The organism is Streptomyces sp. 8N706, assembly GCF_052245415.1.
Taxonomy (GTDB): domain Bacteria; phylum Actinomycetota; class Actinomycetes; order Streptomycetales; family Streptomycetaceae; genus Streptomyces.
Genome location: NZ_JBQQBW010000044.1, coordinates 1 through 55046 on the forward strand (window position 1 = coordinate 1; position 55046 = coordinate 55046).

54 protein-coding genes and 2 pseudogenes are annotated in these 55046 nt (G+C 70.7%); 25 read left to right on the forward strand and 31 right to left on the reverse strand.

What is annotated here, in order from left to right; all coding sequences use genetic code 11:
* Positions 1-402: 402 nt before the first annotated feature.
* Positions 403-1044 carry a DNA-3-methyladenine glycosylase gene (locus ACTWQE_RS18275; RefSeq protein WP_443330029.1) on the reverse strand — a complete coding sequence of 214 codons (642 nt, stop codon included), beginning with the start codon at positions 1042-1044 and terminating at the stop codon, positions 403-405.
* Between the two features lie 163 nt (positions 1045-1207).
* Here ACTWQE_RS18275 and ACTWQE_RS18280 point away from each other — a divergent pair, with 163 nt between their 5' ends.
* From ACTWQE_RS18280 to ACTWQE_RS18290, 3 genes are all read left to right on the forward strand, one after another.
* A complete protein-coding gene (locus ACTWQE_RS18280) occupies positions 1208-1990 on the forward strand; it encodes a sporulation protein (protein WP_443330030.1) in 783 nt (260 codons plus the stop codon).
* A 40-nt stretch (positions 1991-2030) separates the two neighbouring features.
* The gene (locus ACTWQE_RS18285; protein ID WP_443330031.1) at positions 2031-2570 is read left to right on the forward strand and encodes a YbhB/YbcL family Raf kinase inhibitor-like protein; all 540 of its coding nucleotides are present in this window, start codon (positions 2031-2033) and stop codon (positions 2568-2570) included.
* A gap of 263 nt (positions 2571-2833) precedes the next feature.
* A complete protein-coding gene (locus ACTWQE_RS18290; RefSeq protein WP_443330032.1) occupies positions 2834-3337 on the forward strand; it encodes an HNH endonuclease in 504 nt (167 codons plus the stop codon).
* A gap of 43 nt (positions 3338-3380) precedes the next feature.
* Here ACTWQE_RS18290 and ACTWQE_RS18295 read toward each other — a convergent pair whose 3' ends face one another.
* The 4 genes from ACTWQE_RS18295 to ACTWQE_RS18310 all read right to left on the reverse strand — a co-directional run bounded on the left by ACTWQE_RS18295 (position 3381) and on the right by ACTWQE_RS18310 (position 6498).
* Positions 3381-4148, reverse strand: a complete 768-nt coding sequence (locus ACTWQE_RS18295; RefSeq protein WP_443330033.1) for a sulfite exporter TauE/SafE family protein — start codon at positions 4146-4148, stop codon at positions 3381-3383.
* Between the two features lie 54 nt (positions 4149-4202).
* Positions 4203-5144 (reverse strand): SPFH domain-containing protein, encoded by a 942-nt coding sequence (locus ACTWQE_RS18300; protein WP_443330034.1) that lies wholly within the window; start codon positions 5142-5144, stop codon positions 4203-4205.
* 93 nt (positions 5145-5237) lie between these two features.
* Entirely contained in the window at positions 5238-5660 is a 423-nt protein-coding gene (locus ACTWQE_RS18305; RefSeq protein ID WP_443330035.1) for an NfeD family protein, read from the reverse strand.
* 46 nt (positions 5661-5706) lie between these two features.
* Positions 5707-6498 carry an ABC transporter ATP-binding protein gene (locus ACTWQE_RS18310; RefSeq protein ID WP_443330036.1) on the reverse strand — a complete coding sequence of 264 codons (792 nt, stop codon included), beginning with the start codon at positions 6496-6498 and terminating at the stop codon, positions 5707-5709.
* A 109-nt stretch (positions 6499-6607) separates the two neighbouring features.
* Between ACTWQE_RS18310 and ACTWQE_RS18315 the strand changes: the two genes are divergently transcribed.
* Positions 6608-7420: a hypothetical protein gene (locus ACTWQE_RS18315; RefSeq protein ID WP_443330037.1), complete on the forward strand. Its 813-nt coding sequence runs from the start codon at positions 6608-6610 to the stop codon at positions 7418-7420.
* Between the two features lie 483 nt (positions 7421-7903).
* On the opposite strand, the gene ACTWQE_RS18320 is transcribed toward ACTWQE_RS18315, so the two are convergent.
* From ACTWQE_RS18320 to ACTWQE_RS18330, 3 genes are all read right to left on the reverse strand, one after another.
* Complete coding sequence (locus tag ACTWQE_RS18320) at positions 7904-8149, reverse strand: chaplin (RefSeq protein WP_443330038.1); 246 nt, start codon at positions 8147-8149, stop codon at positions 7904-7906.
* A gap of 134 nt (positions 8150-8283) precedes the next feature.
* On the reverse strand, positions 8284-8934 hold the full coding sequence (locus tag ACTWQE_RS18325; RefSeq protein ID WP_443330039.1) for a response regulator: 651 nt from the start codon (positions 8932-8934) through the stop codon (positions 8284-8286).
* Entirely contained in the window at positions 8927-10078 is a 1152-nt protein-coding gene (locus ACTWQE_RS18330; RefSeq protein WP_443330040.1) for a GAF domain-containing sensor histidine kinase, read from the reverse strand. Before ACTWQE_RS18330 ends, ACTWQE_RS18325 begins: the two co-directional genes overlap by 8 nt.
* A 976-nt stretch (positions 10079-11054) precedes the next feature.
* Between ACTWQE_RS18330 and ACTWQE_RS18335 the strand changes: the two genes are divergently transcribed.
* A complete protein-coding gene (locus ACTWQE_RS18335; protein ID WP_443330041.1) occupies positions 11055-11831 on the forward strand; it encodes a transglycosylase SLT domain-containing protein in 777 nt (258 codons plus the stop codon).
* Between the two features lie 115 nt (positions 11832-11946).
* Here the strand turns inward: ACTWQE_RS18335 and ACTWQE_RS18340 are convergent, their stop codons facing one another.
* Positions 11947-14430 (reverse strand): FHA domain-containing protein, encoded by a 2484-nt coding sequence (locus ACTWQE_RS18340; RefSeq protein WP_443330042.1) that lies wholly within the window; start codon positions 14428-14430, stop codon positions 11947-11949.
* Positions 14431-14687: 257 nt separating this feature from the next.
* Here ACTWQE_RS18340 and ACTWQE_RS18345 point away from each other — a divergent pair, with 257 nt between their 5' ends.
* Together ACTWQE_RS18345 and serB are read left to right on the forward strand one after the other, a co-directional pair.
* Entirely contained in the window at positions 14688-15614 is a 927-nt protein-coding gene (locus ACTWQE_RS18345; RefSeq protein ID WP_443330043.1) for a streptophobe family protein, read from the forward strand.
* 738 nt (positions 15615-16352) lie between these two features.
* Positions 16353-17585 carry a phosphoserine phosphatase SerB gene (gene serB / locus ACTWQE_RS18350; protein WP_443330044.1) on the forward strand — a complete coding sequence of 411 codons (1233 nt, stop codon included), beginning with the start codon at positions 16353-16355 and terminating at the stop codon, positions 17583-17585.
* 200 nt (positions 17586-17785) lie between these two features.
* On the opposite strand, the gene ACTWQE_RS18355 is transcribed toward serB, so the two are convergent.
* The 4 genes from ACTWQE_RS18355 to ACTWQE_RS18370 all read right to left on the reverse strand — a co-directional run bounded on the left by ACTWQE_RS18355 (position 17786) and on the right by ACTWQE_RS18370 (position 20818).
* Positions 17786-18337: a SixA phosphatase family protein gene (locus ACTWQE_RS18355; RefSeq protein WP_443330045.1), complete on the reverse strand. Its 552-nt coding sequence runs from the start codon at positions 18335-18337 to the stop codon at positions 17786-17788.
* 89 nt (positions 18338-18426) lie between these two features.
* Positions 18427-18663 (reverse strand): hypothetical protein, encoded by a 237-nt coding sequence (locus tag ACTWQE_RS18360; RefSeq protein WP_443330046.1) that lies wholly within the window; start codon positions 18661-18663, stop codon positions 18427-18429.
* A gap of 199 nt (positions 18664-18862) precedes the next feature.
* The gene (locus tag ACTWQE_RS18365; RefSeq protein ID WP_443330047.1) at positions 18863-18979 is read right to left on the reverse strand and encodes an SGM_5486 family transporter-associated protein; all 117 of its coding nucleotides are present in this window, start codon (positions 18977-18979) and stop codon (positions 18863-18865) included.
* A 369-nt stretch (positions 18980-19348) separates the two neighbouring features.
* The gene (locus ACTWQE_RS18370; protein ID WP_443330048.1) at positions 19349-20818 is read right to left on the reverse strand and encodes a CynX/NimT family MFS transporter; all 1470 of its coding nucleotides are present in this window, start codon (positions 20816-20818) and stop codon (positions 19349-19351) included.
* A gap of 86 nt (positions 20819-20904) precedes the next feature.
* On the opposite strand from ACTWQE_RS18370, the gene ACTWQE_RS18375 reads away from it, so the two are divergent.
* Positions 20905-21576 (forward strand): FadR/GntR family transcriptional regulator, encoded by a 672-nt coding sequence (locus ACTWQE_RS18375; protein ID WP_443330049.1) that lies wholly within the window; start codon positions 20905-20907, stop codon positions 21574-21576.
* 66 nt (positions 21577-21642) lie between these two features.
* Here the strand turns inward: ACTWQE_RS18375 and ACTWQE_RS18380 are convergent, their stop codons facing one another.
* The 3 genes from ACTWQE_RS18380 to fabG form a co-directional block, all read right to left on the reverse strand.
* Positions 21643-22011, reverse strand: coding sequence for a hypothetical protein (locus tag ACTWQE_RS18380; protein WP_443330050.1), 369 nt, complete (start codon positions 22009-22011; stop codon positions 21643-21645).
* A gap of 212 nt (positions 22012-22223) precedes the next feature.
* The gene (gene fabI, locus ACTWQE_RS18385) at positions 22224-23003 is read right to left on the reverse strand and encodes an enoyl-ACP reductase FabI (RefSeq protein WP_443330051.1); all 780 of its coding nucleotides are present in this window, start codon (positions 23001-23003) and stop codon (positions 22224-22226) included.
* Positions 23004-23007: 4 nt separating this feature from the next.
* Positions 23008-23712, reverse strand: a complete 705-nt coding sequence (gene fabG / locus ACTWQE_RS18390) for a 3-oxoacyl-[acyl-carrier-protein] reductase (RefSeq protein ID WP_443330052.1) — start codon at positions 23710-23712, stop codon at positions 23008-23010.
* Positions 23713-24307: 595 nt separating this feature from the next.
* On the opposite strand from fabG, the gene ACTWQE_RS18395 reads away from it, so the two are divergent.
* Positions 24308-24661, forward strand: coding sequence for a DUF6247 family protein (locus ACTWQE_RS18395; RefSeq protein WP_443330053.1), 354 nt, complete (start codon positions 24308-24310; stop codon positions 24659-24661).
* A 53-nt stretch (positions 24662-24714) separates the two neighbouring features.
* On the opposite strand, the gene ACTWQE_RS18400 is transcribed toward ACTWQE_RS18395, so the two are convergent.
* Positions 24715-25416 (reverse strand): ATP-binding protein, encoded by a 702-nt coding sequence (locus tag ACTWQE_RS18400; RefSeq protein ID WP_443330054.1) that lies wholly within the window; start codon positions 25414-25416, stop codon positions 24715-24717.
* A 145-nt stretch (positions 25417-25561) separates the two neighbouring features.
* Here ACTWQE_RS18400 and ACTWQE_RS18405 point away from each other — a divergent pair.
* From ACTWQE_RS18405 to tyrS, 5 genes and pseudogenes are all read left to right on the forward strand, one after another.
* A pseudogene (locus tag ACTWQE_RS18405) lies at positions 25562-26392 on the forward strand (helix-turn-helix domain-containing protein).
* Positions 26389-26667, forward strand: coding sequence for a DUF397 domain-containing protein (locus tag ACTWQE_RS18410; protein WP_443330055.1), 279 nt, complete (start codon positions 26389-26391; stop codon positions 26665-26667). Before ACTWQE_RS18405 ends, ACTWQE_RS18410 begins: the two are co-directional and overlap by 4 nt.
* A gap of 47 nt (positions 26668-26714) precedes the next feature.
* A complete protein-coding gene (locus tag ACTWQE_RS18415) occupies positions 26715-28238 on the forward strand; it encodes a TldD/PmbA family protein (protein ID WP_443330056.1) in 1524 nt (507 codons plus the stop codon).
* A complete protein-coding gene (locus tag ACTWQE_RS18420; RefSeq protein WP_443330057.1) occupies positions 28235-29626 on the forward strand; it encodes a metallopeptidase TldD-related protein in 1392 nt (463 codons plus the stop codon). Before ACTWQE_RS18415 ends, ACTWQE_RS18420 begins: the two co-directional genes overlap by 4 nt.
* Positions 29627-29679: 53 nt before the next feature.
* A complete protein-coding gene (gene tyrS / locus ACTWQE_RS18425) occupies positions 29680-31092 on the forward strand; it encodes a tyrosine--tRNA ligase (protein WP_443330058.1) in 1413 nt (470 codons plus the stop codon).
* A gap of 251 nt (positions 31093-31343) precedes the next feature.
* Here tyrS and ACTWQE_RS18430 read toward each other — a convergent pair whose 3' ends face one another.
* Positions 31344-31619: a GlsB/YeaQ/YmgE family stress response membrane protein gene (locus ACTWQE_RS18430; protein WP_443330059.1), complete on the reverse strand. Its 276-nt coding sequence runs from the start codon at positions 31617-31619 to the stop codon at positions 31344-31346.
* A 212-nt stretch (positions 31620-31831) separates the two neighbouring features.
* On the opposite strand from ACTWQE_RS18430, the gene ACTWQE_RS18435 reads away from it, so the two are divergent.
* Positions 31832-32206, forward strand: a complete 375-nt coding sequence (locus tag ACTWQE_RS18435) for a DUF3099 domain-containing protein (RefSeq protein WP_443330060.1) — start codon at positions 31832-31834, stop codon at positions 32204-32206.
* Between the two features lie 269 nt (positions 32207-32475).
* Positions 32476-32697: a hypothetical protein gene (locus tag ACTWQE_RS18440; protein WP_443330061.1), complete on the forward strand. Its 222-nt coding sequence runs from the start codon at positions 32476-32478 to the stop codon at positions 32695-32697.
* Between the two features lie 43 nt (positions 32698-32740).
* On the opposite strand, the gene moaA is transcribed toward ACTWQE_RS18440, so the two are convergent.
* From moaA to ACTWQE_RS18455, 3 genes are all read right to left on the reverse strand, one after another.
* Positions 32741-33730, reverse strand: a complete 990-nt coding sequence (moaA, locus tag ACTWQE_RS18445) for a GTP 3',8-cyclase MoaA (RefSeq protein WP_443330062.1) — start codon at positions 33728-33730, stop codon at positions 32741-32743.
* Between the two features lie 185 nt (positions 33731-33915).
* Entirely contained in the window at positions 33916-35538 is a 1623-nt protein-coding gene (locus ACTWQE_RS18450; RefSeq protein ID WP_443330063.1) for a solute symporter family protein, read from the reverse strand.
* On the reverse strand, positions 35535-35882 hold the full coding sequence (locus ACTWQE_RS18455; RefSeq protein WP_443330064.1) for a DUF485 domain-containing protein: 348 nt from the start codon (positions 35880-35882) through the stop codon (positions 35535-35537). Before ACTWQE_RS18455 ends, ACTWQE_RS18450 begins: the two co-directional genes overlap by 4 nt.
* A 694-nt stretch (positions 35883-36576) precedes the next feature.
* Between ACTWQE_RS18455 and ACTWQE_RS18460 the strand changes: the two genes are divergently transcribed.
* From ACTWQE_RS18460 to ACTWQE_RS18490, 7 genes are all read left to right on the forward strand, one after another.
* On the forward strand, positions 36577-38112 hold the full coding sequence (locus ACTWQE_RS18460) for a S8 family serine peptidase (RefSeq protein WP_443330065.1): 1536 nt from the start codon (positions 36577-36579) through the stop codon (positions 38110-38112).
* Positions 38113-38423: 311 nt separating this feature from the next.
* The gene (locus ACTWQE_RS18465) at positions 38424-40529 is read left to right on the forward strand and encodes an MXAN_6230/SCO0854 family RING domain-containing protein (protein ID WP_443330066.1); all 2106 of its coding nucleotides are present in this window, start codon (positions 38424-38426) and stop codon (positions 40527-40529) included.
* A 38-nt stretch (positions 40530-40567) separates the two neighbouring features.
* Positions 40568-41566 carry a DEDDh family exonuclease gene (locus tag ACTWQE_RS18470; protein ID WP_443330067.1) on the forward strand — a complete coding sequence of 333 codons (999 nt, stop codon included), beginning with the start codon at positions 40568-40570 and terminating at the stop codon, positions 41564-41566.
* Positions 41567-41630: 64 nt separating this feature from the next.
* Entirely contained in the window at positions 41631-41864 is a 234-nt protein-coding gene (locus ACTWQE_RS18475; RefSeq protein WP_443330068.1) for a hypothetical protein, read from the forward strand.
* A gap of 49 nt (positions 41865-41913) precedes the next feature.
* Positions 41914-42702 carry an SURF1 family cytochrome oxidase biogenesis protein gene (locus ACTWQE_RS18480; protein WP_443330069.1) on the forward strand — a complete coding sequence of 263 codons (789 nt, stop codon included), beginning with the start codon at positions 41914-41916 and terminating at the stop codon, positions 42700-42702.
* Between the two features lie 23 nt (positions 42703-42725).
* The gene (locus tag ACTWQE_RS18485) at positions 42726-44561 is read left to right on the forward strand and encodes a glycoside hydrolase family 15 protein (RefSeq protein ID WP_443330070.1); all 1836 of its coding nucleotides are present in this window, start codon (positions 42726-42728) and stop codon (positions 44559-44561) included.
* A gap of 4 nt (positions 44562-44565) precedes the next feature.
* Positions 44566-45321, forward strand: a complete 756-nt coding sequence (locus tag ACTWQE_RS18490) for an SDR family oxidoreductase (RefSeq protein ID WP_443330071.1) — start codon at positions 44566-44568, stop codon at positions 45319-45321.
* Between the two features lie 94 nt (positions 45322-45415).
* Here ACTWQE_RS18490 and amaP read toward each other — a convergent pair whose 3' ends face one another.
* The 5 genes from amaP to ACTWQE_RS18515 all read right to left on the reverse strand — a co-directional run bounded on the left by amaP (position 45416) and on the right by ACTWQE_RS18515 (position 48068).
* Positions 45416-46021: an alkaline shock response membrane anchor protein AmaP gene (amaP, locus tag ACTWQE_RS18495; protein ID WP_443330072.1), complete on the reverse strand. Its 606-nt coding sequence runs from the start codon at positions 46019-46021 to the stop codon at positions 45416-45418.
* Between the two features lie 8 nt (positions 46022-46029).
* Entirely contained in the window at positions 46030-46737 is a 708-nt protein-coding gene (locus ACTWQE_RS18500; protein WP_443330073.1) for a DUF6286 domain-containing protein, read from the reverse strand.
* Positions 46734-47084 (reverse strand): hypothetical protein, encoded by a 351-nt coding sequence (locus tag ACTWQE_RS18505; RefSeq protein ID WP_443330080.1) that lies wholly within the window; start codon positions 47082-47084, stop codon positions 46734-46736. The genes ACTWQE_RS18500 and ACTWQE_RS18505 overlap by 4 nt, the downstream gene beginning before the upstream one ends.
* A 270-nt stretch (positions 47085-47354) precedes the next feature.
* Complete coding sequence (locus ACTWQE_RS18510; protein WP_443330074.1) at positions 47355-47546, reverse strand: hypothetical protein; 192 nt, start codon at positions 47544-47546, stop codon at positions 47355-47357.
* Positions 47547-47582: 36 nt separating this feature from the next.
* A complete protein-coding gene (locus ACTWQE_RS18515) occupies positions 47583-48068 on the reverse strand; it encodes an Asp23/Gls24 family envelope stress response protein (protein WP_443330075.1) in 486 nt (161 codons plus the stop codon).
* A 191-nt stretch (positions 48069-48259) separates the two neighbouring features.
* On the opposite strand from ACTWQE_RS18515, the gene ACTWQE_RS18520 reads away from it, so the two are divergent.
* Positions 48260-49024 (forward strand): nucleopolyhedrovirus P10 family protein, encoded by a 765-nt coding sequence (locus ACTWQE_RS18520; RefSeq protein WP_443330076.1) that lies wholly within the window; start codon positions 48260-48262, stop codon positions 49022-49024.
* A 177-nt stretch (positions 49025-49201) separates the two neighbouring features.
* On the opposite strand, the gene ACTWQE_RS18525 is transcribed toward ACTWQE_RS18520, so the two are convergent.
* The 4 genes from ACTWQE_RS18525 to ACTWQE_RS18540 form a co-directional block, all read right to left on the reverse strand.
* A complete protein-coding gene (locus ACTWQE_RS18525) occupies positions 49202-49987 on the reverse strand; it encodes an enoyl-CoA hydratase/isomerase family protein (protein ID WP_443330081.1) in 786 nt (261 codons plus the stop codon).
* Positions 49988-50132: 145 nt separating this feature from the next.
* A complete protein-coding gene (locus ACTWQE_RS18530; RefSeq protein ID WP_030544574.1) occupies positions 50133-50354 on the reverse strand; it encodes a helix-turn-helix domain-containing protein in 222 nt (73 codons plus the stop codon).
* Between the two features lie 475 nt (positions 50355-50829).
* Positions 50830-52428 carry an ABC-F family ATP-binding cassette domain-containing protein gene (locus tag ACTWQE_RS18535; RefSeq protein WP_443330077.1) on the reverse strand — a complete coding sequence of 533 codons (1599 nt, stop codon included), beginning with the start codon at positions 52426-52428 and terminating at the stop codon, positions 50830-50832.
* Between the two features lie 362 nt (positions 52429-52790).
* Positions 52791-53516 (reverse strand): hypothetical protein, encoded by a 726-nt coding sequence (locus tag ACTWQE_RS18540; RefSeq protein WP_443330078.1) that lies wholly within the window; start codon positions 53514-53516, stop codon positions 52791-52793.
* 215 nt (positions 53517-53731) lie between these two features.
* On the opposite strand from ACTWQE_RS18540, the gene ACTWQE_RS18545 reads away from it, so the two are divergent.
* Complete coding sequence (locus tag ACTWQE_RS18545; protein ID WP_443330079.1) at positions 53732-54145, forward strand: VOC family protein; 414 nt, start codon at positions 53732-53734, stop codon at positions 54143-54145.
* Positions 54146-54245: 100 nt separating this feature from the next.
* On the opposite strand, the pseudogene ACTWQE_RS18550 reads toward ACTWQE_RS18545, so the two are convergent.
* Positions 54246-55046: pseudogene (locus ACTWQE_RS18550) on the reverse strand (hypothetical protein); the annotation flags it as partial.

A 55046-nucleotide genomic window follows, 5' to 3' on the forward strand; every position in this document is an offset into this window, starting at 1 on the left:
ATCAACATATCTGGCGTTGACTTTTGGCACGCTGTTGAGTTCTCAAGGAACGGACGCTTCCTTCGGCCCCGTCTCCGGGCCCTCCGGGCGCTTCCCTTCGGTGTTTCCAACCTTACCAGACTCTATTTCGCACCGTTCCCGGTCCGAATTCAGATTCCGGCCCCCTGTTGGAGCGGGGTTTTCGCGCCTTCCGGCGCTGCCACCACGTTAGCGGATTTCCCGACCGGCTCATAATCGAGCCATTCGCATCAGATTTCGGCATGCCGAAATCATCCCCGATGGGAGTTCCTCGTAGCGACAGTGATGCCGCTTGCGGGTGGTTGGGGGCCGACCTCTGGCCGTCCCTTACAGCTCTGCCCGTTCAAGCGGCTCGGGCTACGTTAAGCGGTCGGACATCCGGAGTCAAGCTCCGCCCTGGCGGCGGCGGCGCGGAGTGTGGGCGCGATAGGGGCTCACGGTCGGATCTCCGTCAATCCAGAATCGCCAGGGGTGGGCCGCGCCATCGCCGCTGACTCCTGTCCGCGGGCCGTTCCGGATCTCGTCGCGGTCCGCCGGATCTCCGGTCAGTACCGCCAGAGGGGCCTGAGGACCTGCACAGATGTCGAAGCCGTTGAGCGAGCGGTCCACATCGAGGGCGGTCGCCAGACGCGCCGGCCCCTTCGCCAGTTCGTTCTCCTTGCGTGCTGTCGGACGGCGCTTTTGGGCCAACTCGCTGCCTGTCCTGATCTCACCCGCCCGGAGCAGGACACCGCTCGCGGTGCCCACCGGGCCGCAGACCAGGTTCAGGCTGAACCACATGCCGTAGATGAAGTAGACGTACGCGTGCCCGGGCGGGCCGAACATCGAGGCGTTGCGCTCGGTGCGGCCGCGGTACGCGTGCGAGCCGGGGTCGGTCGAGCCGTTGTAGGCCTCGACCTCCGTCAGCCGCAGTTCGATCGGCCCGTCAGGCGTCGTACGGACCAGGGTGCGGCCCAGGAGGTCGGGGGCGACCTCGAGGACGGGCCGGTCGAAGAAGTCGCGTGTCAGCGGCGTACGGTGCGGCATGCGCTCCGAGCGTAGTCCAACGGGTACGGGCCGGTCGCTGGCCATGTGACTTCCCGCTTGGAAGGGTGGGGGCGCGGAATCACCAAGGGCGGAACCACCAAGGGCCGTTCCGCGTATGTAGGTAGGGATCAAGGCGATACAGGCTCGGCCTGGGAGGAACAAGATGGGCTTCAAGAAGCTGCTGGCGAGCATGGGTGCCGGCGGGGCGTCGGTGGAGACGGTGCTCACCGAGGCGAACGTCGTGCCGGGTGGGGTCGTACAGGGTGAGGTCCGGATCGAGGGCGGGTCCGTCGCCCAGCAGATCGAGGGACTCTCGGTCGGGCTCCAGGCCCGGGTCGAGGTGGAGGGCGGGGACAACGAGTACAAGCAGGACGTCGAGTTCCACAAGCAGCAGCTGGGCGGGGCGTTCGAGGTCCAGGCCGGTGCCGTGCACGCGGTTCCGTTCGGGCTGGAGATCCCGTGGGAGACGCCGGTGACGACCTTCCTGAGCCGTCATCTGACCGGTATGAACGTCGGTGTGACGACGGAGCTGCAGATCGCGCGGGCCGTTGACTCGGGCGACCTCGACCCGGTCCATGTGCATCCACTGCCGGCGCAGCAGGCGATCCTGGACGCCTTCGGCGCGCTGGGTTTCCGCTTCAAGAGCGCGGACCTGGAGCGCGGGCACATCCGCGGGACCCGGCAGCGGCTGCCCTTCTACCAGGAGATCGAGTTCTTCGCCCCGGAGCAGTACCGGGGGCTGAACCAGGTGGAGCTGAGCTTTGTCGCGGACGACCGCGAGATGGACGTCATCCTGGAGATGGACAAGAAGCCGGGCCTGTTCACCGAGGGCAGCGACTCGTTCCGGGCGTTCACCGTCGGCCTCCACTCCTTCCAGGAGACCGACTGGGCGGCGTACCTGAACCAGTGGCTGGCCGAGGTCGGTGGGCGGCGCAATTGGATCTAGGCTCGGAACCGCAGAACTCCACCGATCAGGAGGTTCCGACGTGACCGAGCTCAACAGGCCGCCACTACCGCATGACTTCCATCCCTCGGTGCCGTCGTTCACCGTGGTGAGCGAGGACATCGCGCCGGGGGCCACGCTGGGCGACGCCCAAGTGCAAGCGGGTGGCAACACCTCGCCGCAGCTCCGGTGGGAGGGTTTCCCTGCGGAGACCAAGAGCTTCGCGGTGACGTGTTTCGACCCGGACGCACCGACCGGCAGCGGCTTCTGGCACTGGGTGCTGTTCAATATCCCGGCGACGGTCACAGAACTCCCCCCGGGGGTCGGCAGCGGCAGGTTCGAGGGGCTGCCCAAGGGGGCCGTGCACGCCCGGAACGACTACGGGACACGGGAGTTCGGCGGGGCCGCCCCGCCGCCCGGCGACCCGGCGCACCGGTATGTCTTCACGGTGTACGCCGTGGACTCGGAGCAGCTGGGCCCGGACGAGGACGCCTCTCCTGCCGTCGTGGGCTTCAATCTGCGGTTCCACACCCTGGCGCGTGCGCAGTTGATCGGCGAGTACGGGGCTCCCGCAGAAGCCTGACCTCTCCCTGCCCCTCCGTTCTGCCCCGGTCACCTCCCTGGTGACCGGGGCAGACCGGTTCCCAACCCGGCCGCCGTTCCCGTCCCGGGCCGACTCGGTTTCTTCCACTACCGGCCCGCGCCCCGTTTTCACCCGAGCGCCCCTCGCCGTACGGGAAATTGCGTTGTTCCGACCGGGGCGCCCGGCCAGAGTTGATCCCGGCCCGCCGCGACGGCGGGGAGGCCGCGGAACGGTACAGGGATGACTGCGGGAGGTGGGCGGGGATGCGCGAGACGCTGGTGCTGAATGCGAGCTTCGAGCCGCTGTCGACGGTGACGTTGCGCCGTGCGGTGGTGCTGGTCATGCAGGACAAGGCCGTCGTCGAGAAGGCTCACCCCGGACTGCGCATCCGTGCGGCCGCGGTCGATGTGCCGGTGCCGCAGGTGATCAGGCTCTGCCGGTACGTACGGGTGCCGTTCCGAAGACAGGCGCCGTGGTCGCGTCGGGGGGTGCTGATGCGGGACCGGCACCGGTGCGCGTACTGCGGGCGCCGGGCGACGACCGTGGATCACGTGGTGCCGCGTTCCCAGGGGGGTGCGGACACATGGCTGAACACGGTCGCCGCCTGTGCCGAGGACAATCACCGCAAGGCGGACCGCACTCCTGATCAGGCGGGGATGCGCTTGATCAACAGGCCGTTCGAGCCGACGCCCTCGGACTCGCTGCTGCTCGCGTTGGGGGTGTCGGCCCGGGAGACCCTGCCCGAGTGGCTGCCGCTGCCCGCCTGAGGGACGCGAGGACGCGCGGGCGGGCCCGTCGTTCAGCTGCGGCTCAGCGGAGCAGCAGCTGAACGATCGCGGCTGTACCGACCGCGACGATCACTGCGCGCAGTGCGGTGGGCGGGAGCCGCCGGCCGATCTTGGCGCCGAGCTGGCCGCCGAGGGTGGAGCCGACGGCGATCAGCAGTACGGCGTACCAGTCGAACTCGGCGACGAAGAGGAAGAAGAGGGCGGCGACGCCGTTGACGACCGCGGCGAGGATGTTCTTGACGGCGTTGATCCGCTGGAGGTCGTCGTTGAGCAGCAGGCCCATGAGGGAGAGATAGAGAACGCCCTGGGCGGCGCCGAAGTAGCCGCCGTACACGCTGGCCGACAACAGGCCGACAAGCAGCAGGGGGCCGCCGTCGGAGGGGGTGCCGTCGCCGTTCTGCTCGCGGTGTCGCTGTACGGCGCGGGCGAGCCGTGGCTGGAGGACGACCAGGACCAGGGCGAGGGCGATCAGGGCGGGCACGATCGCGTCGAAGGCGGCCGAGGGCAGGGTGACCAGCAGGGCAGCGCCGGCGAGACCTCCGATGAGGGCGGTGACGCCGAGGCGGATGACGCGCTGCCGCTGGCCGCTCAGCTCACGCCTGTAGCCGATGGCGCCGCTGATCGATCCGGACACCAGGCCGAGGGTGTTGGAGACATTGGCGGTGATCGGTGGAAGCCCGGTGGCCAGGAGCACCGGGAAGGTGATCAGAGTGCCGGAGCCGACGATGGTGTTGATGGTGCCGGCGCCGATACCCGCCGTGAAGACGGCCACTGCTTCCCAGATGCCCACGCTGTCCCTCTTCGTGATCGATGTCTATGGCACCGATCATGCCTGATGGGGCACTCAGTCGATACGGGGCTGCTCGCGACGCGGTCCGGGGGTCTTGGGGGCGAGGTCGCCGCCGCCGGTCGTCGGGCCGAAGTTGCCGATGGCGCCGCTGAGTCCCTTGAGGGCGTCGCCGATCTCGCTGGGCACGATCCAGAGCTTGTTGGCGTCGCCCTCAGCGATCTTCGGCAGCATCTGGAGGTACTGGTAGGAGAGCAGCTTCTGGTCCGGGTCGCCGGCGTGGATGGACTCGAAGACGGTACGGATCGCCTGGGCTTCACCCTCGGCGCGCAGGGCCGCGGCCCTGGCCTCGCCCTCGGCGCGGAGGATCGCGGACTGCTTCTCGCCTTCGGCGGTGAGGATCTGGGACTGCCGGATGCCTTCGGCGGTGAGGATCGCGGCGCGCTTGTCGCGGTCGGCGCGCATCTGCTTCTCCATCGAGTCCTGGATGGAGGTGGGCGGCTCGATCGCCTTGAGCTCGACGCGGTTGACGCGGATGCCCCACTTGCCGGTGGCCTCGTCGAGGACTCCGCGCAGGGCGGCGTTGATCTCCTCGCGGGAGGTGAGGGTCCGCTCGAGGTCCATGCCACCGATGATGTTGCGGAGGGTGGTGACGGTGAGCTGCTCGATCGCCTGGATGTAGCTGGCGACTTCATAGGTCGCGGCCCGGGCGTCGGTCACCTGGTAGTAGATGACGGTGTCGATATTGACCACCAGGTTGTCCTGGGTGATCACCGGCTGCGGCGGGAAGGGCACGACCTGCTCGCGGAGGTCGATGCGGTTGCGGATCGAGTCGATGAACGGGACGACGATGTTCAGGCCCGCGTTGAGGGTACGGGTGTAACGGCCGAAGCGCTCGACGATGGCGGCGCTGGCCTGGGGGATGACCTGCACCGTCTTCATGAGTGCGATGAAGACGAGCACCACCAGGATGATCAGGACGATGATGATCGGTTCCATGGATGCTCTCCGTACCCCTTCGGTTGCCTGATGATGATCAGTCTGTCAGAGAGCGGCCGTCCCCGTCGCTGGTTCCGGTCGCCTGACGACCTGTCATATGACGACGGCGGTCGCTCCGTCGATCTCGACGACGTCGACCTGCTGGCCCACTTCGTACACCTGGTCGCCGTCGAGCGTACGGGCGGACCAGACTTCGCCCGCGAGCTTGATGCGCCCGCCGGTGCCGTCGACCCGCTCCAGGACGACCGCTTGCCGGCCGCGCAACGCGTCGACACCGCTGGCCAGTTGGGGCCGCTGGTTCCGGTGCCGAGCGGCGATGGGGCGTACGACGGCGATCAGCGCGACGGAGACGAGGGCGAAGACCAGTACCTGGACGACGGTCCCACCGCCCAACGCGGCCACGACGGCGCCCGCGACGGCGCCGACCGCGAACATCCCGAATTCCGGCATCGCGGTCACAACGAGAGGAATACCCAGCCCTACGGCGGCGATCAGCCACCACACCCATGGATCCACCCGCTCATGGTAGGCGTGGTGACCTCGTCGCGGACAGTGGTCCCGCTCAGGACAGGGGCAGACCCTGGGCCGACCAACGGTCCCCGTTGCGCTCGACGATGAGCGGCAGGCCGAAGCAGAGCGAGAGGTTACGGGAGGTCAGTTCGGTCTCGACGGGCCCCGCCGCGAGCACCTTTCCCTGACGGATCATCAGGACGTGGGTGAAGCCCGGCGCGATCTCCTCGACATGGTGCGTCACCATGATCATGGAGGGGGCGTACGGGTCGCGGGCGAGCCGGCCGAGGCGGCGTACGAGATCCTCGCGACCGCCGAGGTCGAGGCCTGCCGCCGGCTCGTCGAGCAGCAGCAGCTCGGGGTCGGTCATCATCGCGCGGGCGATCAGCGTCCGCTTGCGCTCGCCTTCGGAGAGCGTGCCGAACTTCCGGTCGAGGTAGTCGTTCATACCGAGCCGGTCGAGGAAGGCGCGGGCGCGCTGCTCGTCGACGGCGTCGTAGTTCTCGTGCCAGTGCGCGGTCATGCCGTAGGCGGCGGTGAGCACGGTCTGCAGGACGCTCTGGCCGCGGGGCAGCTTGTCGGCCATGGCGATGCCCGCCATACCGATGCGCGGACGCAGCTCGAAGACATCGACTCCGCCGAGCTTCTCCCCGAGGATCTGCGCGGCGCCGGAGGTCGGGAAGAGGTAGCTGGAAGCGACGTTGAGCAGTGTGGTCTTGCCCGCGCCGTTGGGGCCGAGGATCACCCAGCGCTCGCCCTCGGCGACCGACCAGGAGACCTGGTCCACCAGAGCCCGGCCCTCGCGGACCACGGATACGTCCACCAGCTCCAGTACATCGCTCATGAGCGCGTTGTCTCCCATGCAGTCTCGGATGTCGCGTGCGCTCCTGTGGGCGCAGCCCCAGGGAAAACCTACGCCACCGCCCGCCGTGTCCAGTCCCTAGGCTGGTCCCATGCTCAACGAACCTCGCTCCGGACGGCTGGCCGCGTGGGGAAATGCCCTTTTGGCCGGACTCGTCTCGCCCGATGACGCAGTCCACCGCATTGTCGGGGACGACGCTCTGCACCGCGTCGAAGGACTGCCGGAGGAGTCCGCGCAGGTCGGTCTCAGCCTCGGTCTGGGGCGGCTGCGGGCGCTCGGTGTGACCGGGCTGCGGGTGGCGCTGCCGGTGCCGGGGCATCCGCTCGGGCTGAGCGGGCCGCCGGACTTCAATGCGCGGGCGCTGGCCGCCGAGGAGGCGGTGATCGCCACCGGTCCGCATCCGCTGGGACTCGTACCGGAGGTGTACGAGGCGGGGCCCGGGGGCGAGGTGTCCAGCGAGGATGTCCACTGTGAGGTGGTATGGCACTGTCTGCCCGTGCGGGACGCACCGCCGGCGGACGTGCCGTCGCTCGGTGAGGCGGAGCGGGAACTCGCGGAGGCGCTGCGGGAGGCGACGGACGTGCTGTCGCGGCTGGATGTGGCCGGTTCGGGGCCCGTGGCCGAGGCGGCGCTGGAGGCGTACCGGGCGCGCTCCGAACGCGGCCGTGAGGTGCTCGCCCCGGGCTATCCGCCGCGGGCGGTACGGGTGTTGGAGCTGGCGCAGCGGGTGGATGCGCTGATCGCCATCGCGTACGGGAGCGGGGACACCCATGAGCACGGGGGTGCGGTCAGCGCGTCCCACATCGCGGCGCGGAGGGAGGCTCTGCGGCCGGTGGAGCGGACGGCCCGGCGGGCGCAGGTGGCGGCATACAACGCGTATGCGGAGGAGCGGGAGCGGCACTGAGCCGTGGGGCCCTCCCCGCCGCCGCCCGGGCCCGTTGGCCGCCGGGGCGCGCCGGGAAGCGCACTGATGCGTAGGGCCCGGCGGGCCGCTGCCGGGGAGCGGGGGCCGGTTCCGCCGAGCGGCATGGACGCCGCCGCCGGGGAGCGCGCCGGGCCGGAAACGGGAGGGTTCCCCCCGAAGGGCGCCGGAGCCGGGGGCTGCTGCGGAGGGGCGCCAGGACCGGGAGGGCTGCCCGGGGGCGTGCTGTGGTGAGAAGGCGGGCCGGACGGGGGGCGGCGGAACCGGGGGCGGCGGGTGTTGCTCGAGCGGTACGAAGGCGTGGATGCGCACACGGAGAACCGCTCGGGACCGTAACGGGCGGCTGGGGACCGTACCGGGCGGCTCCGGGGACCGTCGTACCGAGCCGCTCGGAACAGCGGGAAGCCCCGCGGACCGGTGTGGTCCGCGGGGCCTCGGCTGCGCGGTCGGGGCCGCGCGACGCGATCAGTGGTTGGCGGAGTGGTTGCCGAACGCGGGGTTCAGCACGCCGATCACGTTGACGGTGTTGCCGGTGACGTTGACCGGCACATGCACCGGCGCCTGGACCAGGTTGCCCGAGAGGACACCCGGCGAGTGCACGGCCTGGCCCGTCGCGTGCGCACCGTCGGTGGCGGAGGCCACACCGGCACCAGCGGCGACGAAGCCGCCTGCGACCATGGCGACGGCAGCTGCCTTCTTCAGGTTCTTCACTTTCTTGACCCTCCTCGCTGTTGCCACGGCCAATCGCCGCGGCACGCCATGGAGAACGGGCCGTCGTCGGCCAGGTTGCGCCAGACGGGGGACATACACCCGACAGTATGAATCTCAGCCCGGCAGGGAACCGTTCAGCCGGTCACTCCGTGCCGTACCGCCCAGAGCGCGGCCTGGGTGCGGTCCGCGAGGTCCAGTTTCATGAGGATGTTCGAGACATGGGTCTTCACGGTCTTCTCGGAGAGCACCAGCGCACGGGCGATCTCCCGGTTGGAGCGGCCGTCGGCGATCAGGGCCAGCACCTCCCGCTCCCGCTCGGTCAGCGCGTTCCCGCGTCCCTGGCCGACGGCGGCTCCCTCCTGGGAGAGCAGCGCCCCGGCCACCTCGGGCTGCAGCAGCACATGTCCGGCGTGCACGGACCGGATGGCACCGGCCAGGGCGTCCGGGTCGACGTCCTTGTAGACGTATCCGGCGGCACCGGCGCGGAGCGCGGGTACGACAGTGCGCTGCTCGGTGAAGCTGGTGACAATGAGCACCTTGGCGGGATTGTCGAGCGTACGGAGCTTGCGCAGGGCCTCGATGCCGTCGGTGCCGGGCATCTTGACGTCCATGAGGACGACGTCGGGGCGCAGCTCCTCGGCGCGCTCGACGCCTTCCGCGCCGTCGGCGGCCTCCCCCACCACCTCGATGTCCTCCTGCACCTCGAGAAAGGTCCGCAGGCCTCGGCGGACGACCTGGTGGTCGTCGACGAGCAGCACGCGAATGCTGCGGTGGGGCTCAGCCACCGGGCACCTCCATCTCGATCACGGTGCCCTTCCCGGGCGCCGACTCCACCGTGAGTCGGCCGCCGACCCCGCTTGCCCGGTCGCGCATCGACACCAGGCCGAGATGGCGGCCGGCGCGGCGGACCGCGGAGGGGTCGAAGCCGCGGCCGTCGTCCGCCACCGTCAGCAGCGCGCCCTGCCCCTGCCGGGTCAGGGACACCTCGACCTCGGCGGCCGCCGAGTGCCGCAGCGCGTTGTGCAGTGCCTCCTGGGCGACCCGCAGCACCGCCTCCTCCTGGGCCGCGGGGAGCGCCCGTACGCTCTGTGACGAGAAGCTGACGCGCGCGGCGTGGGCGCGGTCGAGGACCTGGATCTGGGTCCGCAGGGTGGCGACGAGGCCGTCCTCGTCCAGTGCGGCGGGGCGCAGTTCGACCACGGCGGCGCGCAGCTCGTCGGCCGCCTCGGCCGCGAGATCGGCAACCTGTTGCAGCTCGCCCTTGGCGCGGGCCGGGTCGCGGTCCACCAGGGCCGCCGCGGCCTGGGCGGTGAGGCGCAGGGAGAAGAGCTTCTGGGCGACGGCGTCGTGGAGCTCGTGCGCGAGCCGGGCGCGTTCCCCGGCGATGGTGAGCTCACGGCTGCGCTCGTACAGGCGTGCGTTGGTGAGGGCTATCGCGGCGTGCTGGGCCAGGATCCGGAGGATGGCTTCGTCCTCCTCGGTGAAACCGCAGCTGCCCTCGGGCTTGGGGCACGTCTTGTTGGCCAGGAACAGCGCGCCGAGGACCTCGTCCCCGTCGGCGATCGGCAGACCGAGGAAGTCCGACATATCGGGGTGGGCGCTCGGCCAGCCCTCGAAGCGTGGGTCCTTACGGACGTCGGCGAGCCGCTGCGGGGTGGCCTCCTGGAGCATCGCGGCGAGGATGCCGTGCTGGCGGGGCAGCGGGCCGATGGCCTTCCACTGTTCGTCGGTGACGCCGTCCACGACGAACTGGGCGAAGCCTCCGTGGTCGTCGGGTACGCCGAGGGCGGCGTACTCGGCGTCGAGCAACTCGCGCGCGGACGCGACGATCGTATGGAGCACGTCACGTACTTCCAGATGCCTGCTCATGGCGAGCAGGGCGGCGCTCACCGCGGCGAGTCCCGATCCCGGGACGGGGCCGTTGGTCATGGCCTCACGGTACCGGCGGGGGACGGCCGGTCGGGTCGGGCCGCGGAGGCATCCTCTCCGGTCTTCGGCACGGGATTGGCCAGGACTTGGGGACTAGGACCAAGGGCCCTGGCCCGTCCGTCGGACCGCGCCACGACGTGCCTCCGCCCCGCGGGCCTCGTCACCCCGGAGCGCGGGGTACTGCCGTGGAGCGCGGGGCGGGGTGCTGACCTGTGCCGGTGACCGGGGTGCGCAAGCCCCGTACGGGAGCCGGGGGTGGTGACGGCCTCGCATACGTGATGCCGGAGACGGCCTCACGCCTTCTGACGCCGGAGGGCCCGGCGGGCGTCGGCGCCGGGGCGGACCTCGCGTGCGTCGATGCTGGTTGCCGATGCCGGACGAAGGCCGTGGTGGCCCTCGCACGCGCTGACGCCTGGTGGCGGCCTCGCGTCCACTGACGGGGGTGGCGGGTGACCGGCCGGGCGGTGCCGCCTCGACGGCCGTGCGGAGGCGCCCGCGCACCGCTGTCCGCGGCATGGGGTCGGCGATGTGCGTCTCGCCCTGCCCGGCTGATAGACAATCCCCCGGCATCTCCGGTTCCCCTTTTCGGGGACCGTGGGTTTTGCCCACGCTGTGTGCTCCAGCGAATCCGCCCGGTGAAACCGCCCGGGTCCATATGTGACACGGCGCATAGGACGTACATCACGTACGACCTTTCGTAGTGGACGCATAGGGCTGAATGCGCCCGGAATGACCGGTGACGAATGCCTCCCGGGCGGACCCGGCGGCCCCCCGGAACAACGATTCCGGGTAGTACGTCACACCTTTGCCACAGCTTTTTGGGCCAGCTAAGAATTGCTCCCGTCGCACGGCGCCGCAGATCGAATGCGGCGCTTTCTGCCGGAACGGCGAGCGCAATCCCTGCCGCTCAGGGACTTCGTGCTGCCGTCACCGACCCGGCCTCTGCGACACCAGCTATTGGAAGAGGTCCAAACGCATGCCCGTCCCCACGTTTTCTGGTTACCGCCGCCTGACCAAGACCCACCGTCTCTCCGCCGCGGGTGTCGCCGCTGCGGGCGCCGCGGCCCTGGCCTTCGCGGTCGTACCCGGTTCCGCCGAGGCCGAGCAGGCGCCGCAGGCCGCTCCCCAGGCGCTTTCCGCCAAGCCGGTCGCAGAGTTCAACGCCGACAGCATCGGCAAGATCCAGAAGGACGGCCTGACCCAGCAGTCGGTCCAGGCCGCCAAGCAGGCCAAGGCCGACGCCGCGGCGAAGGAGAAGGCCGAGGCCGAGGCGCGCCAGAAGAAGGCCGCCGCCGACATGGCCAAGGCCAAGGCGAAGTTCGCCGCCGAGGCCAAGGAGAAGGCCGCCAAGGCCAAGGCCGCGAAGGAGCGTGCCGCCAAGGAGGCCGCGAACCGGTCCAAGGCGCGCCAGGCCGTCGCCCCCAAGCAGTACCCGAACAACCTCGACGGCTGGATCCGCGAGTCGCTCGACATCATGAAGAAGCACAACATTCCGGGCTCCTACGAGGGCATCCACCGGAACATCATTCGTGAGTCGGGCGGTGACCCGAACGCCATCAACAACTGGGACATCAACGCCCAGAACGGCGTTCCGTCCATCGGCCTGCTCCAGGTGATCAAGCCGACGTTCGACGCCTACCACGTCCCGGGCACCAAGCACGACCAGCGTGACCCGGTGGCCAACATCGTCGCCGCGTGCAACTACGCCGCCGACCGCTACGGCTCGATGGACAACGTGGACTCCGCGTACTGATCCGTCGCGAACAGCGCCCGGCCACGCACCGCAAGCACGAGGGCGGCGGCACCCGAGAGGGTGCCGCCGCCCTGTGGCGTCTCCACTGGCGCCGACCGGCCGTTGACGGCCGGGGCTACTGACGCATGACCTCCGGCTCGTGCCGCCGCAGCAGCCGCGCGACGATGAAGCCGCACACCGCGCCGAGAGCGAGCAGCACGCCCATGTCGAGCATCCAGGTGCTCAACTCGTGGTCCCACAGCGGGTCCGGGTTCCCGGGCTCCCACGGCAGCAGCACATTCAACTGGGCCGTGGAGCCGGCGCCCGAGACCGCCCAGCGTGACGGCATCAGCCACGCCAGCTGTTCGACACCGATCTTGTCGTGCAGTTGGAAAAGGCACCCCGTGAAGACGACCTGGACGATGGCGAACATGACCAGCAGCGGCATGGTCTTCTCCGCCGTCTTCACCAATGAGGAAATAATGAGGCCGAACATCATCGATGCGAAGCCCAGCGCCATGATGGGCAGGGCGAGTTCGATGCCGGGCGATTTCTCGAGCAACAAACCCTCGGCGGGAAGCTTCCGCGGCAGGAAGCCGATGGCGCTGATGATGGCACCCTGAATTGCGGTGATCACGCCGAGGACGATCACCTTGGACATGAGATACGCCGAGCGGGACAGGCCGGTCGCCCGTTCCCGTTCATAGATCACCCGTTCTTTGATCAATTCACGAACGGAGTTGGCTGCTCCCGAAAAGCAGGCGCCGACGGAGAGGATCAGCAGAATCGTGCTGCCGTCGCGGTTGGAGAACGGCGGGTTGCCGTTCTGGGGCCCGAGCGCCAGACCGTAGTCCGCCGGTATGAGGACGCTCACCACACCCAGAACCGCCGGCAGGATCACCATCAGCCCCATGAAGCCCTTGTCGGAGGCGATCACCGACACATAGCGGCGGATCAGCGTCCGCAGCTGGGCTCCCCAGCTCTGCGGCTTCTGGGGCCTCGTCCGCTGGGGTACGACATCCACCGACTGCGGGGCGACGGCGTCGATGTCCGCGGCGTACATCTGGTAGTGCTGCGAGCCTCGCCAGCGGCCCGCCCAGTCGTAGTCCCGGTAGTTCTCGAACGCCGAGAAGATGTCCGCCCACGTCTGGTAACCGAAGAAGTTGAGCGCTTCCTCCGGCGGGCCGAAGTACGCCACCGCACCGCCCGGCGCCATCACCAGCAGCTTGTCGCAGATGGCGAGTTCGGCCACGGAGTGGGTGACCACCAGGACCGTACGGCCGTCGTCGGCCAGCCCGCGCAGCAGCTGCATGACATCGCGGTCCATGCCCGGGTCGAGGCCGGAGGTCGGCTCGTCCAGGAAGATCAGCGACGGCTTGGTCAGCAGCTCCAGTGCCACGGACACCCGCTTGCGCTGGCCTCCGGAGAGAGAAGTGACCTTCTTCTCCTTGTGGATGTCGAGCTTGAGCTCGCGCAGCACCTCGTCGATACGGGCCTCGCGCTCGGCCTCCGCGGTGTCACCGGGGAAGCGGAGCTTGGCCGCGTACTTGAGCGCGGTACGGACCGTCAACTCCCTGTGCAGGATGTCGTCCTGCGGAACGAGACCGATGCGCTGGCGCAGCTCGGCGAACTGCTTGTACAGGTTCCGGTTGTCGTAGAGGACCTCGCCCTGGTCCGCGGGCCGATAGCCGGTGAGCGCCTTGAGCAGCGTGGACTTCCCCGAGCCCGAGGGGCCGATGACCGCGACGAGCGACTTCTCCGGAACGCCGAAGGAGACGTCCTTGAGGATCTGCTTCCCGCCGTCGACCGTCACCGTCAGATGGCGGGCCGAGAAGGACACCTCGCCGGAGTCGACGAACTCCTCCAGGCGGTCGCCGACGAGGCGGAAGGTCGAGTGTCCGACGCCGACGATGTCGTGCGGGCCGATGATCTGGCGCTGGACCGGCTGGCCGTTGACGTACGTGCCGTTGTGGCTGCCGAGGTCGACGATCTCGAACCGGCCGTCCGGCGTGGCCCGGAACTCCGCGTGCTGCCGCGAGACCTGAAGGTCCGAGACCACGAGCTCGTTCTCCAGCGCACGGCCGATCCGCATGACATGGCCGGCGGCGATCTGGTGGAACGACGTCGGGCCGCGCTCGCCCTGGGCCGGGGGAGAACCGGCGGCACCGCCGCCCTGGTGGGGCAGATGAGCGGCCGGAGGCTGCTGCTGCCAGCCCGCCTGTGCGTGCTGGGACTGCTGGGCGTGTGCCTGCGGGGCCTGGGCCCACCCCGGGGCGGCCTGGTGCGGAGCACCCATCGCGGTCTGCACACCAGGGACGGCGGACGTAGCGGCACCGGTGAGATTCAGCCGCGGGCCGTCGGTGGCGTTGCCGAGGTGTACGGCGGAGCCAGGGCCGATCTCCATCTGCTGGATCCGCTGGCCCTGTACATACGTGCCGTTGGTGCTGCCCTGGTCCTCGATGACCCAACTCCGCCCACCCCAGCGGATAGTGGCATGGCGCCAGGACACTCTGGCGTCGTCGACGACCATGTCACCCTGCGGATCGCGTCCGAGGCTGTACGACCGGGACGCATCGAGCGTCCAGGTCCGTCCGTTCAATTCCAGTACGAGTTCCGGCACTCCATGCCCCACTAGTTGTCCCCCGAGTGATCCCCTGCACAGGGAGTCTAGGGATGGTGAACATCGTCAGGAACTATTTCAGGCTCAACACCTCAACTGAAAGTCGGGCCTTGGCAAGTCCACGCTTTTTGTGCCGTTGACTCCACCGAAACGCACCCGGAGAGTGGTAACCACGCACGTAAGCCCATGGATCATGATCAAACGGGGCAACTCGGCTCGCTGATCGGCGCACTCCCGGGGCTGTCGGGGGAGCTGCGATGCGGGCGAGCGATGGCGCGAGGATCCACTGGGCCGATGTGCTGCTCACCGCGACAGCCGCCGTGAGCTGGTCGTTCCTCGCCATGACCGGCACCGCGGCCGTCGGGTTGCACCTTCTCGGGGCCGATGCCGCGGGCGAGTTGAGCACCATGACGGCAGCGGTGGTGGTGCTCGCCGTCAACGGTCGGATGAACCTCTCAGGAGAGCTGGGGGTGTTCGGTCTGAAGGACGCGGAGGCCGGGGCCGCCGTCGATATCGCGCCACTCGGCGTGGGGTTGGTCGGCGCACTGGTGCTGGCCTGTCCCGTGCACGGCAGCGCCAGGGGGCAGCTCGCCGGGCTGCTGCCCGACCCGCTGGACCGGTTGCTCATCTCCGACGGGCCGGTCACGGTCGGCAGACTGGCGGACCTGGACCGGCGGGTGTGGCTGCTGGTGGCGGCGACCGCGCTGATGATGCTGAGTGCGGGGGTACTCACGGCGGTCCGTACGGCGGACGCCGCGCCGCCGGGGCGGGCGGGCCCCCTCCGCTTCGCGGGGCTCTGCGGCATACGTCTCGCGTCCGCTACCGCCCTCGCTCTGCCGCTGCCGGCCTGGCTGACGGATGTCTCGGCTCACGCGAGCCTGTCGGTCCTCGGCTTCGAGGCCTTCGGCGCGGGGATCGAACTGCACGGGGGCCCGGGCGTGGCGCAGGGTGCGGTGGCGGGGGCGGCAGCGGGCGTGCTCGGAGCCCTGGTGACCTGGGCGGCGGGGGTACGGCCGGGCGGTGGCGGAGGCCGTACGCGCCCGCCCCGCCTCTATCCGGACGCTGCTTACGGCCCGGGCCCCTACAACCCGAGCCCGGTCTACCGGCCGTCCCACGACGAGACGAACCCCTACCTCCGCCCGGCCCCGGGCCCCGAGGAAGGCTGGGGAACTCCCCACTGGTAGGCCCCGCGCCCCGGGTCCGACAACCGAGTCAGTACCAAGGCCGGGGCGCACACGGCGCGTCCTTCTGCGCGGCCGGGACCGAAGCCCACCGCACGTCCTCCCACGAAGCCGGAACCGGATACGCAGGGCGGCCGGGATCCCGGGCCGGTGGCCCGCACGGCCGGTCGTCGTGCACGGCCGGGACGGGAGACCACATCGCCGGTCGCGGCGAGGCCGGACCGAAGTCCACACCACACCTCCTCCCCCGAAGCCGGAACCGGATGCGCAGGACAGGTCGGGCCACCAGGACCAACGCGATCGAGGTGGGGCGGCGGGCACCGGGGGAGGGGACGGGGCCGTAGGGGTGGGGTTCTGGAAACTTGGGGTCCCCCATGCCGAAGGCCCAGGGGAGTATGTGGGGGCCGCCAGGCCCGTAAAGAGACGTTCCAGGACCCCCAGCCCCGGAGGGCGCGGCCCTGCACCAGGCACAGGCCGGACTCATGGCCACAGGCGCAGGCACCGCGCACCCGCGCACCGCTCACCGCGCACCGACCGCCGTGTGCTACCGACCGCCCAACAGCCGAACCCCGACGGAACCGAACCGTGGCGGCGCCGCAGGCAGACGACCCCGCGGAACCGAACCCCAGCAGAGCCCCAGGCAGCCCCAGCAGAGCCGGACCCCAGCGGAGCCGCAGGCCCGTCCCGCAGAGCGGGACCGGCGCGCGGCCTCCTGCCCTGCACCGATACGGTGGGAGCACCATGACCGCATCGCAGAACCCACCTGCCGCCGGGGCCCCCGGCGAGGATGTCCCGACCCTCCTCGTCAAGATCTTCGGCAAGGACCGCCCGGGCATCACCGCCGGGCTCTTCAACACCCTCGCCACCTACTCCGTCGACGTCATCGACATCGAGCAGGTCGTCACCCGGGGCCGCATAGTGCTCTGCGCCCTGGTGACCGCCCCGTCCGGGGAGAGCACCGAGGGTGAGCTCCGGGCCACCGTGCACACCTGGGCCGAGTCGCTGAAGCTCCAGGCCGAGATCATCTCCGGTCGGGGCGACAACCGGCCCCGCGGCGTGGGCCGCTCGCATGTCACCGTGCTGGGCCACCCGCTGACCGCCGAGTCGACGGCCGCCATCGCGGCCCGTATCACCGGCACCGGGGGCAATATCGACCGTATTTTCCGGCTGGCGAAGTACCCGGTGACGGCCGTCGAGTTCGCCGTATCGGGTACGGGGACCGAACCGCTGCGGACCGCGCTCGCGATCGAGGCCGCGGCGCTCGGTGTGGATGTCGCCGTGGTCGCCGCGGGTCTGCACCGGCGGGCACAGCGCCTCGTCGTCATGGATGTCGACTCGACCCTCATCCAGGACGAGGTGATCGAGCTCTTCGCGGCCCACGCCGGCTGCGAGGACAAGGTCGCCGAGGTGACGGCGGCCGCGATGCGGGGCGAGCTGGACTTCGAGCAGTCGCTGCACGCGCGCGTGGCGCTGCTCGCGGGCCTCGACGCGTCCGTCGTGGACAAGGTGCGCGCGGAGGTCCGGCTCACGCCCGGCGCACGTACGCTCATCCGCACCCTGAAGCGTCTCGGCTACCAAGTCGGCGTCGTCTCGGGCGGCTTCACGCAGGTCACCGATGACCTCAAGGAGAGGCTGGGGCTCGACTTCGCCTCGGCCAACACCCTTGAGGTGGTGGACGGAAAGTTCACCGGCAGGGTGCTCGGCGAGGTCGTCGACCGGGCGGGGAAGGCGAGGCTGCTGCGCCGGTTCGCGGCTGAGGCGGGCGTGCCGCTCGACCAGACGGTTGCCATCGGTGACGGCGCGAACGACCTGGACATGCTCAACGCGGCGGGGCTCGGTGTGGCGTTCAATGCCAAGCCCATGGTCCGCGAGGCCGCGCACACCGCGGTGAACGTCCCCTTCCTCGACACCGTGCTCTATTTGCTGGGTGTCACGCGCGAAGAGGTCGAGGCGGCCGACACGCTCGCCGACTGAGGCCGGCTCCCGGGCCCAGCACGCCACCGAGCGACGTATGAGGGGCTGTCACTACAGACCTGTGCCCCGCCGGACGGATCCGGCGGGGCACAATCCGTAGTGACGGTGACGTGACGTGTACGGCCCGGCCTGGGGCGTGCGCGTTACGGTGCCGGGCGGCACGTCACCATGCCGGGCGGCAGGTCACCGTAGAGTAGGGCTCACGCGTGCGGCGCCCAGTAGTCCAGCAGCTTTCCGACTCCATGCTCCACGGTCTTCCACGAGCCATTGAAGCCGATGACGGCTATCGCCGCGGTCGGGAAGCCGACCCGCTTCATCCGGGACAGGGCGTCCCCCTCGGCCTCTCCCGCCAGGGCGTCGGCCAGGGCGTGCATTCCGGGGTTGTGTCCGACGAGCATCAGGTCCCGCACATCGTCGGGCTGCTCGTTGAGGAGCGCGATGAGCTCACCGAGGGAGGCTTCGTACAGCCGCTCCTCGTATACGGTCTTGGGCCGCTGCGGCAGCTCGTGCACGACCAGCTTCCAGGTCTCGCGGGTACGGGCCGCGGTCGAGCAGAGGGTCAGCTCGGGGTTGATGCCGGAGTCGGCGAGGCGGCGTCCGGCGACCGGGGCGTCCTTTCGGCCTCTCTCGGCGAGCGGGCGGTCGATGTCGGACACCTCGGGCCAGTCGGCCTTGGCGTGTCGGAGAAGGACGATCCTGCGGGTTTCCGAGGGTCCGGGGGTGCTTTCCGGGGAAGATGCAGCGACGCTCATGCGTCCCAGCTTCGCATGAAACCAACGGCGGGGCTCGGAGTGTTGGGACGCTCCCCCACCACGGGTGATGCCCGGGGCGGGGCGGCCGCTCAGGCGCCGCGGTGGGCCAGGACCTCCTGGATCCGCTCCAGGACCTGCGCGACAGCCGAGGGCGAGCCGGTCGCCGCATGTGCGTCGGAGGCGCCGGAGGGCAGCATCAGCAGCACCGCGAAAGCCATGGCGGGAAGGGCGACGGACCACCAGGGCAACCGGATCTCGTGGGGGTCCCGCCCGGCGGGAGGGGGCGTCCGGGTCTGCGCGGGGGCCGAGGGTGTACGGGCCGACATGTGGGGACCGCCTCCGTGGGTCGAGTGGGGCGACGCGGCCGCCTGCCATGGCCGCGTCCACCGCTCCGTCGCGGTGTACGTCGAACCTACGGAGAGCGGCGCCCCCGGCCCATCCGGTGATCCACCCACTTGACCCTGACCCCGGCCCCCTAAGGGACGGGGGTGCCACCCCCACCGTTCCGGGCCTCGCACAGGTCGGTCAGGGCGAGGCGAAGCTGGCGATCACGCCGACGACGACGGTGATGGCGAGCATGACGCCGAGGATGGTGAGCAGCTTCTTCTGGCTGTTCTGCGGGTTCGGGTCCAGCACTGGCATACGGCCAGTTTCGCACCCGCGCCAAGGGCCTCGGCCCGCGGGTCGGCCTCTCCGGACATGTCGTACGGCGACGGCCTGTCGACGACGGTGGCCGGCCCGTCCTACGGCGACCGCATCTCGACGACGGCCGCCTGCCGACGGAGACGGTCTGCTGACAACGGTCGCCTGTCCCGCGAGAGCGGCCTGTCCGACGACGGCCCCTCCGCAAGCGGAGTCCCGGCCCGACGACCACCGTCCGTCCGACCGCATCCGTCCGGCCACCGTCCGTCCGTCGGCCACGGTCCTTCCGGCAGCCGCAGCCGATCCGGCAGCGGCAGTCGGTCCGGCGAGAGGCCCGCACGGCCGACCGACCGACCGCCCCGGGACAACTCAGCGCCTCTCCTCGCACTCGTCCTCGACGAAACGGTTCCGTCCGGCGATCACACCGAGCACCATTTGCGGCACCATCAAGCACGCCATCAGCACGAGGGGCAGCCCCCAACCCCCCGTGTGCTGATAGAGCACCCCGATCAGCAGCGGACCGGGGATGGAGATGAGATAGCCGGTGCTCTGGACGAAGGCGGAGAGCCGCACCACCGCCGCACCGGTCCGGGTGCGCAACCCGATCAACGTCAGAACCAGCGGGAACGCGCAGGTGGAGATGCCCAGCAGCAGGGCCCAGAGCCAGGCCCCGGATGCCGGGGCGAGATACAGCCCCGCGTAGCCGGAGAGGCCGCAGAGGCCCAGGACGACTGACAGCGGGCCCTGGTTCCGCATCCGGGCCGCCAGCCGCGGCAGCGCGAAGGAGAGCGGCACGCCGAGCCCCATGGTGACGGCGAGGAGCACGCCTGAGGTGGAGGCCGGGACGCCTGCGTCGCGGAAGATCTGCGGCATCCAGCCCATGGTGATGTAGGCGCCGGTGGCCTGGAAGCCGAAGAAGCAGGCGAGAGCCCATGCGGTACGGCTGCGGGTCATGCGCACACCGGAGGCGTCCCGGCGTTCGGCGGCGCACTCACGGAGGCGCCCGCCCTCGCCCTCGACGGACGCTGCGGGAGCCTCCTGCCGCGCACGTTCCGCGGTGTCACGCTCCCCGGTGTGGGTGTCCCGCCCGGCACGCTCCGAGGCGGGATCGTCCCGCCCCGCGGCCCCCGGAGCAGCCGCGTCCTGCCGCGCGCGCACCGGGGCGGCGGTACGGCGTTCGCGGACGACCAGCGGCAGCCAGGGCACTACGGCGAGGACCGCCGGCACCGCCCACACCGCGAGCCCGATGCGCCAGCTGCCGCCCAGGGTGTCGGTCAGGGGGACGGTGGCGGCCGCGGCCAGGGACGTGCCGAGCGACAGACCCATCGAGTAGAGACCGGTCATCGAGCCGACCCGGTCGGGGAACCAGCGCTTGACGATCACCGGCATCAGGACGTTGCTCACGGCTATGCCCGCGAGACCGAGCCCACTGGCGGCGAGGAAACCCGCCGCACCCCCCGTGAAGGGGCGTATCAGCAGACCCGTCGCGATGGCCACCATGCCGGCGCAGACGACCGCGCCGACGCCCCAGCGCCGCGCCAGCCGGGGCGCCGCGATACCGAAGACGGCAAAGCAGAGCGGTGGCACCGAGGTCAGCAGGCCCGCGACGCTCCCGCTCATACCGAGGCCGCCACGGACCTCTTCGAGGAGCGCTCCGAGGCTGGTGATGGCGGGACGCAGGTTGACGGCGGCGAGGACGAGTCCGACGGCCACGAGCCGGGTGAGCCAGACCGGCACTCCCTGCGTACCTCCACTGCCGGCCGTACGGATAACGGCGGTACGGAGCCGGGTGGCACGAGTCCGGGCAGGGTCGAGGATCTTCGTATCGTCGTCGGCCATGAGCGTCATCATAGAATCATGGGATGATTGGCTGTCCAATCAATTGATCGCCCGTCCTCATCGTTCTCGACCCGACCTGGAGAGCCATGCCGCTGACCAGTCCCCGGCGCTCCGCTCTCGTCGAGCAGGTGATCGCCGAGCTGCGGAAACAGATCGCTTCCGGCGAGTGGCCGGTCGGCTCCCGCATCCCCACGGAGCCCGAGCTCGTCGAGCAGCTCGGGGTCGCCCGTAACACCGTGCGCGAGGCGGTGCGCGCCCTCGCGCACAACGGGCTGCTGGACATCCGGCAGGGCTCGGGGACGTATGTGGTCGCGACCAGTGAGCTGGCCGGGGTGATGCAGCGGCGCTTCGCGGACGCCGACCCGCGGCACATCGCCGAACTGCGCAGCACCCTGGAGTCCTCGGCGGCGCGGCTGGCCGCCCAGCGCCGTACCGAGCGCGACCTCAAGCAGCTCGATGCGCTGCTGGACCGGCGCGAGGCCGCGTGGGAGTCGGGTGACGCGGAGGCCTTCGTCGAGGCCGACGCCACCCTGCACCTGGCTGTGGTGGCCGCCTCCCACAACGATGTGATGACGGCGCTCTACGCCGACCTGGGCGATGTCCTGCGCGACTGGTTGAGGAGCGATGTGGGCCAGGTCCTGCGCCCGGAGGACCATCTGGACCACACGCGGCTGGTGGACGCCATCCGGGACGGGGACGCGGAGACGGCGGCCTCGGAGGCCGCCGGATACCCGTTCACCTGCCGACCCGAACGCTGACCCGTCTCAGGCGTGCGCGCTGACGCGCCTCATGGAGGCAGGTCTCTCGCCCCGCTCAGGGGACGGCTATGCGCCCGGGGTGTGCGTCACCCAGGCCTCGCGTACCCCCATCCAGCACCGGTCCGACAGCTCCACGGTCCTCGCCGGGCCGACCTCGACGGGGTCGGTGTCCACGTCCAGGTCCCACCATCGGTCGCACTCGATGTGCAGCCGCACCAGGTCGCTCTCGGGGTACGGGTTGTGGCAGTCGGCGATGGCCCGGGAGCCCTCGACGCGGGCGCGGCACTCCGCCCGGTACGGCGGCCGCTCCCGGTCCTGTTCGCGCGTACCCGACGTGCCGCTGTCCCGTACGGCGATCGCGACGGCCGACACCGGGCAGATCACAGCGGCGGCGAGAAGCAGCACCGTTGCCGGGGTGCGACGGACAGTACGCACTCAGGGGACCTCCTCGGCCGTACTGCGGCTGGCACCGCTGCTGCACCACAAGGGGTCGTACTCCCCCAGCGTGTACGGCGCCGGGCCGTGCCGCCCGGCCGGCTGGACCGAACGGGCGACGCCCCGGCTCCCCGCACGGTGCGGGAGCCGGGGCGTCGCAACGCCGTGGGCCGCTGAAGCTGAGGAACAGCGGCGCCGAGAGGTGCCGGAGATCAGGCACCCATCATGTGGACACCGCCGTCGACGTGGACGATCTCGCCGGTGGTCTTCGGGAACCAGTCCGAGAGCAGGGCGACGACACCGCGGCCCGCCGGCTCCGGGTCGGTGAGGTCCCAGCCGATGGGGGCGCGGGTCTTCCACACGTCCGCGAGCTCCTCGAAGCCCGGGATGGACTTGGCGGCCATCGACTTGATCGGACCGGCCGAGACCAGGTTGCAGCGGATGTTCTTCCCGCCCAGGTCGCGGGCGAGGTAACGCGAGGTCGACTCCAGCGCCGCCTTGGCCACACCCATCCAGTCGTACTTCGGCCAGGCGACCTGCGCGTCGAAGTCCATGCCGACGACCGAGCCGCCGCGCTTCTCCAGCAGCGGCAGCAGGGCCATGGTCAGCGACTTCAGGGAGTACGCGGAGACCTCGACCGCGGTCGCGACGGACTCCCACTCGGTGTTCAGGAAGTTGCCGCCGAGGGCGTCCTGCGGCGCGAAGCCGATGGAGTGCACCACGCCGTCGAGGCCGATGCCCTCGCCCAGGTGCTCGGCGACCTTGTCGGCGAGGCCGGCGAGGTGCTCCTTGTTCTGCACGTCCAGCTCGATGACCGGCGGGGGCTTGGGCAGCCGCTTGGCGATGCGCTCGACGAGGCTCAGACGCCCGAAGCCCGTGAGGACCACCTCGGCGCCCTCCTCCTGGGCGAGCTTCGCGACGTGGAAGGCGATCGAGGAGTCGGTGAGAACTCCGGTGACGAGGATGCGCTTGCCGGCGAGGATTCCACTCATGTGATCAGTGACCCATGCCCAATCCGCCGTCAACCGGGATGACGGCTCCAGTGATGTACGAGGCGTCGTCCGAAGCGAGGAAGCGCACGGTGGCGGCGATCTCCTCCGGCTGCGCGTACCGGCCGAGCGGCACCTGGCCGACGATGCTCTCACGCTGCTCGTCGGTGAGCGCCTTGGTCATGTCCGTGTCGACGAAACCGGGGGCGACGACGTTGAAGGTGATGTTGCGGGAGCCCAGCTCGCGGGCGAGGGAGCGGGCGAAACCGACCAGCCCCGCCTTGGACGCGGCGTAGTTCGCCTGACCTGCCGAGCCGAGCAGGCCGACCACCGAGGAGATCAGGACGACCCGGCCCTTCTTGGCGCGCAGCATGCCGCGGTTGGCGCGCTTCACCACACGGAAGGTGCCGGTGAGGTTGGTGTCCAGGACGGCGCTGAAGTCCTCCTCGGACATCCGCATCAGGAGCTGGTCGCGGGTGACACCCGCGTTGGCCACCAGCACCTGGACCGGTCCGTGCTTCTCCTCGATCTCCTTGTAGGCCTGCTCGACCTGCTCGGGATCGGTGATGTCGCACCGCACGGCCAGAAAGCCCGCGGGCGGCTCCCCGGACCGGTAGGTGATCGCGACCTTGTCGCCGGCGTCGGCGAAGGCGCGGGCGATGGCGAGGCCGATGCCCCGGTTTCCTCCGGTGACGAGAACCGAGCGGCTCAACAGATCACCCTTTCGATAGTGGTCAGGTACCCCAAAAACTATCGGTCTGCGAACCGCTACGGAGAATCGACCCCCGACAGGGGCACCTCCCGCTCACTGTTGGATTCCTACAGTCGACGGCCCGCGGGATCCCGGTCACCATGCCATCCAGGTCCGCAGGACACCGGGGCGGGCGGGGAGGAAGTGCGCAGTTCCGTGGCGTTGGGGGCGGCCGGTCAGCAGGGTTAGGAATTTACTGGTTCAACGGTCGTCGTCCCTCGTTCCGCGAGAAGCGACGCGACCGGGTCCGGTGCATCGGGCGGGATGTCGTACCGGGGCAGACTGTCGAGGTCGGACGTGGTGGCGCCCTTGAGCCGGATCTTCCCTCGAGCGACGAGGTCGGAGTAGCGAGCCACGGTCCGAGCCTCCCTCTCACCGGAGCGAGTGATCGGATCCTGGCCTCCGGGCCGGAGACATATCCCAGCCCGGGGCGCCGAGCCGACGGTCCCGTCCCGGTCATCTCTCGTCCACCGCGTCACTCGAAGAGCTGACCGCACCTGCGTTCCCACTCGATAGGCTGACCGCACGGCCGAGAATGCCGCCCATGGGAGAACGCATGACCGCTACCACACCCGAGCAGCCCCGCATCCCCCGGCCTCCGGCTACCGTGACCGCGCTCCGCCAGGCTGTCGCCCAGATCGCCCCGGCCGCGCTGCCCGCCTTCACCCGGGAGCTGGACCAGGCCGCGGACCAGGCTCGGCAGGGTTCCGATCTGGCGCCCCTCCAACGGTTCACCACTCAGTGGGCGGTGTACGTGGAGATCCAGCGCCGCCCGGCAGTCGCCGACCGCTTCCGTGCATTGGAGGACCTCGCCGCATCGGGCGACGCCGCCGAGGCACGCAGGGCAGCAGCAGAGCTCGGGCGGATCCTTGACGAGACGCAGGCAGCCCTCTCCAGGGCTCGGCGTTGAGCCGAGACTGGACCTGGGAGTACGACCCCGATCAGCGACACGTGACTGCAGGCCTACCGACCGGTCTCGTCGCCGAGGTAGAGCGGCTGGTCGGCCAACTCGTGGAACTGGCCGACACCGGCGTCGACGTCACCGACCTGGGGAACGGCCCCCGCCGTGGCGGGCTGCGCCACCTGGACGCGGCAGGCGGCTGGTTCTACTTCCTCGTCGCACCCCGACAGCGACTGATCATCGTGGTGAGAATCGTCCCGCCCCTCGATGGTCCGTGACCGCCGCCCCGGCCACGGACAGGCAGGCACGTCGTACTCGCACCAGACTGTCTTGCCGATGCTGCGGTCCGTCACGCCCCACTTGGACGCGAGCGCGTCCACCAGGAGCAGTCCCCGGCTGCCCTCCTCCCCTGGTTCCTCACCTCCGAGGACAGGGCGTGCCTCGCCGCGCGCATCGCTGACCTCGATACGGACGGTCTCCGGCCTGCGGTCGCCGCCCACGGGATGAGCCAGGAGACACAGCCGGAAGTCCCTGCCCGGTACGTGCCCATGGAGGACGGCGTTGGCCACCAGCTCCCCGACGAGCAGGGCGACGGCCTGCGAGGCGGAACTGTCGTACGGGAGGCCCCACTCGTCCAACCGCTGCACGGCAAGGCGGCGGGCGAGGCGGGCACCGCGCCGGGAGGACGTGAAGGACATCGCGAACGTGCCGGGCGGGGCGGGCAGTCGAGCGGACTGCTCGATGGGGGGAATTGCGGAGCTCATGCCGTTGATCGTTCCGGCCCGGCTCTAGCCTGACCAGGCATGCCACGGGTACGGAGGGTGGCTGTACGGGCACGGAAGGTGGTCTGTACGGAGGGGTGCCCGGGAGCCTGGATGCGGGCATCAGCGCGTACGGGAGGAGCGGGACATGGCGGGTTCGGAGCAGTTGGGGCGGGACGAGTCCGGGGCGGACATCCTCAAGACCATCGGACGGCAGGTGAAGCTCTTCCGCGAACGGGCGGGGCTCACGCAGGCGGAGTTGGGCCGCCGTATCGGTTACGGCGAGGACCAGGTGTCGTCAGTTGAACAGGGGCGGCGGGTGCCCCAGCCGGAGTTCCTCGATGGGGCGGATGAGGTGCTGGACGCGTTCGGTGTCCTGAAGGCGGCGAAGGAACAGGTCAGCAAGACTGGAATTCCCGCGTTCTTCCGCGATGTCGCAAAGTTCGAGACGCAGGCTGTTGAGTATCACTCGTAGCAGAATCAAGTCGTGAGTGGACTGCTCCAGACCGAGGACTATGCCCGAGCAGTGTTGCGAATGGAACGGCCCCTGGTGGATGAGGAGACCATTGAGCAACGTGTGTCTGCTCGGCTCGCTCGACAAGAACTGCTGACCCGTTGGCCAGCGCCCATCATGAGCTTCGTGACCGAGGAAGCTGTGCTCCAACGCCCATACGGGGGCCGGGAGGTACTGAAGGGCCAGTTGGAACACCTCCTGCGCATCGATCAGATGCGCAATGTCGAACTCCAGGTGATGCCAACCGCCATTGAGGACCACGCCGGAACGGGCGGCCCCTTGATCTTGCTGGAGCCCAAAGGACGACCGATGATGGCCTATACCGAGGTCCAGTCCGTCAGCCATCTGCTCACGGACCGAAAAGCAGTCCGTCAGATCGAGCAACGGTATGGAATCATCCGGGCACAGGCTCTCCGGCCGAGAGAGTCCTTGGAGCTGATCGAAAAGCTGCTGGGAGCGACATGAGCATCGAGCGAGTCGGCAACGACGGATCCGAGCTGGCCTGGTTCAAGAGCAGTTACAGCAGCAGCGCTGGCGGCGACTGCATCGAGGTCGCCGTCGACTGGCGCAAGAGCAGCTACAGCAGCGGCGAAGGTGGCATGTGCGTCGAGGTGGCCGCCTCCCCCGCCGCCGTACACGTCCGGGATTCCAAGGACCGGCACGGCCCGCAGCTCTGCTTCCCGGCAGACGAGTGGGCCACCTTCGTCGGTGGCGTACGCGCCGGGGAATTCAGCCGCTGACGTCGGCTTCTGGGGCATGATCGGGGCAACGACCCCGGGAGGATGCCGTGCCCCATTCCATCGACGAGTCCTTCACGGCGCTGCCGCTCCGCGCGCTCGCCGACGCGGCGCTCGCGCGCGCCCGTGCGTTGGGCGCGGACCACGCGGACTTCCGCTTCGAGCGGGTGCGCAGCGCCGCGTGGCGGCTGCGGGACGCCCGGCTGGCGGGCTCGGCCGACACCACGGACCTGGGGTTCGCGGTGCGGGTGGTGCACGGCGGGTCCTGGGGCTTCGCCTCGGGCGTGGATCCGACCCCGGACGCCGCTGCCGCCGTGGCCGACCGTGCCGTGGCGATGGCGAAGCTGTCCGCGCAGGTGATCACCGCCGCGGGGTCCGACGAGCGGGTGGAGCTGGCCGACGAGCCGGTGCACCCCGACCGGACGTGGATCTCCTCCTACGAGATCAACCCTTTTGACGTGCCCGACGCCGACAAGAGGGAACTGCTGGCCGAGTGGAGCCGCAGGCTGCTGGCCGCGGACGGTGTCTCGCACGCGGACGCCTCGCTCCTCGCCGTCCAGGAGAACAAGTTCTACGCGGACACGGCGGGCACCACGACCACCCAGCAGCGCGTACGGCTGCATCCGCAGCTCACGGCGGTCGCGGTGGATCCGGACAGCGGTGAGTTCGAGTCGATGCGGACCATCGCCCCTCCCGTGGGCCGCGGCTGGGAGTATCTGACCGGCACCGGCTGGGACTGGGACGCGGAGCTCGCGCGGATCCCCGAACTGCTCGCCGAGAAGATGCGGGCGCCGAGCGTGGAGCCCGGAGCGTACGACCTGGTGGTGGACCCGTCGAACCTCTGGCTGACCATCCATGAGTCCATCGGCCACGCCACCGAGTTGGACCGTGCGCTCGGCTACGAGGCGGCGTACGCGGGCACCTCGTTCGCCACCTTCGACCAGCTCGGCAAGCTCAGGTACGGCTCGGAGATCATGCAGGTGACCGGGGACCGGACGGCCGAGCACGGGCTGTCGACGGTCGGTTACGACGACGAGGGTGTGGCCGGGCAGTCCTGGGACCTGGTGAAGGACGGGGTGCTCGTCGGCTACCAGCTGGACCGCCGGATCGCGAGGCTCACCGGTTTCGAGCGCTCCAACGGCTGTGCGTACGCGGACTCCCCCGGTCATGTGCCGGTCCAGCGCATGGCGAACGTCTCCTTGAAGCCGGCGCCCGCGGGGCCGTCCACCGAGGAGCTGATCGCGGGGGTGGAGCGCGGCATCTATGTCGTCGGCGACCGTTCCTGGTCGATCGATATGCAGCGCTACAACTTCCAGTTCACCGGGCAGCGCTTCTTCCGGATCGAGAACGGCCGCCTCGCCGGGCAGCTGCGGGACGTCGCGTACCAGGCGACCACCACCGAGTTCTGGGGCTCGATGGCGGCGGTCGGCGGCCCGCAGACGTACGTGCTGGGAGGCGCGTTCAACTGCGGCAAGGCCCAGCCCGGCCAGGTCGCTGCCGTCTCGCACGGCTGCCCGTCCGCGCTGTTCCGCGGCGTCAACATCCTCAACACCACGCAGGAGGCAGGCCGATGACCCCGATGACCGCTCCCCATGAGGTCGTCGAGCGCGCCCTCGACCTGTCCCGCGCCGACGGCTGTGTGGTGATCGCCGACGAGGAGTCCAGTGCCAATCTGCGGTGGGCGGGCAACGCGCTGACGACCAACGGCGTGACCCGCGGCCGTACCCTCACCGTCATCGCGACCGTGGACGGCGCGGAGGGCACCGCGTCGGGGGTCGTCTCCCGGGCGGCCGTCACCGCGGAGGAGCTGGAGCCGCTGGTGCGGGCCGCCGAGGCGGCCGCGCGGGAGGCGGGCCCCGCCGAGGACGCCCAGCCGCTCGTCGCGGGCGTCCCCGCGTCGCCGCACTTCACCGACGCGCCCGCCGAGACCTCCTCCGAGGTGTTCGCCGCCTTCGCGCCCGCGCTCGGGGAGTCCTTCGCCCGGGCCCGGGCCGGGGGCCGGGAGCTGTACGGCTTCGCCCAGCACGAGACCGTCTCCAGCTATCTCGGCACCTCCACGGGGCTGCGGCTGCGCCACGACCAGCCGACGGGAACCCTGGAGCTGAACGCCAAGTCGCCGGACCGTACGCGCTCGGCCTGGGCGGGCCGGGCCACCCGTGACTTCCGCGATGTCGACCCGTCGGCCATGGACGCGGAGCTGGCGCGGCGGCTGGCCTGGGCGGAGCGGCGGGTGGAGCGGCCCGCCGGCCGCTACGAGACCCTGCTGCCGCCCACCGCCGTCGCCGACCTGCTGATCTACCAGCAGTGGTCGGCGACGGCCCGGGACGCGGTCGAGGGCCGTACGGTCTTCAGCAAGCCGGCAGGCGGTACGCGCCTGGGCGAGAAGCTCTCCGAGCTTCCGCTGACGCTGCGCAGCGACCCGTACGAGCCGGGGCTGGAGACGGCGCCGTTCGTGCTGGCGCACGCGTCCGGCGACGACGCCTCGGTGTTCGACAACGGCCTGCCCCTGGAGCCGACCGAGTGGTTGCGGGAGGGGGAGCTGAACCGGCTGATCACCACCCGGCACACCTCCCGTCTCACCGGTATGCCGGTCGCCCCCGCCGTCGACAACCTGATCCTGGACGCGGACGGCGGCAGCTCGCTGGAGGAGATGGTCGCCGGAACCCGGAGCGGGCTGCTGCTGACCTGCCTCTGGTACATCCGCGAAGTCGATCCGTCGACACTGCTGCTGACGGGCCTCACCCGGGACGGTGTCTATCTGGTGGAGAACGGGGAGGTCGTCGGCGAGGTGAACAACTTCCGCTTCAACGAGTCCCCGGTGGGTCTGCTGTCGCGGGCCACCGAGGCCGGGCGCACCGAGCGGACCCTGCCGCGCGAGTGGGGCGACTGGTTCACCCGCGCCGCGATGCCCGCACTGCGGATTCCGGACTTCCATATGAGCTCGGTCAGCCGGGGTGTGTGACCCCATAGAATTCACACCGTCCGCCTGTCCCTCCGATCTCTTCCAGGAACGCCATGACACGCCTCGGCGACTCCGTCGCTCGCACCAGTGAGCTGCTGGTGCAGGACCTCTCCTCCGACAAGACCGTGGAGCAGCTGCTCACGGAGACGAAGGCGAGGCGTTATCTCGACCTGTCGGACCTGTCGGCGAAGGAGCAGGCGGAGCTGATCGCCGGTCGTACGGTGGAGGTGCTGCCGTCGGTGAGCAAGCTGGCGGAGCGGATCGAGGAGCGCCGGGCGAAGGGGCAGGGGCTGGGCATCAAGCTCGGTATCGATCCCACCGCGGCCGATGTCCACCTCGGTCACACCGTGCCCATCATCATCCTCAGCCGCTTCCAGCGCATGGGCCACGACGTCACGCTGATCATCGGTGACTTCACGGCCAAGATCGGCGACCCGTCGGGCCGTACGGCCGAGCGCCCGCCGCTGACCGATGACGACATCGCCGCGAACGTCGCCGGGTACCGGGAGCAGGTCCGGCCGTTCTTCGACTTCGAAAAGGTCAGTTTCCGGCAGAACAGCGAGTGGCTGGCGCCGTACACCTTCCCCGAGCTGCTGAAGCTGCTTTCCCAGGTACCGGCCTCCCAGCTGCTCCAGCGCGAGGACTTCCGCAACCGGCTGGCCGAGGGCTCCGGCCTGACGATGTCGGAGCTGCTCTACCCGGTCGCGCAGGGCCTGGACTCGGTGGCGCTGGAGTGCGATGTCGAGCTGGGCGGTTCGGACCAGCTGCTGAATCTCCAGATGGGCCGCAAGCTGATGGAGCTGCACGGTCAGGAGCAGCAGCTGATCGTCACCATGCCGCTGATCGAGGGCACGGACGGCTCAGGCGCCAAGATGTCCAAGTCCAAGGGCAACTACGTCGGCCTGACCGCTACGGCGGACGATGTCTTCGGCAAGATCATGTCGGTGCCGGACCGTCTGATGGAGCCGTATCTGAAGGCCTGGACGGAGTGGACGGACGAGGAGATCACGCTCGCCCTGTCCCGGGTGGAGGAGAAGTCGCTGCACCCGATGGATCTGAAGAAGGTCCTGGCGGGCGAGGTCGTGGCGGCGCTGTACGACGTGGACGCCGCGATGGCGGCCCGCGCGGGCTTCATCGCGCAGTTCTCCAAGAAGACCTTCACCGAGGTCGAGTCGCTGCCGTCCGTCGACACGGCCGAGCACGGCGAGGAGACCGTGGCGGCGGTGCTGACCAAGGTCCTGGAGTTCACCCCGAGCGCCTCGGCGGCCCGCCGGATCGCCAAGCAGAACGGTCTGCGGCTGGTCGTCGAGACCGGGAGCGGCCAGCAGGCGATCGTGCTGGACGAGGCCGCGGCCACCAGCCCGCTCCGCGAGGTCGTGCTCCGCAGCCTGGAGGAGAAGGGGCTGAGCGGCGGCAGCGTCTATCTGAAGGCCGGGCGGAAGATCGCCGAGCTCCAGGGGCTGTAGGACGGGCCTCTGGGACGGCATACGCCGGCGGCCGGGTGCGCTCCTCGCGCGCCCGGCCGCCGTCCGCCGTGACAGGCCCCGTCGGCGGTTCTGCCGACCGGATTCTGCTGCTCCGAATTCTGTCGGTCGGATTCCTTTGGGTCGGACTTCTGTTGGTCGTTTTCTGCTGAGGTCCTGCTGATCAGGTCCTGCTGATCAGGTTCCGCTGATCAGGTTCCGCTGATCAGGTTCCGCTGATCAGGTTCCGCTGATCAGGTTCTGTGCCGGGTGCCGCGGATCTGCGCGTACAGAGGGGTGCCCAGCGCCACGATGAGCACGGCCCCCACGAGCTGCAGCGCATGGCGGCCCCAGTCGACACCGCTGGTCTCGTCGATCCCGATCCCCCGGGCCACGGCATTGCCGAGAAGGCTTCCCAGGATGCCGAAGACGACCGTCAGCCAGAGCGGGATGTTCTGCTTGCCGGGCAGGAGTCCCCTGGCGAGCACTCCCAGTACGAGTCCTACGATAATGGCCCACAACCAACCCATGGCTGCCTCCTCGCACAGCGCGGTCCCGCGCGGATACGGCCAGTCTGTCCCCGCTCGGATTGCGGCGCACGTCAGAGGGCGGTAGGGCACGAACGGCCCGGTGAGCAGGGTCCTCCCGGCCCGACCCGGGGTCGAGGTCGGCGGAGCAGCGGCGTACCGTGGAGGTGTCCGGACCGGGGAGGCTCGGCACGGGATCCAGGTGGTGGAATGTGATGCGGAAGCGCAGCGGCACCGGGGTCTTCCGTATCACGGGAGCCCGCCAGGGACTGGCCGATGATGTACGGGGCCGGCAGCGGCGCTATGTCATCTCGATGTCCGTGCGGACCGTGTCCTTCCTCTTGGCCGTCCTGCTGTGGAACGTGGAGCGGCATGTGGCGATCGTGGCCCTGGCACTGGGTTTCGTTCTTCCGTACATCGCCGTGGTGATCGCCAACGCGGGCCGGGAGAATGCCCCTTCGCTGCCCCCGTCCTTCATCCCGACCCCCGACCGGCCCATGCTGAACGGCGGCTCGCGGGATGCCGGAGCGGAACACGTCCCGGAGACCACGGGCGGGGAGCGGGACGAGCAGCCGCGCGAACCGCGCTGACCAGCGGCGGTCCGCAAAGCTCAAGAAAAGCTCAGATCAATCATGTCGATCCAGTGCACCCGCCCGGGTCCCCCATGACATACTTCGTACGCGCTCCGCATCCCCCGTCGGAGCGACGGACCGACGCCGGGCAGCTCCCCCCGTGGCTGCCCGGCGTCGCCATGTCCCGCGCAAACGCGGCCATCACCCGTGGTCCGGCCGCTTCCGACAGCCCCGGAGAGCGGGGCCCGGGCGCGGTGGTACGGGCCGGATGATGCAGTCTGGGCCATGTGACTGACGAATCGCTGATCTGCTCGGCCAAGGGATGCCGTACCACCGCGGTGTGGGTGCTGGCATGGAACAACCCCAAGATCCATACGCCCGAGCGCCGGAAGACCTGGCTGGCGTGCGAGGAGCACCGCGAGCATCTGTCGCAATTCCTCGGAGTGCGGGGGTTCCTGAAAGACGTGGTGACGCTCGAGGAGTGGGGACGGCGTTCGGAGAGCTCCTGACCGCCACCCCTGATCGTCGGCCCCCGACCGACGCCCCTGGCAGTCAGCCGCCGATGGCCGACATCGGGCGGTCGGGCTGCAGGAAGGACGGGTCGTCCAGACCCGACCCGGCCTTCTTCCCCCACATCGCCAGCTTCCACAGCTCGGCGATCTCCTCGTCCGGCGCACCGGAGCGCAGGGCGCCGCGCAGGTCCGACTCCTCCCGAGCGAAGAGGCACGTACGCACCTGGCCGTCGGCGGTGAGACGCGTGCGGTCGCAGGCCCGGCAGAACGGGCGGGTGACGGAGGCGATGACCCCGACCCGTGCGGGGCCACCGTCGACCAGCCAGCGCTCGGCCGGAGCGGAGCCGCGCTCCCCCTCGCCCTCGGGCGTCAGGGCGAAGCGGCTGCGCAGGCTCGTGAGGATGTCCCCGGCGGTGATCATGCCGTCGCGCTTCCAGCCGTGCTGGGCGTCGAGGGGCATCTGCTCGATGAAGCGCAGCTCGTAGCCGTTCTCGAGGGCCCAGGCCAGGAGGTCGGGGGCCTCGTCGTCGTTGAGGCCCGGCATCAGCACGGTGTTGACCTTGACCGGGGCGAGGCCCGTGGCGCGCGCCGCCCGGAGGCCTTCCAGCACGTCGTGGTGGCGCTTGCGGCGGGTCATGGCCTGGAAGACGTCGGGGCGCAGGGTGTCGAGGGAGACGTTGACGCGGTCGAGGCCGGCGTCCTTGAGGGCCTGGGCCGTGCGCTCCAGGCCGATGCCGTTGGTGGTCAGCGACATGGTGGGCCGCGGTTCGAGGGCGGCGCAGCGCTCGACGATACCGACGAGGCCCGGGCGCAGCAGGGGTTCCCCGCCGGTGAAGCGGACTTCGGTGACTCCGAGGGCGGTGACGGATATCCGGATCAGGCGGACGATCTCGTCGTCGGTGAGAAGGTCGGGCTTACCGAGCCACTGGAGGCCCTCTTCGGGCATGCAGTAGGTGCAGCGCAGATTGCAGCGGTCGGTGAGCGAGACACGGAGGTCGGTGGCGACGCGACCGTAAGTGTCGATGAGCATGGTTGCGGCCCCTCCCACGGATGCTGCGGACAGCCTGGCTCAAGCCTGTGTCTCGCAGCCTACGCGATGCGTCCGATCTTCAACGGTTCGTTGAAGATATGCGCGGTCGCTCTCCGTGAGGGGGCCGCTTCCTGCCTCTTCGAGTCTCTCGGTAACCGGGTCCTCTCGGTGGCGTGCGCAGGAGGTCAGTGGGCGCCGGTTCCGGTGAGGGAGCGGACCTCCAGCTCGGCGTACTTCGCCTCGTCCGGAACCTCCTTGGACAGGACGGATCCGAGCCAGCCGAGCGCGAAGCCCAGCGGGATGGAGATCAGACCCGGGTTCTCCAGCGGGAACCAGTGGAAGTCCACGCCCGGGAACATCGAGGTCTCCTTGCCCGAGACCACCGGCGAGAAGAGCACCAGCACCACGGACGAGATGAGGCCGCCGTAGATCGACCACAGCGCGCCCTGGGTGGTGAACCGCTTCCAGAACAGGCTGTAGAGGATCGTCGGGAGGTTGGCGGAGGCCGCGACCGCGAAGGCGAGGGCGACCAGGCCGGCGACGTTGAGCTTGCCCGCGAAGATCCCGAGGACGATGGCGACGGCGCCGATCCCGACGGCGGAGATCCGGGCCGCCCCGACCTCTTCCTTCTCGGTCGCCTCGCCCTTGCGGATGACGTTCGCGTACAGGTCGTGGGCGAAGGAGGACGAGGAGGCGAGGGTCAGTCCGGCGACGACAGCGAGAATCGTGGCGAACGCGACCGCCGAGATCACGGCGAGCAGGATGGCGCCGCCGGTCGAGCCGCTGCCGCCGCCGATCACCTCGGCGAGCAGCGGAGCGGCGGTGTTGCCCGCCGGGTTGGACGCGATGATCGTCTCCGGCTTGATGAGCGCCGCGGCGCCGAATCCGAGGGCGATCGTCATCAGGTAGAAGCCACCGATGATCCCGATGGCCCAGATCACCGACTTACGCGCGGCCTTGGCGGTCGGCACGGTGTAGAAGCGGATCAGGATGTGCGGGAGTCCGGCCGTACCGAGGACCAGCGCCAGTCCCAGCGAGAGGAAGTCGATCTTCGACGTGGCCGTGAGGCCGTACTTGAGTCCGGGCTCCAGGAAGGCCGCGCCCTTGCCGCTGTTCTCGGCCGCGGCGCCGAGCAGGGTGGAGACGTTCCAGTCGAACTTGTTGAGCACCAGCAGGGTGATCAGCAGCGTGCCGGTGATCAGCAGCACCGCCTTCACGATCTGCACCCAGGTGGTGCCCTTCATCCCGCCGATGGTCACGTACAGGATCATGATGATGCCGACCAGGGCGACGATGAGGTTCTTGCCGGCCTCGCCGGTGATTCCGAGCAGCAGCGCGACGAGCGCTCCGGCACCGACCATCTGGGCCAGCAGATAGAAGATCGACACCACGATGGTGGAGACGCCGGCCGCGGTCCGCACCGGCCGCTGCCGCATCCGGTACGCGAGGACGTCACCCATCGTGTAGCGGCCGGAGTTGCGGAGCGGCTCGGCCACCAGGAGCAGCGCGACCAGCCAGGCGACGAGGAAGCCGATGGAGTAGAGGAAGCCGTCGTACCCGGAGAGGGCGATGGCGCCCGCGATACCGAGGAAGGACGCGGCGGACATGTAGTCGCCGGAGATCGCCAGACCGTTCTGGAAGCCGGTGAAGGAGCGCCCTCCCGCGTAGAAGTCGGTCGCGTCCTTGGTCTGCCGGCCGGCCCAGACGGTGATCCCGAGGGTGGCGGCGACGAAGACCGAGAAGAGGGTGATGATCAGCGTGCGGTGCTGACCCGCGCCCTCGGCGGCGAGCTGGACGGTGGGGCTCATGCGTCGCCCTCCAGACGGGACTTGATGGCCTCGGCCTTGGGGTCGAGCTTGGCTGCCGCGTGGCGCGAGTACCACCAGGCGATGAGGAAGGTGGTGGCGAACTGTGCGACACCGAGGACGAGGGCGACGTTGATGTGGCCGAGCACCTTGGTCCCCATGAAGCCGCCCGCGTAGCTGGACAGCAGGACGTAGAGCAAGTACCAGGCGATGAACGCCATGGTGAGCGGAAAGACGAAAGACCGGTATGTACGGCGCAGTTCGGTGAACTCGGGGCCTGCCTGTACCTCGCGGTACGGCTCACTGCCCGACGTCCCCTCCCCCGGCGTTGTCGGTTCGGTGTACACGGCATCTCCTGTGGGGTGGTGGGCTGCAGTGTGCTTATGGGGTTGACGTTGATCATTTCGGTGCCGGTTGGGCATGTTAGGGCAGGTCAGCAGTGATCCGACAGGGGTGGGATCGCTGAATTCGTCAGGACCGGAATAAGGCCGACACCCGCTGTCTTCCGGTTCGTTGATCCGGTGTGAGCGATCCGTCGAATCCCCCGCGCTCCGGGCCCGCCCGTCGGCCGTACGGCATCGTGCGACTGTCCGGTCCGGTGATGGCCACACGGATCGCACCGCGAATCGGCGCCGTGGAGTTCAGCCGGTGGTACGGGCCTCGAGTCCCGCTGCCACCCCTGAGCATCAAAGCCCTGCGTGTCGACCCGTCAGGCCGCTGACAGAGCCGCCAACAGGCCCGGTTACGGGCAGGACGGGGTCGGGACCCGTCAGGTGTACGAGCCGAGCGGTCATGGTGGCGCGGTCGATCGCGCCCGGTGAAATGCTCGATGTGCCTCATCGCGTGGGTGCACGTGAGAACATGCGTACCCGGTTCCGGCGGATCGCAGGCAATCAACCGTCCGGGCCAACTCACGGATATTTCTCGCTTTTTGCCGTAATCCATTGATCAGATCAGTGGATCGACGCTAGCTTCCGTCGTCATGTACCCGTCCATGCGCAACCCGCGCGCAGACGGTCTCACAGATGATGTGGAGAACCCATGGCTCATCTCCGGTCCAGACGCTGGCGCGCGCTCGCGGTGCCGGTCGGACTCGCGCTGACCGCCTCCTTCGGTTTCCTGCCCGTCGCCGCCACGGCCGCCCCGGCCGACGCGCCCGCGTCGGCCGGCGCTCAGGACGGCCCCGAGCTGTCGTACGTGGTGAACACCGCGACCGACGCCGGCACGGTCGGTCAGGTGAAGAAGGCCATCGTGAAGGCCGGTGGCACGGTCGTCACCGCGCACGCCCGGATCGGCGTGATCGTCGTCCACTCGGCGAACCCGGACTTCGCGAGGACCATCCGTACCGTCGAGGGCGTGCAGTCGGCCGGAGCCACCCGGACCGCGCCGCTCAAGGCCGTCACCACCACCGATGCCGGCAAGCCCGAGAAGGTCCACGAGCCGCGCTCCGCCGCCGCTCTCGGCGCGGCCAGGGTGGCGGGCAAGGAGCCGCTGGAGCCCCTGCAGTGGGACATCCCGGCCATCAAGGCGGACAAGGCGGCGAAGGTCGATCCGGGAAGCGGGAAGGTGACCGTCGCGGTCATCGACACGGGCGTCGACGACACCCACCCCGACCTCGCCCCGAACTTCTCGGCGAGGCAGTCGGCCAACTGCGTCGGTGGCGTTCCGGACACCCGTCAGGGTGCCTGGCGACCGTACAACCCGGACGAGGACTACCACGGCACGCATGTGGCGGGGGAGATCGCCGCCGCCCGTAACAACGTGGGCGTCGCGGGCGTCGCCCCGGGCGTGAAGGTCTCCGCCATCAAGGTCAGCGAACCGGAGACCAGCCTCTTCTACGCCGAGTCCGTGGTCTGCGCCTTCGTCTTCGCCGCCGACCACGGCGTCGAGGTGACCAACAACAGCTACTTCGTCGACCCGTGGCTGTTCAACTGCAAGGACGACCCGGACCAGGGGGCCATCCTGGACGCGGTCGGCCGGGCCGCCAAGTACGCCCAGAAGAAGGGAGCCATCAACGTCGCCTCGGCGGGCAACTCCGCCATGGACCTCGCGGCCAAGGAGCTGACGGACGCCTCCAGTCCGAACGACACCACACCGGTCGAGCGCACCGTCGACCCGGCGACGTGTCTCGACGTCCCGACCCAACTGCCCGGCGTCGTGACGGTTTCCGCGACCGGTCCGAAGGCCCTGAAGTCGTACTACTCCAACTACGGCCTGAACCAGATCGATGTGGCGGGACCGGGCGGCGACAAGTACCAGGTGCCGGACGCACCGGCCAAGGACGGCCGCATCCTCTCCACGATGCCCGACGGCGACTACGCCTATCTCCAGGGCACCTCGATGGCCGGCCCGCATGTCGCCGGCGTCGCGGCACTGATCAAGAGCAAGCGGCCGGACGCGAGTCCGCAGGAGATCCAGTGGCTGCTCAAGGCGCAGGCGGACAACCCGGGCTGCCCGACGGCACCGTACGACCCGGACGGCGACGGCAAGGTCAACGCCGAGTGCACGGGCAACAAGCACATCAACAGCTTCTACGGCTTCGGCATCGTCGACGCCCTGGACGCGGTCACGAAGTGACGCACTGAGCCGTGCCCGCCCGGGTCTGCCGGGTGGGCACGACTCCGGCCGGGGCCATGGGAGTCCACCCCCATGGCCCGGGCCTTTCCCGCATGCGGTCCCGTACCACGTGTCGCGCGCCGCCCCGCCCGGTGACGCGCCCAGGTGTGAAAGACATTGGCAAATACGTTCGGGCGCTGTCTAGACTCACGGCCACGGGGGCGGCTCCGTGGTGTGCTTCTTTCTCGTGTCCCTTCCAAGGAACCGCAGCGCGCCCACTCTCCGCCCCCGTCTCGCATCGTCAGGGGGGATGGGCCATCGGGGGGACGGCTGTGACCGCGCTGGAGGCCGTACTGCTGCGGCGGACCGGGACCGTCTACGTCAGCGCCGGGGAGCGGCACACCTCGGGCTGGTCCGTCACCCGGTCGGCGGCGGGACTGACTGCGCTGGAAGCCGAACTCCTGGACCGGGGCCATGCGTTGACCGGGCCGCTGCACGCGGCGCTCGCCGGACTGGTGCCCGTGGACCTCTCCGACGCCGGGAAGCGGCTGCTGCGCGCCCTGGACGCGGAGCTCGGCGCGGACCGTACTCATATGCCGCTGTTCCGCGAGTTCCCGCGCTTCGTGCCCCGGGACACCACCCAGCACTATGTGAACCGGGTCTTCGCGCTGCTGCTGCAACGGCCCGAACAGCCGTGCGTGCTGTGCGGCACGGTGGGCGGCGTCCGTCCCGTGTCGCCGTGCGCACATCTGGTCTGCCACTCCTGCTGGGACGGCGAGGACCACTCGGGCTGCCCGGTCTGCCATACCCGGATCGATGTGACGGACTCTTTCCTCGAACCGGCGCGCACCGGCACCGTCCGCAGGCGGCGCTCCTCCGCGCCGGCCGGGGACGCACCGCTGCGGCTGCTGCGGCTGGGCGGCTCGCGCGGCGAGGACACGATCGCCGCGCTGCGGCTGCTGCTCTCCCGCACTACGCCGCCGGCTCCCCAGGACCGTGACGACCTGCGGCTGTTGCTCGACCATCTCCCGGGTGAAGGTCTGGCCTGGCTGCCGGAGGACGTCGCCGCCTTGGAGACCAAGGCCCTCCTCCTGGCTGCGCTGCTGCGCGATCCGCACCGGTCGGCCGAGGCGCTCTCCTTCCTGCCCGCGCTGCTGACGACCGCCACCGATGTGCTGCGGCTGCTGTGCGTCTGGTCGGGCGGCGAGCCGGACCTCGTCGAGCCGCCCCGTCCGCGCGGTGTGCCGCGGCCCCTGCGGCGCGAGCTCCTCGGTGTGCTCGACGGGTTCGGACCGCAGACGCTGATCGAGGAGCTGCACCGCCACACACGCGCCTGGAAGCGGGCGGGCGAGGTGCTGCACCCGTACGAGCACCACCGGCGCCATCCGCGTACGGCCCTGGCCTTCGCGGTACTGCGCGGCACCGATCTGTCCGCCCACAGGCTCGGACCGGCGCTGCGCCGCGCCGCTGCCGAGCATCCCGAGGGAGTGGCCGTGCGCGGCGACCGGCTCGCGCCGGTGACCTGGGGCGGCCAGGTCGAACGCGCGCTCGGGGCGCGGGACCTGCCCGCGGCGGTCGCCCTGCTGCGAGAGCGGCCCGGCGAACTGGTGCGCCGACTCGACCATCTGCTGCGGCTGCACGCGGCCACCGGCTCTCCGGCGGCGCTGCCCGAGGGGCTGGCCGAGGCGCTCGCGTCCGGGCTGGCCCGCGTCGGCCCCGCGCCGCTGCTGTCGGCGCTCGGCGCGCTGAGGGTGCGTACCCGCCCCGGCGGGCAGCGGGTGTTCTTCCCCCGCGGCGATGTCTCCCGCCGCTTCGCGGTGGAGGATCGGCGCGCGCCCCTCCCGCAGGGCGCCGTCCAACCGGTGTGCTCCATGATGGAGGCCGAACTGCTGCGCCGGCTCGCCGCCGCCCCGCGGCACGACGTGGCCCTCCTCGACTCCGGACTCAGCGCTCTGACGGTGCCGTTCGCCGAGTGCGGCGCCGCCCGGTCACTCGCCTCCGCCCCTCAGGGCGGTCCGGGCCGGTCGAGCCGGGATCTGACGCCGCAGGACACCACGGCCGGTCGGGTGACCCTGTGGGATCTGGCGTGCTGGCACGCGGGCGTACGCACCGACCGCGTAGTGGTCCTGCGCCGTGCCCCGTTCCCGGGCACACTCGACGAGCTGTGGCACTACGACCGGCAACCGGGCGAGAACACCGCCGGTTTCGCGGCCCGGATCCGCGCCCTGGCCCCACCGGAGTGGCGCCGCCCGTCGGAGGACGCGGAGGCTCTCGCCGCCCAAGTCACCTCAGGACGAAACGGACTTCTCGCTCTGGTCCACGGTAACGTGCGGCCGGAGGGGGCGACGGGTGTCGTCTACCGCCTCTTCCCCGGGCCGGTGGACGGGAGTCAACTCACCCGTGTCACAGCCGGGGAGCTCATCGCCGGCCTGGGGTGAAGCGGGAGTGTCAGCGGCGGCCCGTATCCTCATGGACCATGCTCGAAGACCCCACGGCAGCCGCATCGTCCATCGCGCAGCGGCCCGCACCTCCGGCGCCCGTATGGCCGTCGGCGTACCCGCAGGGGTACGCCGTCGTCGACGTGGAGACGACCGGACTGGCCCGCGACGACCGGATAGTGTCGGCGGCCGTCTACCGGCTCGACGCGCGGGGCAATGTGGAGGACCACTGGTACACCCTCGTCAATCCGCAGCGCGACCCCGGCCCGGTCTGGATCCACGGTCTGACGAGCGAGGCGCTCGCGGACGCCCCGCTCTTCCCGGACATCGCCGACGCCCTGTCCGAACGCCTCGCCGACCGGGTGCTCGTCGCGCACAACGCCGTCTTCGACTGGTCGATGATCGCCCGTGAGTACGCACGCGCGCGGCTGACCGCGCCCGTGCGCCAGCGGCTGTGCACCATCTCCCTCTCCAAGGAGCTGGGGCTGCCGCTGCCCAACCACAAACTGGAGTCGCTGGCCGCCCACTACGGCGTGGTCCAGCAGCGGGCACACCACGCGCTCGACGACGCCCGGGTGCTCGCCGAGGCGTTCCGGCCCAGTCTGCATCTGGCCGCCGGTTCCGGGGTGCGGCTGCCCCTGCTGGCCTGCCGGCCGCTCACCGAGTGGTCGGACACGCCCCGCACGATCGGCCACCAGTACCGTCCGAGCAGCTGGCGCCCCACTCGTAAGCGCCCCGCCTGCCCCTACCCCAACCCCGGCCGGTACGAGCCGGGCAAGCCCCTCGTCCAGGGCATGCGGGTGGCGTTCTCCGGCGACACCTCCGTCGACCGCGAACTGCTGGAGGACCGGGCCTTCGAGGCCGGACTGCACATCGCCTCCAGCGTGTCCCGCCTCACCAGTCTGCTCGTCACCAACGAACCCGGCTCGGCCACCTCCAAAGCCGCCAAGGCACGCTCCTTCGCCACCCCCGTGGTGGATGAGGCGGCCTTCATGCAACTGCTCCAGGATGTGGCCCCGGCAGCGTCATCCGAGTGAAGCGGCGCGACGCGCCCGGCCACCGCTCCCGCCCCCGCGCTCCGCTTCCCGCACCCTGTGGCGCATGGCACGTTGCGAGGTCTGCGGAAACGACTACAACATGAGCTTCGAGGTGCACGCGCAGGGCGCTGTGCACGTCTTCGACTGCTTCCAATGCGCAATCCACCGAATGGCCCCGATCTGTGAGCACTGCCGCACCCAGATCATCGGCCAGGGCGTGGAGGCCGATGGCCAGTTCTTCTGCTGCGCCCACTGCGCCCGCGCCGAAGGGAAGGTGGGCCTCGTCGACCACGTATGAGACACCCCCGCCCGCCCAGCACCCCACGACCGAGTTGTACGGTCGTGGGGTGTACCGCTTCCTGTTGTCCCGGCAGTGGGTGATTCTCACCCTCGTGGCCCTTGTGCTCATCCCTGTGATGATCGAGCTGGGCTTCTGGCAGCTGCACCGTCACGAGCACCGGGTCGGCCAGAACGACCAGATCGCACGGAGTCTCGACGCGCCGCCCGTCCCGGCGGTCCGGCTCACCTCCCCCGGCCACCGGGTGCCCCGGTCCGACACCTGGCGCCCGGTCACCGCCACCGGCGCGTACGACACCCGGCACGAGGTCGTGGTCCGCCAGCGGACCGCCGCCGACGAGCAGTCCATCGGCTACTACGTCCTCACTCCGCTGATCATGAAGGACGGGCGGGCGGTCCTGGTCAACCGTGGCTGGATTCCGACGGACGGGCCCCTGACCACGTACCCGAAGGTCCCGGCCGCCCCCGCGGGCGAGGTCACCGTCACCGGTCGCCTCATGCCCGACGAGACGACCGCCAACAGCGGCATCAAGGACAAAAAGGGCCTTCCGTCGCGTCAGATCATGCTGATCGACAGCAGGCGTCAGGCGAGCGCGCTCTCACGGCCCGTCCTGGGCGGCTACATCGAGCTCACCGGGACCTCCCCGAAGGCCACAGGCCAGCCCGAGTCCGTCCCGGCCCCCGACCACAGCAGCATCGGTCCCCACATGGCGTACGCGGTCCAGTGGTGGCTGTTCGCCGCGGGTGTCCCGGTCGGCTGGGTGGTGCTGGTCCGCCGCGAGCGCAAGGACCGCGCCGCCGCGCGGGAATCCCGGGAGCCGGTGCCGGTCCCGGCCTGAACCCGTCCGGTCCCGCGCCGGGAATGCCCCGGGCACGCTCCGGGCAGGGGAGAACACGGAACCGTTGGAGAGGCGGCACCGTGCCAGGACACATCGAGGACTATGCACTCATCGGCGATCTCCAGACCGCCGCGCTCGTGGGCCGGGACGGCTCCATCGACTGGCTGTGCCTGCCACGCTTCGACTCCGCGGCCTGCTTCGCCGCGCTCCTGGGCGACGAGGACAACGGCCACTGGCGTGTGGCCCCCGCCTCCGGCGGCAACTGCACCAGCCGCTCGTACCGCGGCGACACCCTCGTCCTGGACACGGTCTGGGAGACGGCCACCGGCACCGTCAAAGTCACCGACTTCATGCCGCAGCGCGACCGGGCCCCCGACCTCGTCCGGATCGTCGAAGGGGTCTCCGGCTCGGTGGACATGCGCAGCGAGGTCCGGCTGCGTTTCGACTACGGCAGCATCGTTCCCTGGATCCGCCGCTCCGACGGCCACCGCATCGCGATCGCCGGACCGGACTCCGTCTGGCTGCGTAGCGAACCCCCGGTCACCACCTACGGCAAGGACTTCTGCACCTACGCGGACTTCACGGTCTCCGCGGGCGAGAGCGTCGCCTCCGTGCTGACCTGGCACCCCTCGCACGAGAAGCTGCCGCGCCGGATCGACCCGTACCAGGCGCTCGCGTCGAGCGTCGAGGACTGGGAGATGTGGTCGGCCCGCTGCCGCTACGAGGGCCCCTGGCGGGACGCGGTCATGCGGTCGCTGATCACCCTCAAGGCTCTCACCTACGCGCCGAGCGGCGGCATCGTGGCCGCCGCCAGCACCTCCCTCCCGGAGGAGATCGGCGGTGTGCGCAACTGGGACTACCGCTTCTGCTGGCTGCGCGACGCGACGCTCACCCTGAACGCTCTCGTCTCCAGCGGCTATCTCGACGAGGCGGCCTCCTGGCGCGACTGGCTGCTGCGGGCGGTCGCCGGCGACCCGGCCGATCTGCAGATCATGTACGGCCTCGCGGGCGAGCGCCGGCTCACCGAGTTCGAGGTCCCCTGGCTGCCGGGGTACGAGGCCTCCACCCCGGTCCGGATCGGCAACGCCGCCGTCGAACAGGTCCAGCTCGACGTCTACGGCGAGGTCCTCGACTCCCTCTTCCTCTCCCGGGAGAGGGGCCTGCGCCCTGAGGAGGACTCCTGGGAGCTCCAGCGGGCGCTGATGGAATTCCTGGAGTCGCAGTGGCGCGAACCGGACGAGGGGCTCTGGGAGGTGCGGGGACCGCGCCGGCACTTCGTCCACTCCAAGGTCATGGCGTGGGTGGGCGCCGACCGGGCGGTCCGCACCGTGGAGCGGCTCCCTGATCTGCGGGGCGACGTCGCGCGCTGGCGGGCCATGCGCGAAACCGTGCACCGCGAGGTGTGCCGCCACGGCTACGACGCCGACCGGAACACCTTCACCCAGTACTACGGCTCCGCGGAACTGGACGCCGCGACCCTCCTCATCCCTCAGGTCGGCTTCCTCCCTCCCACCGACCCGCGCGTGGTGGGCACGGTCGACGCGGTACGCCGCGAGCTGGACCACGGCGGCTTCGTCCGCCGCTACACCCCCGACCATGTGGACGGTCTCCCCGGCGGTGAAGGCGCCTTCCTCGCCTGCTCCTTCTGGCTCGCCGACGCCCTGTGCGGGACCGGGCGCCAGAAGGACGCCCGGGACCTGTTCGAGGAGCTGCTGTCCCTGCGCAACGACGTCGGTCTGCTGTCCGAGGAGTGGGACCCGGTCGCGCGGCGCCAGCTCGGCAACTTCCCCCAGGCGTTCAGCCATGTGGGGCTGGTGAACACCGCCCTCGCGCTGTCCCGGACCGATAGGACACCATGAAGGCATGGATCTTGAACTGAAGGACCGGGTGTACGTCGTCACGGGCGCCAGCCGTGGCCTGGGCCTGGCCGCCGCGCGGGAACTCGTCGCCGATCGGGCGAAGGTGGTGCTCAGCGGCCGCGACGAGGAGTCCGCCACATCCGCCGCCGCGGAGCTCGGGCAGAACGCCGCGGGCATCGCCGCGGACAACGCCGATCCCCGTACGGCCGACCGTCTGATCGCCACGGCGCGGGCCCGCTTCGGACGCTTCGACGGCATCCTGATCAGCGTCGGCGGGCCCCCGCCCGGGCTGGGCACGGACAACACCGACGCCCAGTGGCAGGCCGCCTTCGAATCGGTCTTCCTCGGCGCGGTACGCCTCGCCCGGACGGCGGCCGCCGAGCTCTCCGAGGGCGGCGTGATCGGCTTCGTCCTCTCCGGCTCCGTCCATGAGCCGATCCCGGGCCTGACGATCTCCAACGGCCTGCGACCGGGCCTGGCGGGCTTCGCCAAGTCCCTCTCCGTCGAACTCGGACCCCGGGGCATCCGCGTCATCGGCCTTCTCCCGGGCCGTATCGACACGGACCGGGTCCGCGAACTCGACGCGCTCTCGGGAGACGCGGACGCGGCCCGCAGCCGCACCTCGGCGTCGATTCCGCTCCGCCGCTATGGGCGCCCGGAGGAGTTCGGCAAGGTCGCGGCCTTCCTGCTGTCCCCGGCGGCGTCCTATCTCACCGGCCTGATGCTCCCCGTGGACGGCGGCTCCCGCCACGGCTTCTGACCCCTCGGACGACAGCAGGAAAGCCAGGGGGACACCGGGAAGGGCCCCGGGGGAGGCCCGCACCCACACGATCCGACCCGCACCGCGCCGGCGGCTACAGCACGCGCTCCGCCCCATGCCGCACCGCCGTGACCCGCACCTCCGCCGGAAGCCGCTCCAGACCCGCCGACTCCCGCGCATGCCCCAGCGCGTCACGCGTCAGCCGCCCCACCACCTCCGCGGGCCCCGCGTGCGGCTCCAGCGCCAACCCCACCCGCACCTCCGGAGCCGTTCGCTGGCGGCCCGTCAGCCGTACATCAGCCCGGGAGACACCGTCCAGCGACTCCGCCTCAGCCGCCATGGCGCCCTCGAGAGCGCGCCCCCGCAGCAGGGCACCCGCACCGTCCCCGCTGTCCACCAGAATCTCGCGGAGCCGGTGCTTCCGCAGTTGTGCCAGCAGCCACCACAGCATCAGCACCAGCAGCACACCCAGCACCGCGAAGACGACCGGCCACCACCATCCGTCGTCGCGGTATCGCGTCCGTCCCTCCGCGCCGAGGATCATGTCGTGCGGCCCCCTGAAGGGCCACCAGCCGGGCAGTGCGAAGTCCCAGTGCCGCGACAGATCCAGCCCGCCCACCAGCACCGCGCCGCCCAGCGCGAACAGGGCGAGTCCGGCGAGCCCCAGCAGCACACGGTTGACAGTCCTGAGCCTGAGCATGCGTCACGTCACCTCTTCGACGGGCGTCGTACGTGCACGGACAGCGCCGGCCGCCGGGCCAGGCCGAGCTCCCGCAGTCCGGCGGCCAGCGCCGCGTCCAAGTCGCCACGGACCTCGTCGAGATCGCGGAAGTGCGCCTGCGCCCGGACGCCGACCTTGCGACGACGGACCTTGACCCGTGCCGCATGCACGCCGGGGACCTCCATCGCCCGGTCGCGCAGGACCATAGCGGCCGCGGACCGGTGCAGCCCGGCCCGTACGTGCTCCGCTCCCTCCGCGTCCACCGGACGCCTCATCGGCAGCAGCGACCGCAGCCCGGGGGTGAGCGCCAGCACCAGCAGCCACAGTCCGATGACCATCGCGCCCGCCGCCCCACCGATCATCCAGGCGTCGTCGAGCGGGCGTTCCGCCAGCTCTTCGGCGAGCCTGCGTCGCCATGCCATGGCGTTACGGCCGGCCCGCACCGCGGCGACGTCGTAGAGCACCAGTCCCACGCCCGCGACGACGAGGGCGGCGACGATCGTCGCCGGTACACGCCGTGTGGACCAGAAGCGGCGAGCGGACCGGGGCTCGTCCCCGCTCTCGTAGGCCGCGGCGGACGCGGACTGCCGCAGCCCCGAACCGCCCTCACCGCCGTCGCCCGCGCCCGGGGAGGCGTCGCGCTCGATCGTCGGCAGCCGCCGGGTGCCCTGTGTCTCGGGTTCGTCGCCGGTCATCCGACCCTCCCCTGATCCGTCCGCCGCGTGTGCGCCGAGTGCAGCCGCTCGACGGTCACGGAGATCTCGGGCACAGCCATACCCGCCAAGGCCCGTACCCGCTCGGCGACTCCACGACGCACCGCACGGCACTGCGCGCCGATGTCGGACGGATAGCCCAGCTCCACGGCGAGCCGTACCCGGGCCTCCCCCAGCGGGCCTCCCACGTTCTCGTGTTCGGACGCACCGCGCACCGAGGCCGTCGCGTGCGGCCCGCGCCCGGACGGCACGCGTTCCGCTTCGGGCACCCCGCGCAGCACCTCCCGGGCCGCCTGCGAAGCGATCTTCGCGACGACCCGTTCGGCGATCCGGGTGGCCCCCCGCCCACCCGGGGGTACCCGCCGCTCATGTGCCGGCCCGGACGCTGGGCCCGGCGCTGCCTGCGACCGCCCCGGGGACGGTTCCGCGGACCCCGGCCCCGGAGACCGTTCCGCCGACTCCGGAGAGGGTCCCGACTCCGGGGACGGCCCCGACTCCGGGGACGGCCCCGACTCCGGAGACGGCCCCGACTCCGGAGAGGGCCCCGACTCCCGGGAACGGCGCGGCTCCTCGGCGGCGTCCTCGTTCGCCACCGGTGCTCACCGCCGCCGCTGTTCGCGCTCGCGCGGCCGGAAGAAGTCGCCGGGTTCCAGATCGCCGTCCAGGAACCTCCCGGCCACGAATCCGACAGCGCCCAGCGCCGCCACCAGCAGGAAGGCGCCGAAGCCGCCGAAGTATCCGGCAAAGCCCAGTGCCATCCCGGCGATCAAGCCGACTGCGGCCATGCTCATCGTGCGCTCCTCCGCTCGCGGCCCGCTTCCGGTCCGCTACTGAATACGTGGCTGCTCTTCCTCTTCGTCCTCTTCATCGGGCAGCTTCACATCGCTCACCGCGATGTTGACCTCGACGACTTCGAGGCCGGCCATCCGCTCGACCGCTGAGATGACGTTCTCCCGTACAGCGCCCGCGACCTGCCGGATGGAGACGCCGTAATCGACGACGATCTCCAGGTCGATCGCCGTCTGCACTTCCCCGACCTCGGCCTTGACCCCGCGGGTGACGGACTTCCCGGCACCGGGCACCCGTTCGCGTACGGCCCCGAAGGTGCGGGACAGTCCGCCCCCCATCGCATGGACGCCGACCACATCGCGGGCCGCGAGCCCGGCGATCTTCTCCACCACGCCGTCGGCGATCGTGGTCCGGCCACGGGACGCCGGCTCGCCCCCACCACGCTTCGGCCCGGGGGCCCTTCTGGTCTCGCCCGCCTCCGTGCTGGGGGCTTCGGGCCGGTTCCGTTGGGTGGCATCGGACATCGCCGGTCGTCCCTTCCGAGGAGAGGAGAGAAGCGGCATCCCGCTCCGTTGCCCACACTATGTGTGTTTGTCCAATTTCGCCCCAGGGCTGCGACAGGCGTGGGACGGGAGGTGACGGACGAATGGCGCACCCGGCTGTCCCGGTGCGATTGCGGCAGAGTACGGAGCATCACGGATTGGGGTGAGCGCCAGTGGCGGCGGACGAATGGGTCCACGCGGTACGCCAGCAGCTCGGGCTGGGCCGACTGCTCCCGCTCGGCGGGCCGAAGGACGGCGCCTGGATCACGGAGCGCGCCGCGAGCGATGTGCTGCGTGGGGCCGTGGCCCCACGGACCGGCGTCCGGTTCGACCGGCTGCGGATCGGCCTGGCGGACGCGGGCTCGGCCGTCGGCTCAGCGGTCCCGGCGCCGCCGAGCGCGCTGCCGACCGGACCGCTCAGTATCGAGGCGGACTTCGCGGCGCCGTTGCGACTGCCTCTCCAGGCGACGTCCCAAAAGGTGCGGGAGGCGCTGCTCACAGCGGCGGACGAGCGCCTCGGACTGACTGTCGTGGAGGTCGATCTACGCGTCACCGACCTGCTGGAAACCCCCTCTTCCACAAAAGGCCCGGAGAGCCGGCCCGGGCCCCCGGCAGGGGAACCGGCCGGGGAACCGGAGCCCCACCCCGAAGCGGTGGCCGTTCCCCTTGCGCAGCCAGGGGGCGAAGTGGCCGCGGCCGCGGTGGCCGTTCCGGGGGTGACCCGGCTCGCCGCCGCCCTGAGCGGGCCCGCCGTACGGGTCGAGGACCGGGACCACCCGGAACGGCGTCATGTGCAGGTGCAGTTGGCGATCGCCGCCGGTCACCGTGCACTGGACGTGGCCCGCGCGGTCCGTACGGCGGTGACCATCGCGGCGGCCCTGGACGCCCCGGGGCCGGTCACGGTCGCCGTCGTGGTCACGGCAGTCGACACACCGTGACCTCGAGATACAGGCCGGCGCGCGGGGACGAGCGCGCTGACCACGGCGAGGGGACGCCGGGCCGTCCGGCCCCTCCGCCCGGCGGGGCCGGGAGCACCTGCGGCCGACAGGCGGACGGTCCCCTGCACGCCGCGGCCGCCAGGCACGCCCCGAGGAATGCCGCCGCCGGCCGACCTCCTACTCCGCGATGCCGGCCAGGTCCCGCAGCCGCCGCGCCTGAGCGGCCCGCTCGGCGGCGCGCTGCTCCTCGTACGTACGGTCCCCCGCCTCCCGGAGCAGCGCCTTCGTCTCGATCACCGCGTCGCGCGGGGCGGCCAGCAGGGCCGCCGCCAAATCCGCCACCGCGCCCTCGAGTTCATCAGCGGGTACGACGAGGTTGGCCAGGCCCGTGCGCTCGGCCTCCGCGGCCTGGACGTACCGGCCCGTGGCGCAGATCTCCAGGGCACGGGCGTAGCCGACCAGCGAGACGAGCGGGTGCGTACCCGTCAGGTCCGGGACCAGTCCGAGGCTGGTCTCACGCATGGCGAACTGCACATCGTCGGCACAGACCCGCAGGTCGCAGGCGAGCGCGAGCTGGAAGCCCGCACCGATCGCATGCCCCTGCACAGCGGCGACGCTGATGATGTCGTTCCGGCGCCACCAGGTGAACGCGTCCTGGTACTCGGCGATGACCGCGTCCAGCTCGGCGTCGGAGCCGCCCGCGAGGTCGATGAACGACGGCTCGCCGTCGAAGCCCTCGGGCGTGAACGCCTGCCGGTCGAGCCCCGCCGAGAAGGACTTGCCCTCTCCGCGGAGCACGACCACCCGTACGCTGCCCGGCAGCAGGCGCCCCGCCTCCGTCAACGCCCGCCACAGGGCGGGCGATTGGGCGTTGCGCTTGTCGGGTTGGGCGAGGGTCACCGTGGCGACGGTTGCCGCATCGTCAACGGTGAGCCGTACGCCGTCCTTGTCCAGCAGGGTCATGAGGTGCCTCCGGGTGGGCGCAGTCATCCCAGCCTTCCCGGAGGTACGGGGACCGTCCCCGGGAGGCTGCTGTACTGCACAGTAACCACCCGGGCGACCGATCGATCGACCGGGTGGCACTGCCACTCCTGCCGGGGGCGCCTCGTCAGGCCGAAGCGGCCTTCTTACCCCGTGTGGCTCCGCCGCGACCACGCAGGGTCACGCCGGACTCGCTGAGCATCCGGTGGACGAATCCGTAGGAACGGCCGGTCTCCTCGGCCAGCGCCCGGATGCTCGCACCGGAGTCGTACTTCTTCTTCAGGTCAGCCGCGAGCTTTTCGCGCGCGGAGCCGGTCACCCGGCTGCCCTTCTTCAGAGTCTCGGCCACCCGTGCCTCCTCATGGGAAGTGCGCTCTGGACTCTCATGATCACCCCTCGGGCGCTTCCTGGCCACCCATTCGGCAAGGTCTGTGCGACAAGCTTTCCGTGGTCGGCACCCACCCGCGCATCCGGAACCTTGCATTCCGCATCGCCCGGAATTCGTCACTGTGTGCCATTGATGGCGAAGGTCCAGGTCAGCGCCGTTGGGCATGACGCTCCCGCCCGGATACGGGCGAGCGGGTGCATACATCACCCATTCCCGGGCCCGCCAGGAGGACGCGCCGAGGTACGACCCGGACTCACCCAGATGATGGATCACCCATCGGCCGAATGATCCAGCGGAAGGGGATCAGCGGCCGCGAAAACGGTCCTGACGGGTCAGGCGCCGGTCCTGCCGTCCTGACCGGGCCCTGCCCGGAGCGGCGCCGGTCCTGACACGGTCCTCATGGGGTTCTGCCAGGAGCGGCGTCGGGCCCGACCGGTCAGGCCAGCGCGACGAGATCCGCGTAGTCCTCGCCCCAGAGGTCCTCGACACCGTCGGGCAGCAGAATGATGCGCTCCGGCTGGAGCGCGTCCACCGCGCCCTCGTCGTGTGTCACCAGGACGACTGCCCCGGTGAAGGTGCGCAGGGCGCCCAGGATCTCCGCACGGCTGGCGGGGTCCAGGTTGTTGGTCGGCTCGTCGAGGAGCAGGACGTTGGCCGAGGACACCACCAGGGTGGCCAGGGCCAGCCTGGTCTTCTCACCGCCCGACAGCACCCCGGCCGGCTTGTCGACGTCGTCCCCGGAGAACAGGAAGGAGCCGAGCGTCTTGCGGATCTCGACCAGATCGAGGTCCGGCGCGGACGAGCGCATGTTCTCCAGGACCGTCCGGTCCGGATCGAGGGTCTCGTGCTCCTGGGCGTAGTAGCCCAGCTTGAGGCCGTGGCCGGGGGTCACCCGGCCGGTGTCGGGCGTCTCGACCCCGGCCAGCAGCCGCAGCAGCGTCGTCTTGCCGGCGCCGTTGAGGCCCAGGATGACCACGCGAGAGCCCTTGTCGATGGCCAGGTCGACATCGGTGAAGATCTCCAGGGAGCCGTACGACTTCGACAGACCCTCAGCCGTCAGCGGGGTCTTTCCACAGGGCGCGGGGTCGGGGAAGCGCAGCTTGGCGACCTTGTCGGACTGCCGCACCTCCTCCAGGCCGGAGAGCAGTTTCTCGGCACGCCGCGCCATGTTCTGGGCCGCCACGGTCTTCGTGGCCTTGGCCCGCATCTTGTCGGCCTGGGAGTTGAGGGCCGCGGCCTTCTTCTCGGCGTTGGCGCGCTCGCGCTTCCGGCGCTTCTCATCGGCCTCGCGCTGGGTGAGGTACTGCTTCCAGCCCATGTTGTAGAGGTCGATCTGGGAGCGGTTGGCGTCCAGGTAGAAGACCTTGTTGACGACCGACTCGACCAGGTTGATGTCGTGGGAGATCACGACGAAGCCACCGCGGTAGGTCTTGAGGAAGTCCCGGAGCCAGAAGATCGAGTCGGCGTCGAGGTGGTTGGTCGGCTCGTCGAGGAGCAGGGTGTCGGCGTCCGAGAAGAGGATCCGGGCCAGCTCGACGCGGCGCCGCTGGCCGCCGGAGAGCGTATGCAGAGGCTGCCCGAGCACCCGGTCGGGCAGGTTGAGGCTGGCGGCGATGGTGGCCGCCTCGGCCTCGGCGGCGTACCCGCCCTTGGTGAGGAACTCGGTCTCCAGCCGCTCGTACTTCTTCATCGCACGCTCGCGGGTGGCTCCCTGGCCGGTGGACATCCGCTGCTCGTTCTCGCGCATCTTGCGCAGCACGCTGTCGAGGCCGCGGGCGGAGAGGATGCGGTCGCGGGCGAGGACGTCGAGGTCACCGGTGCGCGGGTCCTGGGGCAGATAGCCGACCTCACCGGAACGGGTGATGGTGCCGCCGGCGGGGACGCCCTCGCCCGCCAGGCACTTGGTGAGGGTGGTCTTGCCGGCGCCGTTACGGCCGACGAGACCGATGCGGTCACCCTTGGCGATACGGAAGGAAGCGGACTCGATGAGGACCCGGGCGCCGGCGCGCAGCTCGAGACCGGTGGCGGTGATCACGGAAGGGACTCCAGGGCAGGATTCGGGCGTCGGGAAGGACAGGCGAGGTCGAACGACGCCGTCTAATGCACAAGGAGAATTGCCATGCGGGCCAGTCTAGCGGGGGCCCGCAACTCGAATTCCGCGGAGACTTCCGTGGAGACACGGCCCGGTCCGTCGCCTGCCTGCTGTCCGCCGGGCGGCTGGCCCCGGGCGTGGGGTGCGTACGCGGGAGGGGACGGAGGAGTGTCCTGGTGGGGGCCGCTCGGCCCCTTCCGTCCCGCCCCGCGCCCTCTTCCCGGACGCGCCGGGGACCGCGGCACGGGCGTGAGGGACCACGACACGGGCGTGAGGGATCACACAGACACCGCACCGGCAGGGCATCACACGGGTCCCCGGGGCGTATCGCCGAGCGGGCCGCGCTCCGGCGTGATGCGGCCCCGGCCGTCGACCGCGACCAGCTCCGCGGTCCAGGCGGGGTCGGTTCCGGCGGCGCGGCGGCCGTCGGAGCACGGCTGGGCGACCATCAGCACGGCACCGCGGCGGACGGCCAGACGCGGCGCGAAGGAGCAGCCCGGCCGGGCGGGCAGCACCCAGCGCAGATCCCCGTCCGCACTCCGGTACGCCGCAATCCGGCGGGGGGTGACCACCGCGAGGGTGCGCCATCCTCCGTCGAGCGGCCGCAGCACGTCCGCGCCGCGCCGGGCGGCCCGATGGGCGAGCCATGCGGCGGCGCCGGGGATGGCACGGTGCCAGCGGACCGTGCCGGGCGGTCCGGTGTCGGTGATCATCCCGTCGTTCCAGAGGATGAAGGCGTGCCCCGGGGCGGTCCGTACGGCGAGCGGCCGGCGGCTGTGCCGGGAGTACGTCCACCACCGGGCACCGCTCGCCGGGTCGTAGGCCTCGACGGAGCGGGCCGTCCGGCGCAGCACGGGTTGCGGGGACCCCCACAGGGTGGCGGCCGCGGAGGCGTGGACGGTGAGGCGGTCGCCGTACGGGGCGGGGCGCTCCCAGCGGGCGGCAACGGCGAGCGCCAGGACCAGCAGGACCGCGAGGGCGGGGAGGGCCAGACGCTCGGTGCGGGTGCTGCCCGCGACCCCGTCCGACATGGCGCAGAGCGTAGCCGCGCGGCGCGGGACGGGAGGGAGCGTACGGGCCGACACGGCGGGCGGCCCCTGCCGCGTCCTCCATTCGGCGTCGTGCGGCGGGGCCGGTCCGGCCGGAGGGCCTCCTAGGACGAAGAGGGGCAATTCGCTCATACTCATGGGTGTGCGACGCGCTGCCGCACCGGGCGGAGCAGAGGGTTCCCAGAGGAGTGAGTGCCATGGCAGACACCGGCACGGGCCGGCCGACCATCTACCCGACACTGCTGTACGCGGACGCGCAGGCGGCCATCAAGCTGCTCACCGAGGCCTTCGGTTTCAAGGCCGACGCGGTGTACACGGGGGAGGGCGACCTCGTGACCCACGCCGAACTCTCCTTCGGCAACGGCGTGGTGATGCTCGGGTCGAAGGGACGGGAAGGGGTGTTCGTGGAGGCCATGCGGACCGGCGGCCCCGCCGGGATCTACGTGGTCGTCGAGGACATCGACGGGCACTACCAGCGGGCGGCGGCCCATGGCGCGGAGATCCTGATGCCGCCGACCGACCAGGACTACGGCTCCCGCGACTACATGGCGCGGGACGCCGAGGGCAATGTCTGGAGCTTCGGCACCTACGCCCCCGCCGGCGCCGCATAGAGGAGCCCACCGGAGCCCGTGGCTCCGCCGCCGGTCTCCTCCGCGGCGCGCGAGCCCGGCACACCCCCGGCCGGCGGGCGGGGGTGTGCCGAAGCGGAATCTAAGCGCCTCCCGTGTGCACCTGGAAGGCCGCCCGGCGCACGGCCTTGGCGAGCGCCGGGTCGGGGTGTGCCGCCGCCAGAGCGACGAGTACCTGCACCGTACGGGGGTGGCCCACCGCCCGTACCTCCTCGAGCAGCGCCGGGACCGTGCCCTGCACCGCCGAGTCGAGATGGCGGACGAGCAGCGGGCCCTCGCCGTGGTCGGCGACGGCGGCCGCGGTGTCGACCCACAGCCAGGTGGCCTCCTGGCGGGTGAGCACCTCCAGGGTGTCCTCAGGGTCCCCGCCCTCCTGCTCGGCCAGCCACAGCAGGGCGTAGGGGCGCAGATACGGCTCGTCGGCGGCGGTCCGCACGGCGGGCTCGGCCGGCGCGCCCACGGCCCGTAGCGCCTCGAACGCCAGACCGCGCAGCAGCGCGTCGTGGCCGCGGGCGACGTCGAGCAGTTCGGTGACGGCGCTGCCCACCGGGCGGGCCGCCAGCCAGGCCCGGTACTCCGCCCGGGCCGGGCCGGGGGTGAGAGCGGCGCAGCCGCGCAGCATGTCCTCGGCGGACTGCTCGATGTTGCCGGCGGGGCTCTGGGCGGCGACGCAGATCTGTTCCAGCTTGACCCATACGGCCCAGTTGCCGAGGGGGGTGAGCGTGGCCTCGTCCTCGCCGAGGGTCAGCGCCCCGACCGAGGCGAGGGCGTCGAGCGCCCAGTCCAGCAGAGCGGCCGGGGGAGGGCCTTCGACGGTGGGCTGCTCCGCTTCCGCCGTGCCGTACGGGACCTCGCAGCGCTCGGTGCGCAGTTCGGCGACGCG

Coding starts and splice junctions, on each gene's coding strand:
- ACTWQE_RS18330 (WP_443330040.1), bottom strand. CDS start 10,078: ATGACCAACGGCCCCGTCCCGGGATCGGGACTCGCCGCGGTGAGCGCC.
- ACTWQE_RS18515 (WP_443330075.1), bottom strand. CDS start 48,068: ATGTCCGATGCCACCCAACGGAACCGGCCCGAAGCCCCCAGCACGGAG.
- ACTWQE_RS18450 (WP_443330063.1), bottom strand. CDS start 35,538: ATGAGCCCCACCGTCCAGCTCGCCGCCGAGGGCGCGGGTCAGCACCGC.
- ACTWQE_RS18300 (WP_443330034.1), bottom strand. CDS start 5,144: ATGGAACCGATCATCATCGTCCTGATCATCCTGGTGGTGCTCGTCTTC.
- ACTWQE_RS18315 (WP_443330037.1), top strand. CDS start 6,608: ATGCTCAACGAACCTCGCTCCGGACGGCTGGCCGCGTGGGGAAATGCC.
- ACTWQE_RS18360 (WP_443330046.1), bottom strand. CDS start 18,663: ATGTCGGCCCGTACACCCTCGGCCCCCGCGCAGACCCGGACGCCCCCT.
- ACTWQE_RS18410 (WP_443330055.1), top strand. CDS start 26,389: ATGAGCATCGAGCGAGTCGGCAACGACGGATCCGAGCTGGCCTGGTTC.
- ACTWQE_RS18460 (WP_443330065.1), top strand. CDS start 36,577: ATGGCTCATCTCCGGTCCAGACGCTGGCGCGCGCTCGCGGTGCCGGTC.
- ACTWQE_RS18290 (WP_443330032.1), top strand. CDS start 2,834: ATGCGCGAGACGCTGGTGCTGAATGCGAGCTTCGAGCCGCTGTCGACG.
- ACTWQE_RS18490 (WP_443330071.1), top strand. CDS start 44,566: ATGGATCTTGAACTGAAGGACCGGGTGTACGTCGTCACGGGCGCCAGC.
- ACTWQE_RS18420 (WP_443330057.1), top strand. CDS start 28,235: ATGACCCCGATGACCGCTCCCCATGAGGTCGTCGAGCGCGCCCTCGAC.
- ACTWQE_RS18525 (WP_443330081.1), bottom strand. CDS start 49,987: ATGACCCTGCTGGACAAGGACGGCGTACGGCTCACCGTTGACGATGCG.
- ACTWQE_RS18275 (WP_443330029.1), bottom strand. CDS start 1,044: ATGCCGCACCGTACGCCGCTGACACGCGACTTCTTCGACCGGCCCGTC.
- ACTWQE_RS18365 (WP_443330047.1), bottom strand. CDS start 18,979: ATGCCAGTGCTGGACCCGAACCCGCAGAACAGCCAGAAGAAGCTGCTC.
- ACTWQE_RS18510 (WP_443330074.1), bottom strand. CDS start 47,546: ATGAGCATGGCCGCAGTCGGCTTGATCGCCGGGATGGCACTGGGCTTT.
- ACTWQE_RS18355 (WP_443330045.1), bottom strand. CDS start 18,337: ATGAGCGTCGCTGCATCTTCCCCGGAAAGCACCCCCGGACCCTCGGAA.
- ACTWQE_RS18485 (WP_443330070.1), top strand. CDS start 42,726: ATGCCCCGGGCACGCTCCGGGCAGGGGAGAACACGGAACCGTTGGAGA.
- ACTWQE_RS18430 (WP_443330059.1), bottom strand. CDS start 31,619: ATGGGTTGGTTGTGGGCCATTATCGTAGGACTCGTACTGGGAGTGCTC.
- ACTWQE_RS18375 (WP_443330049.1), top strand. CDS start 20,905: ATGCCGCTGACCAGTCCCCGGCGCTCCGCTCTCGTCGAGCAGGTGATC.
- tyrS (WP_443330058.1), top strand. CDS start 29,680: ATGACACGCCTCGGCGACTCCGTCGCTCGCACCAGTGAGCTGCTGGTG.
- amaP (WP_443330072.1), bottom strand. CDS start 46,021: ATGCTCAGGCTCAGGACTGTCAACCGTGTGCTGCTGGGGCTCGCCGGA.
- ACTWQE_RS18370 (WP_443330048.1), bottom strand. CDS start 20,818: ATGGCCGACGACGATACGAAGATCCTCGACCCTGCCCGGACTCGTGCC.
- moaA (WP_443330062.1), bottom strand. CDS start 33,730: ATGCTCATCGACACTTACGGTCGCGTCGCCACCGACCTCCGTGTCTCG.
- ACTWQE_RS18280 (WP_443330030.1), top strand. CDS start 1,208: ATGGGCTTCAAGAAGCTGCTGGCGAGCATGGGTGCCGGCGGGGCGTCG.
- ACTWQE_RS18310 (WP_443330036.1), bottom strand. CDS start 6,498: ATGAGCGATGTACTGGAGCTGGTGGACGTATCCGTGGTCCGCGAGGGC.
- ACTWQE_RS18345 (WP_443330043.1), top strand. CDS start 14,688: ATGCGGGCGAGCGATGGCGCGAGGATCCACTGGGCCGATGTGCTGCTC.
- ACTWQE_RS18400 (WP_443330054.1), bottom strand. CDS start 25,416: ATGAGCTCCGCAATTCCCCCCATCGAGCAGTCCGCTCGACTGCCCGCC.
- ACTWQE_RS18335 (WP_443330041.1), top strand. CDS start 11,055: ATGCCCGTCCCCACGTTTTCTGGTTACCGCCGCCTGACCAAGACCCAC.
- ACTWQE_RS18475 (WP_443330068.1), top strand. CDS start 41,631: ATGGCACGTTGCGAGGTCTGCGGAAACGACTACAACATGAGCTTCGAG.
- ACTWQE_RS18545 (WP_443330079.1), top strand. CDS start 53,732: ATGGCAGACACCGGCACGGGCCGGCCGACCATCTACCCGACACTGCTG.
- serB (WP_443330044.1), top strand. CDS start 16,353: ATGACCGCATCGCAGAACCCACCTGCCGCCGGGGCCCCCGGCGAGGAT.
- ACTWQE_RS18500 (WP_443330073.1), bottom strand. CDS start 46,737: ATGACCGGCGACGAACCCGAGACACAGGGCACCCGGCGGCTGCCGACG.
- ACTWQE_RS18540 (WP_443330078.1), bottom strand. CDS start 53,516: ATGTCGGACGGGGTCGCGGGCAGCACCCGCACCGAGCGTCTGGCCCTC.
- ACTWQE_RS18470 (WP_443330067.1), top strand. CDS start 40,568: ATGCTCGAAGACCCCACGGCAGCCGCATCGTCCATCGCGCAGCGGCCC.
- ACTWQE_RS18395 (WP_443330053.1), top strand. CDS start 24,308: ATGACCGCTACCACACCCGAGCAGCCCCGCATCCCCCGGCCTCCGGCT.
- ACTWQE_RS18435 (WP_443330060.1), top strand. CDS start 31,832: ATGCGGAAGCGCAGCGGCACCGGGGTCTTCCGTATCACGGGAGCCCGC.
- fabI (WP_443330051.1), bottom strand. CDS start 23,003: ATGAGTGGAATCCTCGCCGGCAAGCGCATCCTCGTCACCGGAGTTCTC.